This window comes from Bradyrhizobium sp. 195 (assembly GCF_023101665.1).
Lineage (GTDB): Bacteria > Pseudomonadota > Alphaproteobacteria > Rhizobiales > Xanthobacteraceae > Bradyrhizobium.
Map to the genome: position 1 here is coordinate 57,672 of NZ_CP082162.1, position 57,370 is coordinate 115,041.

Genomic DNA, 57,370 nt, shown 5'->3' on the forward strand with positions numbered 1-57,370 from the left:
CTCGACCGTTTCAAGGAGGTCAACGACCTTTACGGCCATCTGGTCGGCGATGCACTGCTGCGCGAGGTGGCGCGGCGTCTGCAAGCCGTTGCCGATGGTGCCTTTCTAGCACGCGTTGGCGGAGACGAATTCATCGTGATCTCTATCGGAGACGCACGGGGGACGGCTGTCGGTCAACTGGCTCAGCAATTCAGGACCGCGCTCAGCGGCGACATTGAGATCGCCGGACGGCAGGTGCGCATTGGACTGAGCATCGGGATCGCTTCCTTTCCGATTGATGGGACCGACCCGACGACCCTTCTCGCCAACGCGGATGTGGCACTCTACCGCGCTAAGGCTGAAGGGCGCGATACGATCCGATTCTTTGAGGCCGACATGGCTGCGCAATTGCGCGATCGGCGCGAACTGCAGCACGATCTACAATCTGCTATCGCGAACGACGAACTGCGACTCGATTTTCAGCCGCTGGCAAGCATCCGTGGCGAGATCGTGGGTTTCGAGGCGCTGGTCCGGTGGCACCATCCGAGCCGCGGCGTGGTCGCACCCGGTGTTTTCATCCCACTCACGGAAGAGAACGGGCTGATCGTCACGATGGGCGAATGGATTCTGCGTGCTGCGTGCCGCGAAGCTGCCTCCTGGCCGAACCAGTTGCGAATTTCCGTCAATCTGTCGCCGGTGCAGTTTCGGAACGATGGCATCGTGCGGCTCGTTCACGAGACTCTGATCGACACTGGATTGGACGCTGGTCGGCTTGAGCTCGAGATCACGGAAGGCGTTCTCATCGACGACTTTTCCCGTGCAGTGTCGATCCTGCGGCGCCTCAAATCGCTCGGTGTGCACATCGCGCTCGACGATTTTGGCACGGGCTACTCGTCGATGTCCTATCTGCAGGCGTTTCCGTTCGACATGATCAAGATCGACCGCAGCTTCATATCGAACCTCGAACGCAGCGCACAATCGAAGGCCCTGTTGCGTGGCGTCATCGGACTAGCGCGCGGGCTTGAGCTTCCGGTGACCGCTGAGGGCGTCGAGACGCGAGCCCAGCTCGATGTTCTCACCCGTGCTGGCTGCGATCTCGTGCAGGGCTTCCTAATCGGAAGGCCTGCGGCAATTGAGGGCTATGCGGAAGTCGTGGGTCGGCCAGCTAGTCTGGATCAGCAGGGCATTCGGGCGGGCCAGGCCTCGGCGGCACGGGGCAAGAGATGAATATTGTGCAGGTGAACCGAAAATCCCAACCGGGGATGGAATGATGGACTTAAAATTGATCTTGACGGCAACCGCCCTGTGCATCGCAGGCCATTCGGGGATCGCTGAGGAACTGACCGGCACACTGGAGAAAATCAGGAGCTCCGGAACGATCACGATTGGGCATCGAGAATCGTCAATTCCTTTTTCGTACTATGACAAAGACGAGAAGGTCGTGGGCTTTGCGATGGACCTTTGCTACGTCGTTGCCGAAGCTGTGAAGGCTAGGCTTGGCCTGGCAAAGCTGGAGGTCAAGCTGGTGCCGATCACGCCGTCGCTTCGCATTCCCTCCATATTGTCCGAGAAGATCGATCTCGCATGCGAAACAATGACTAACAACCTCGAGCGGCAAAAGGTCGTGGCTTTCTCGACTACATATTTCGTCGCCTCTAATCGGTTCGTCTCCAAGGCAGCCGCAAATCTGCGGACGCTGGATGACCTCAAGGGCAGAACGGTGGTGTCGACCATAGCATCAACCAATCTCAAACAGATCAGCGAGCTCAATGTGCAGCGCCATCTTGGCCTCACCATTATCGCGGCCAAGGACAATTTCGAGGCCTTCCGCATGCTGGAATCGGATCGCGCGGCCGCAGTCGTCATGGACGATATCCTACTGTACAGCCTCGTGGCCAACTCGGCGGCGCCCGCTAACTACGTGGTCTCGGACGACGCGCTGTCGGTCGAGCCGTACGGCATCCTGCTGCGGCGCGACGATCCCGCCTTCAAGCGGGTAGCTGACGATGCGCTTGCGACAATCTTTCGCAACGGTGAAATCAGCAAGATCTACGCCAAATGGTTTCTCAACCCTATTCCTCCGAACGGCATCAGCCTCAATGTGCCTTTGAGCGCAGCGCTGAAGCGCGTCATCGACAATCCGACAGACAGCGGCGATCCAGAGGCGTATGCGATGCGCTAGCGGATGCGTTTTTATACAACGCAATCCGACGAACTGCTGCCCGGTCACCGGCCGGGCGAACTTGACGATCATCGCGTTGGATCGCAGCGCTCCGGGCCATCATGAACGCTTGGCGAGCTAGTTATATTCATCATTTGTCTTCTGAGGCAAATTCTCGGCTCAGATTTCCGCTTTCGATTTTCGATCGACTTGAGCTTCAGGGGGCAGGCTTTTCGGCAGAACTCCAAGAAGCGAACCTGGCGCCGGATGTTCGAGCAAGGCTGGTCCAATCACGGGGCCGGCTTCGTGCTCCTCGACGGTGCGGCAGTCGTCGGCTTCATGGGCACCATCGTCGCCCGTCGGCAAATGCATCAGCAACGTTTCGTCGTGAGCCGTTCACCCGAAGGCGTGGCCACTAACTAACTCTGCCGGGCCTAGGCGCTGATCAACTGCGCCTTCGGTCGGCTGTTGGAGTTGCGCAAGCCGCTTTTCGAGCTCTGCCTTTTTAGCGACTATCCTTGAGGAGAGGATCTCATCGACGTCTGTGTGGAGGGCCCACAATTCATCGATGGACATGCTCGTGAGTTGCTCTTTATCCATAATCGCACCCGAACCAGCGCCCCGTTGGTCCGTTGACGCGAGGTCGGGAGGCCGCCGGTGTGAACGGCATGCCCCAAACGAATATAGCATCCAGCGTCCGCTTTGATTCATTCGACCTTGAGCCGAACAGACTGGTCATAGCTGTGGTCGAGCGGCCCTGAACATGCAGCCTAAGTGTCTTTGGCAGCTGTGCTTGGTAAAACTTGTTCCGGCAGCCAAGTCCCTGGTGTCTTACAAGCGCTTCTCTTGATGCGGTTGCCGGTCCTGGACCATTGCCGCTCAAAAGCAACGTTGGAAGTACATGCCTGGCCTCACCGTAAGCTGATCAGACAGGGCGCCAATCCCGGACACCAAGTCCTCAATGCAACGTGAAGGGTGAGTGCGCATCAGCGCCTCGGATGAAAGGATTATTTGGCTTAGCCGCATCTACGTCGGGCACTGAAAGCCCCACTGCGGGATAAACCGATGGCCGAAATTGGCTGCCTAGGCCGCTCCTCGCCGCGGGAACTCATACCACTCTCTTTGGCACTCTGCCGCCGTGGAGAGCTGTCCGCCGGCCTGCGACCGCATCCCCTTCACTCTAGCATCACTATTGAATTGTTCTACAATTGAGAGTTGAATGTCGGCATTTGAAGAATGGGGGCTGATTTTGCTTCAGCTGGAGGCACATCTTGAACTGTCCGATGTGCTTCGTTTGATCGAAGAAAAGCTGGGAGCAGGTGTCTGGCGCTGTGATGCAGCCGGCCAGATGCAATGGTCGCGTGGCTTTTTTTGGCTGCTCGGATTGGATCAGCATGCGGTGTCGCCTTCATACGCGGAAATCCAACAAAGAATTCATCCGGACGATCGCGGTCCGAATCGCGGTCCCAGCGAGTTGATGACAGATCGGACGTTGCTCGACGGCGAGTTTCGTATTGTTCGGCCCACTGGCGCCTTGCGCTGGATTCACTCCCACACAGAGGTGCTGCTAGATAGAGCAGGTGAGCCGGAATGTATCTTGGGGATTGCTCTCGACATTACCGCGCAACGTCGGTTGCTCCAGACGCTACGAAGTGACGCCGAGCGTTACAGCGCTTTGACCCAAGTGGTAGGCGGCCAGCTGTGGATCGGTAGTTCCGATGGTCGGATCACAGCACTGCCGAATGGCGAGAAGACACCGGAGGCAAATCAGTTCTTTGGCAAAGGCTGGGTCGATCTTCTTCACGAAGACGAGCGTGAGGCGGCCGTGAGAAACTGGACGGCCTCGGTCGAGACGGGACGGCAGTACAGTGTCGAACATCGGCTGCGACAGCCCGACAATACATATCGGTGGTACCGTTGTACGGCAGTGCCTGTCACCAATGCGGATGGCAGCATCCAGGAATGGATGGGTCTCTCCATTGACGTGCATCAGGAAAAGCTCTCCGTCCAACGCGCGGCGACATCGCAGCTTACGGGCGCGCAACTGCGCGCAGCCCGCGGCATCTTAAATTGGTCTGTGAAGCAATTGGCCGCGCGAACAGGGATTTCGTCGGCCGTCATCCGTCGGCTTGAGGAATATGATGATGCTCCCCCAATACCGGACGAGACTATGGATATCCTTCGCCGGGTCTTTTGGGATGCGGGAATCGAGTTCTTGTTTCCGTCTGTGGGTAAGCCTGCAGTTCGGCCGCGACAATGATCGAGACAGGTTGTCGCAGCCTTGCTCTTCTCACTCGCCATGAATGGCTTGGAAGGACTGTCTTAGCACTCAGTTTTGGGGTTCCGCGCGCATTCCGCGGCCCAGCGAGCTAAAAATTTGCGAAGAGCGCGACCCAAGTTTCGTGACAAGGCGCTGAAACGGCAATTTTTGCTCGCATGAGGAAAATTAGAATCAAATTCTTCTTTAACCAACTAGCAGGCAATTGTCTTCACCATCGTCTACACGCTGAGGTAGGGGGGGAAGCGTTAGTTGCAGTTTCAATTGAGTGAATCCTAGGATCTTTTTGGCGTCTCCCCCGAAAAGCCGTCGTCGGTTGCGGCGACTAAGTGCGTCACATTCAAATCCATTCTTGTCGATCGTTTTTTAAGGGTCCGATGACCCGCGGAGTATTGCCATGCCTTTCAAAGTCAAACTTCGGATTCGTGGCCGGCTGATTTCGGGATTTTTTGCCGTGTGCGCGCTTATCGCGCTTTCTGTCGGGTACACAGTGTTTGCGGTCGGCGGGATTTCCACGACCGTGGATCGCATGGTGAACCTGCGCACCCCCGTCGCAATCGCGAGCACGGAGCTGGTCGGCAATCTCTATTCCACACTGGCGACACTGCGTGGCTATCTCCTGACCGGAAATCCGCAAGGCAAGCTCGATCGGGCCGCGATGTGGAAGGAAATGGATGCCACAATTGCTGCCTTCGATGAGAAGGCGGTACGTTTTACCAACCCGGAGAACAGCCGAAAATGGGCCGAGGCCAAGGCGCTGCTCGCTGAATTCCGAGCTGCGCAAGACAAAGCCGAAGCCATCGCGTTCACTTCCGAGGCATATCCGGCGACCAAGCTATTGGTGACCGAAGTCGGTCCGCGCGCCGAAACAATCTTTTCCGAGATCACCAGAATCATCAACGAGGAGGAAGGTCTGGAGGCGACGGCGGAGCGAAAGCGACTGCTGAAAGCCATGGCAGACACGCGCGGCAATTTTGCCGCAGCCACTGCTCAACTTCGCATGTACCTCCTGTCGGGCGAAAAGAAGGACAAGGAAATATTCTTCAAGCCGTGGGAACTCTTTGAAAAAGGCTATACTGCGGTGAGTGCGAAGAAGGACCTACTCACGCCATCGCAGCTGCTCTCTTTCGAGAAGATCACGAAGGCGCGTGGCGAATTTGTCCCCCTTTACGAGAAGATGTTCGCGCTCCGGGAGTCCGCAGACTGGAATGCAGCCGTGCATATTCTCGTAACGGAAGCGGCGCCGCGCGCGATGAAAATTCTCGATCTGCTTGACGGGCCGAAAGGAGCCGATGGCACCCGCTTTGGAGGAATCAAGACGAATCAGAAGAGAATGCTTGCCGAAGAAAGCCATCAGGTGCAGACCAGTATATCCTTCCTGAAGCAGGTCCTGTGGGGCTTGCTCGCGGCAGGACTTGGCCTCGGCACCGCGATTGCGTTGCTGACCGCTCGGACGATCGCGCGCCCGATCCAGGGGATGACCGCCGCCATGGGCAGCCTCGCGGGAGGCGATACGTCCACGGCGGTCCCCGGCATGGGCCGCGCCGACGAGGTCGGCGAGATGGCGGAAGCGGTTCAGGTCTTCAAGGACAATATGATTGAAACGGACCGGCTGCGCGCCGAACAAGCGCAATCGGAGGCTCGTGCCGCTGCCCAACGCAAGGCCGACATGCACCAACTCGCCGGCCGGTTCGAGGATGCCGTCGGAGAGGTCATCGAGACGCTATCGTCGTCTTCGACCGAGCTTGAGGCAGCGGCCAAGACCCTGAGCAGGACGGCCGAGAGCACTCAGGAGCGCTCCAGCATGGTAGTTGCGGCTTCTGAGGAAGCCTCTACCAACGTCCAATCGGTTGCTTCCGCCACCGAAGAGATGAGTTCATCAGTCACCGAAATCAGCCGCCAGGTGCAGGACGCAGCTAGGATTGCCGGGGCGGCAGTGGATCAGGCGCAAAAAACTAACGATCGCGTCAACAAGCTGTCGCAGGCGGCAACTCGTATCGGCGACGTGGTCGAACTGATCAATACGATCGCCGGACAGACCAACCTTTTGGCCCTGAACGCAACGATCGAAGCGGCCCGGGCCGGCGAGGCCGGACGCGGCTTCGCTGTCGTTGCTTCCGAAGTCAAGGCGCTCGCGGAACAGACCGCGAAGGCGACTGGAGAGATCAGTCATCAGATCACCGATATACAGGCGGCCACCCAGGATTCCGTCGTCGCGATCAAGGAAATCAGCGGCACGATCGGTCGGATCTCGGAAATCTCTTCGGCCATTGCCGCCGCGGTAGAAGAACAGGGAATGGCTACGCAGGAAATAGCGCGCAACGTCCAGCAGGCCTCGCAAGGTACTCACGAGGTCGCCTCCAATATCACGGAGGTGCAGCAGGGAGCCACCGAAACCGGTTCAGCCTCAAGTCAGGTGCTGGCCTCAGCGCAAATGCTCTCGAACGACAGCGCGCGGCTAAAGTCAGAGGTCGAAAAGTTCCTGGCCACTGTACGTGCAGCTTGAGGTCCGCATGACAAGTACCTCAACATCAGCGGGTCACGCTGGAGTGGTCGCAGCGACAATCTGTGATGGAGCGTCCGAGCCGGCGGCTGCCAACATCATCCCGCTGCCATTTAGTCCAGAGCGATACCTGATCGTCCAGATCAGAACGGACTGCGAGTTGCTGCGACGGAATGTCAAGGTCGTTATCGAATGCCTTAGAGCTCTCACTGGTCTGCTTGAAGATGTGGATGGCGGATCGATACGTGAGGAATTTCAACATCGGCTGTCGCGGCTGAACGAGCTGCTCGTGCTTCGGCTTGATCAGCTATCCGCCGCGGATCGCTTGCTGCAGGAGGTGCTGCCGTATGCCTGACGCGGGATGGATTGTACTGCAGCGCGTTCGTCCTTCAACACCTCGATGTAGGCGATAACATCGTGCCCCGTCGCGCGGAGCGCCGCAAGGGAGACCGCTCGGCGCCGCATACAGGAATAGTTGCGATGCGAGCGAGATTACCTGATGCCAGTAGGCCCCCGGTCAGATGTGCCCTTTTCCACCCATCGCATCCTCGATCATGGATGCCAGCGCACCTTTATCGCTCCGGTTGGGTGCTAGACACTGTCGTACCAATGGCGCGCTCTACCTCTCTAGCCAACACGCCCAGATGATCGGCAAGCCTCGCGAACAACTCTCGTTTTCGCAGGTCGGTGGCTAGATCGCTGATCGATTTGCAATCGGCGGCATCGTTGCGGAGCTTCTCCAACTGCTCGTGCATGTCTCTCATCAGATTGCCTCCGGCAGCATCCTCTGTTCATTCAGTTGAATTGTACGCATCCGGTGAAGGCCCCTAGCTAGGCCGCTTTCTGGGGGAAGGCTGATCGCGCTTAGGCAGCGTGAGCTATGCTTTGAGGCTGCCAATTCCAAGGCAGCAGTTCGTCAATGCGCTTGGCAGGATGATCCGGCAGGCGCGCCAGCACGTCGGCGAGCCAAGCCTGTGGATCGATGTCATTGAGCTTGGCGGTGGCGATGAGGCTGTAGATGGCAGCCGCACGCCGGCCGCGCTCGTCGGACCCGGCGAAGGTCCAATTTTTTCGCCCCACGGCGACCGCCCGTAGCTCACGCTCGGCAGCATTGTTCGACATGCAAAGCCGTCCGTCATGAAGGAAGCGGCTAAATGCATCCCAGCGGCTGAGGCAATAATTGATCGCTTTGGTCGTGTCGTTGTTCCTGGAGAGCTTGGCGCGCTGCTCGCGTAACCACGCCTCCAGCTCGGCGATCAGGGAGCGGCTACGCTCCTGGCGCACACGCAAACGCTCCTGCGCAGTAAGACCGTTGATCTCGCGCTCGATGGCGAACAGGACATCGATGCGCTTGACTGCCTCGGTCGCGATCGGCGCCTTGCTGAGCCGCGCGAGATCAAAGAACTTGCGCCTGCCGTGCGCCCAGCACGCAGCCTCGATAATGGGGCCGCCCTTACGATTGGCCTCGTAGAGCCTGCCAAAGCCGGCGTAGGCGTCGGCCTGCATCAGTCCGGCATAGCCCGCCAGATGCTGCTCCGGATGCGCGCCGCCACGGTCGGGCGAGTAGAAGAACGCGGCCGCCGGCGGATCTGGGCCAGCAAACGGACGGTCGTCGCGGACGTAGGTCCAGAGCCGGCCGGTCCGGGTCTTGCCCTTGGCCAGGACTGGCACCGTGGTGTCATCGGCGTGGATGGGCTGCGAAGACGTGGTTCCGGATCACATCGACCAAAGGCATCAGGGTTGCCGCGGAGGCACCTACCCAGTCCGCGAGCGTCGATACGTCGAGATTAATGCCTTCACGCTGGTAGACGTCGCTCTGACGATGAAGCGGCAGGTGCAGGCCGTACTTGGCGAACAGGACATGGGCCAGCAGCTTGGGCCCTGCACGCCCGCGCGCAATCGAATGCGAGGGAGCCGGCGGCTGAGTGATCGCTTCGCAGGCCCGGCAGACGAGCTTCTCGCGCACGTGCTGGATCACCTTCCATTGGCGCGGAACGAGCTCCAGCGTCTCGGTCACGTCCTCGCCAATCTTGCGCAATCGGCTGTCGCCGCAGCATGGGCAGATGGCAGGCACCGGATAAACAATACGCTCCCGCGGCAAATGCTCCGGCAGCGGCCGGCGGGCTGGCTTGCGACGCTCGAACGATGGCACCGCAATCTTCTCGGCTGCCATCTGCGCTGCGGTCTCAGCTTGCGCCGCGTTCTCCTCCAGGTCAGCCAGCTGCAGCTCGAGCTGGTCCAGCAATGCGCCGCGCTCGGAGGACTGTCCGAACTGCTCGTGCCGCAGCTTCTTGATCGTGAGCTTGAGCTTCTCGATCAGCAAGCTCCCCGCCTGGGCCTCGGCTTCCGCGGCCAACCGGGCCGCTCGCTCGGCGCGCAGCATCGCCTGCAGCGTGGTCACATCGTCGGGAATAGAATCATCCGTGCCCATCGCCGACCAGAGAATCACAAGACGCGGTCTCTGTCCGAACCGCCGATCCCGCTACCGATTCAAATCCCAGCGATCAGCCGGCCGCCTGCGGTCGCCAGGTGTGTTGCGGCATCCGCCAGTCGATGCCCTCAAGCAGGTAGCCAAGCTGGGCTGGTGTGATCGTCACTACGCCATCAGCCGACGACGGCCACAGGAAGTGGCCCCGCTCCAGCCGCTTGGCGTAGAGCGACATGCCGAGCCCATCGTGCCACAGGATCTTGATCAGCTTGCCGCTTTTGCCACGGAACACATAGAGGTCGCCACCGTGCGGGTCTCGCTTGAAGGCTTCCTGCACCAGCAAGCCCAGCGAGTTCATGCCGCGACGCATATCGGTGTGGCCGGTCGCAATCCACACCCGCACGCCCGACGCAATGGGGATCACCGTAGGCGCCCATCTGCCAGCGCCGCCACGGCGGCCTTCAGCGTCGCCGCGTCGACCGGACCCGTGATCCGCATCCGAGCTCCGGTCGCAAACTCGATCTCGATCGCTCCGCCGCTGCTGGCCGGCGCGACTGGACAAGGCGTCGGCCCTGACTCCGCGACCACCATCGCCGGTACGAAGCCAGGTTGATCGGCGGCGTCCTTCGGCTCCGGCCGAACGAGCGTCGCCATCGCAACAGTAATGAGCGCGAAACGCCATACCGCCGCGCCGTTGCCGCGACTTGGCGCGGCGCCTGTAAGCTCTCCAGGACGATCTTGAGCTTCTCGTCCTCGGACCAGCGCCGTCGCCGGCCCGTGTCCACCACCTCAAGCCGTTCGACTTGGGCACTGCGCCTATCACTGTCCATAAGGACAGTTCTCAACAACACGCCTCATTCGGCAAGGCGGCCTTCACCGGACGGATACGTTGAATTGATGGAGGTATACTTGAGCTCCCGCCGATCCATTTCCGAACGGAGCAACTCAGCATAGTTACGAAGATTGTCACCAACAACGCGGGAGCGGCCGCCATTCGCGCGATCAGCCAACACTTGCCGCCGCACACTTTCCCAGAGAGACAATAAGGTCTGATCTTTCGAGCTTGAAAAGTTCATCCGCAGGCCCTCAGTATTTGGCCGCTCGGATCGTACCGCGTACCTCGTGAGCCGGATTGTTCGGTTGCCGACATAGCCGTGGTGAGGCTAAACGCTCGTTGCACATTGGCCACACCGTCTGCAGGTTGCAGGTCAAACGGGAGATGACGCGGAAGATGACAATGATTCCGTTTTGGCGCGGAAACGGAATACGGACGGTAAAATTCACGCTGCTTCTGCCACTATACAGGGTACTGAAAGGAGAGCATCATGCGCCAATAAGCTGCGGCTTACAGCTTCGTCCTGCGTCGCTCTGGACTTTCCAAAACAATCTCGATTCCGGTCTGGATGCCGCCCGCTCGATCGAGCACAAGGAGATGCTCGTCAAGGGTAGCTATGATCCGTTGTGTCTGGACGTTGCTCGCGTTCGCAGCAGCCGATACTAATCCTTGGAGATCCTTTCGCGTTCTACCTCGCCCATCACGTCCAAAGGCAATGTGCAGGGAAAGTTTCTCAGGAGCGGATGTAACCGAGGTCGAAAAATCTGTTTGCCACTCAGGTCCAGCACTTCCAGCACCGAGACCGAATCTTGCTCGCGTTACAGGAGTGGGCTGCCTAGTTTGGCGACCTCTCTCATTCATTTAATGTGCGCATCTGGCCCGTTTGCGAAGTAGCGACCTGCATCGGGGATGTCTGCTCAGTGAGGTAGGGGGACTCCTTTGCTCACGTTGAGTTGTTCTTCGCGTTCTGACCCGCACGAGCACGGGTAGAGTACGAGCAAATCTCGCCCAGCTATAATTTCGCCGGCGAACGCTTTGCGAGCTTCATCCACCAAAACCTGGTCGGGCACAGCACTCCGGCAAGCCAAGATTGGCCGGTTCTCGGTTGTGTGCATCCGCTTAGTCCTTAGGTGAAAAGCCGGAGGCCTTGACGATCGGCCTAGGCTGAAGGCCGGCCGAACTGCCTTGCGGGTACTGCCAATCAAACCACGGGCTGCGGGTCAGGGTGCAGACCCCGAACAACCGGAGGTTCGGCGAACCGGTCCGGGGCTCAATTCGACATCGACGCGGCGGGAGCATCGGAAGCCATGCGGGTCTGCCGCCTGTACGCCGAAAGGGAGGAGATCACGTCCCAGCTGTCTTGGGCCGCGCTGGTCGCCATCTGCGCCTCTACGGTGTCGGCCAAAGCGCGCCAAAACCTAGACCATCGTATCGTGGCGGCAAAACGCGTGGCTCTGCGGCAGATCAAGGAAGCGGAACGGTCGCTAAGTGCTCAGGCTGGCTCCGGCATCGGGCAGGACTCCTGGCGCCGCAGAGTGAAGCAAACTCACTCCCTTGAAACGATTGGCTGGACAGGCCGCCCAACTTCGCGCTGGCAAGCGCGAGCACCTACTGCGGAAGGCTTGGGTCGCATCGAAGCGAGTGGCTGCCTTCCCTCCGGCCTGCAACCACTGAATTAGGCGGCGGATTCACAGGGCGGTTCCAGCGTCGACGAAGTGCGTAGAGGAACCCACGGAACCACTCGCCGCGCAGGACGTTAGGGAGGGTTCGGGCCACGGGGGGCTTTGCCCAATGTCCCTTTTTGAACAGGCTGGCTGGTACTGGGCCGTCCTCCTCTCCCACCGAGAGCACCTTTATGTCGAATGTCGAAGACTTTCCGCTCGCTGCTCGTCGCCCGACGGAGTTCGAAGCGTTGGTCGCGGCTGGACACGCCGCCCTCGATGCCATTCCTGGGGCGGTGTACCTCTGTGACGCCGAAGGATGGCTCGTTGCTTACAACAGCGAGGCCGTGGAATTGTGGGGACGAATACCAGACGCTTCCACGAAAGAGCGCTTCTGTGGTTCGCATCAGCTGTATCTGCTGGATGGAACGCCGCTCGCCCATAGCGACTGCCCGGTGGCCACAGCGGTACTTCTCGGGACGCCTACGCGCAATGCCGAAGTCATCATGGCACGGCCGGATGGGTCCCGCTTTACGGCCTTGGTGAACATCCGTGCGTTGCGCGACTACTCCGGCCGCATTCAAGGCGCTATCAATTGTTTCCAGGACATCACGGGACGCAAGCAGATCGAGGAGGAAGCTCGTCGGACGACACAGGATCTGGAGGACTTCTTCGACAACGGCGCCGTCGGCCTGCATATTGTCAGCAGCGCGGGCATTATCCTCCGCGCCAACAAAGCTGAACTTGATATTCTCGGGTACAGGCCTGAGGAGTACATCGGCCGTCACGTTGCGGAGTTTCATGCCGACGCTCGGGTCATCGGCGATATCATTCAGCGGCTTTCGTGCGGCGAGCCACTCGACCGCTATCCTGCCCGGCTGCGAGCGCGTGATGGCTCCGTGAAGCATGTGCTGATTACGTCCAACAGCCGCTTTGTGAAAGATAAGTTCGTCAATACGCGCTGTTTCACCATCGACGTGACGAAATTGCATGCTGCCGAAGAGGCAAGGAAAGCCAGTGAAGCCCGACTGGCGGCAACCTATGAGGCCGCCAGCGTCGGCCTCTCCGAGGTCGACGAGAGCGGGCGATTCTTGCGGGTGAACGATTCTCTCTGCCGCATCACCGGACGCTCACGCGACGAACTGCTCGGAATGACTTTCTTCGACTACACCGATCCCGACGACCGGACAGAGGATGCCGAGTTGTATGCGCAGCAGGTGCGCGGCGACATCGCGAACTACACCACGCGCAAGCGCGCATTAAGGCCGGACGGGGCCGTACGACATCTCGATATTTTCAGTTCGTCGGTGCGGGATTCGGAAGGTCGCTTCCTTTACGGCGTGCGTGTCGCCCAGGATGTCACCGCCACTAAACAGCTGGAGGATCGCTTGCGCGGAGGGGAGCAGCGCATGCGCGATCTCCTCGAGGCGCTGCCCGCAGCCATCTATACGACCGACGCAGAGGGCCGAATCAATTTCTTCAATCGGGCCGCGATCGAGATGGCCGGGAGAACGCCGCAGCCCGGCGACGAGTGGTGCGTAACCTGGAAACTCTATTGGCCTGATGGCTCACCGCTGCCGCACAACGAATGCCCAATGGCCGTCGCGCTGCGCGAAAACCGACCGGTTCGTGGTGCCGAAGCGGTGGCCGAGCGCCCGGATGGCGGGCGCGTGCCGTTCATTCCCTATCCGACGCCGCTGCGCGACGCGGCCGGAAACCTGGTCGGCGCTATCAACATGCTGGTCGACATCAGCGAGCGCAAGCGGGCTGAGAACGCCCAAAAGGTGCTCATCGACGAGCTAAACCATCGGGTGAAAAACACCTTGGCCACGGTGCAGTCCCTCGCGAGCCAGACTGCTCGTCATGCCGCAGACCTTGACGAGTTTCTGCCGACGTTTACGGGACGACTCCTTGCGCTCGCCCGTGCGCATGACCTGCTCACCAAGCGAAACTGGCAGGATGCTCCGTTCGAAAAGCTGGTGCACGACATCGTCGCCGCTGTTTCGGGCGGAGGGATGGTGACAGCGGGGCCACACGTCGATCTGGACGCGCGCACGGCGCTAAGCATCACCATGGTCCTCAATGAGCTTCTGACCAATGCCGCGAAATATGGCGCACTCTCAGTGCCAGAGGGATCGGTGTCGCTCACCTGGCGGTTCGGCGCCGGTGAGCGGCCGCAAAGCGTGCTGGAATGCGAATGGCGCGAACGTGGGGGACCACCGGTCACGCCGCCCAAGCGGCGCGGATTCGGCACCCGATTGATGGAGCGTTGCGTAGAGCATGATCTTGCCGGGGAGTTCGATCTGGTGTTCGAGCCGGAGGGGACCCGCTGCCGCATGGTGTTTCCCATCAAGGTTCCGGCGTCCAATGGCTGAGGTGTCTGGCGCCAGGGTTCTCCTCGTCGAGGATGAAGGGCTGGTCGCCCTCATGCTCGAAGACATGCTCGAAGAATTGGGATTGAAGGTGGTGGCCTCGGCTGCCCAAGTGAAAAAAGCCTGCGAGCTCGCGACCACGGAATCGTTCGATTTGGCGCTGCTTGATGTGAACCTTGCGGGCGACTTTGTTTTTCCGGTGGCTCGGATCTTACGCGACCGGAGGATTCCCTTCCTCTTCAGCACGGGCTATGGCGGACCTCCGCTTGAGGAGGAGTTCAGAAATGCGCCCACGATTGCGAAGCCGTTCTCCGTAGATCAATTGAGCGAGAAATTGCGGACGCTTTTTCCCAGTCTCTAGTCATGGGCATTCACCCCACTGGCGCTGCCACTGCTGGGCGCAGCATGATAGGCTAGTCGCGTGCGACCGGCGGAAGGATGCTCTAGCCGACAAGGCTCGCTTTCTCTGGAGGACTCGGAGGCGGCAGGCCATATTCCCTGGCCCGCTTGGCGGCAAGCTTTCGGTATGAGGCCGCCTGCTCGAGCAACTGGGATTTGAGGCCGAGTCGGATTCACTGGCCGCAAGCTTTTCGAGCTGGATCGCACGCTAATACTTGCGTGCATAGCCAAAATGAGCGCAGCTCCGGCCATCCCGTCTTCATTCCCTGTTGGTGAACCTTTCGGAGAGTCCTTTGTCGTGGCTTCCCGAGGACTCGTTCAAGTTATCGGTCAGACGGGAGGGTCTCCAGGTCCTAAGGGGTCGCATAAATGGGGAGGAGGATCACCAGGAGGGCCAGCGACAAGATGAAAGTCAGAAACACCGCCAATGCGACTGGATGTGCGATGCGCGGCTTCGCCGGTTTCGACATTGAAAACGATCTCTATGTGCAATGATCCGGTGTTATTTGGTGGTTCGATAGCTGGGTGTGGTTCAAAGTGTCGCTTGCCTATAGCGCGGCATGCACCAGCCGCACCCGGCCGCCAGACGGGTCCGAAAAGCGCGACGCCGATGGGGACGGCACGGTTGGAAGCTCCACTCGGCAACCCCATCTGCTGTCCGTTCTGCCGCAACTCGGCTGGACGTTACAAATAACGCAAAGGTCCACCAAGGAACCGATTTTTTAAGAGGGCAAGCCGGGCGATTTTTTGCCTTTCGGCTTCTGGCGCAGAAAGTTCACCGAAATCTCCTCGCCATTGACTCGGTCGAGCTGACATCGGCGATAAGCAAGACCGGTCGAGGAAAGCAGCAAAAAAAACTCTGCGAGTGCCAGCCCCTCGATCGAAGCCTCAACTTGAAGTGTTGCGCTTGCTTCTGACACATCCTTGATGATGCATGAGCGGCGCCAAGTGCCGTCAATGGCCATCATGTGCGCAGGGAGGGGGTGCTCGAAGGTAACACGTTGTCCGCCTTGGTCCGGTTCTTTTGCCATTGTCGGCGCCCCGAAGTGTTTTGTCGTTGCTAACGCAAAATCGACTAAGAGGTCGTAACCGGCTTCGGGAAAAAATGGCAAGAGGACGCCCGCCTGAGCGGAACACGGTAGGTCTTGGCTGAATCTATCCCGGGAACAAGTTGCAATTTCATGCGTTGAGGGACGTCGTTGGGGGAACCATCGTGCCAACCGCTGAGTACTATTTGAAGCAAGCTGAAATTGCGTCCCGGATGGCGTTGGCAGACCCGACCCAGAAAAATCGAAGGCCATGCATATCCTCGCCTTGGAGTATTACGACAAGGCCTACCTTGCGCAGGTCGGAGAAGCGTCCCCACCGCAGCCAACCTTCCCGCCCAATATCATCCAGAGGCAGTGAGACCGCCATAGTTGACGGGTTTCGGATGTTACCTCTTGGCCATTTGGCGAAGTGGCAGCATCACTCCACGAGGTCCGCTTATTGAGACATGGCGGACAAGATTTGCTAAGGCTGAGTTCTTCGCATTTTGACCCACACCGACCTCCAGCGCATTGAGCTGCCTCTGAGGGAGTGAACGAAGCTCGACGCCGGAACTATTGAGTTCGTTGCTATGTTTCTCCGGGCGCGGAGCACCAGCTCACATCCATTGCCCGCGAACTGGTGCCTTTCTCTATCGCAATTGGAGAGAACCTCGCGTATCAGCAACGATGGATCGGGGTCCGAACCCCTGAGCGAGCGGCTTGCCTCGTCGCGGTGTGCGCCGAGTATGGCATCGCACCGCACCTGGCGGCGGCTGGGAGCATCTTGCGGGGGTGGGCGATCGCGGCACGCGGGCAGGCGGTGGAAGGGATCGCGGAGATTCGCGGCGGTCTCGCGGCCGTCGAGCCGACGGGCGTGCGCATCCGTCGGCCCTATTATCTCGCGTCGCTGGCCGAAGCATCGGCGTGGGCCGGAGAAATCGAGCAAGGATTAACCGCGCTGGTCGAGGCTGCGCGCGTTGTCGAGGAAACCGGCGAGCGGCGATGGGAGGCGGAAATCTGCCGGTTAACTGGGGAGCTGACGCTTGCCAGGCGGAGCGGCGACGGGACCGAAGCAGAAGGGTGGTTTCAGCGTGCGCTAGACGTGGCGGGTTGCCAGAGCGCCAAATGCCTGGAGCTGCGCGCTGCCACCAGCTTGGCCCGGATCTGGCGCGACCGTGGCAAGCGCAGAGAATCCCGCGATCTCCTCGCGCCTATCTACGGCTGGTTCACCGAGGGCTTCGACACGTTGGATTTGAAGCAGGCCAAGTCCTTACTCGACGAGCTGGCGCAATGAAGGTGCTTGTGGTCGCGGCGGGCCACGTGGAAGGTCAGGTTATGGCCCATCAGCGAAGTCGTGGCGCACCTTATTGAGGTCCGCTCAGTGAGGCATGGCGGACTAGATTTGCTCAGGTTGAGTTCTTCGCATTTTGACCCGAAGCCGTCATTCCCGCGCGACCTTGGATTCACCTATCTTACCCCACATCCGAACCGGCTTCTCCTGCATGCCAACCCTTCTCTGTAGCCTGATAACGCTCTTCGTGTTTCACCAGCCAGCCGCCTTCAACCATCTTCTCTGCCAAAGCCTTCGAGCATGCCGGCTGGTTGCTGCCGGGGTAATACAGACCGTCTCTGCGCTCGACTATAAAGCCGTAGACGCGCACCAGGCGAAGCGCTTTCTGCATGCCGGGAATGAGAACTACGGTCGTGCTCGTCATTGCTTTCCAAGCAACGCCGCCACCGAACGTTCCCGAAGCCACTCGGCAAAACTTGCGCCAAATTTGTCGATTCCTAGCAGCTCGGAACGAGCGTGAGCCACTGCGGGTCGTGGGAGTGGAAAAGCTAAGGAGCGTCGATCACCCAGAGAGCGCGGAGGCCCGCGGCGGCCTCGGCGAGAACCGACCCATCCCCTAACGCGGGGACGGCCCATCGTCCGACGCCGGGTGGATGTCGCGAAGCTGGAGGTTGGAGTGATCCAGGTATCGCGCCACAGACCGAAATCTTAATCCTCTAAGCTGGAGAGTCGTTCTTTGCCAGATAGCTCCCCATGACGTGGATGCCGTCAACAGAGGCGGCTTACGGTTTGGAACATAAGCAAGTCGTGCGCAAAATGCGCTATGGCAAATGCGTCGGAAATCCACCTGGTTCGGGTCATGACCGATAATCGCGAGCATAAGCTCTGGGCGGTGGCGGCTCCTCGCGACCAAGCTCGATAGCGAATTGAGCGATCAGGAGGCAGAGGCCCTGAACCTCCGGCCGGGTGACGTTCGCGAGATCACGTCGCGAGTGAATTGGACCGCTCTCTATTTTTCCTTTTCCGCCAGCGAAACCCTGGATCCACCACTCGCGCGGTTGGAGGCGACGACGGCCCTTTGCCGGAACGGCGGATGCGGCTGCGGCGCCGCCAATTCCTGGCAATAAGTCCGATCGATATTGAACTGCATGAGCCCATAACAATCGCACGCGACCCTCTCCAGCCGTGCCCGATCGATTTCGATAAACCCGCGCCGGTCGGACGGGACGGCGCCGACCTCGCGTAGCTTGCTCATCGTCAGAGTCACTGTCGTCCGCCGCACCCCAACCAACTGCGCAAGCGCCTCATGCGTCACCGGAAGTAGGTCATTGGGTACGCGGTCGTGAAGCTGCAGGAGCCACCGCGCCAAGCGGCCGTCAACCCGGTGCAGCGCGTTGCAAGCGGCTACGTGCTGGAGCTGCAATAACACCGCGCGGGCGTGGATCTGCACGACGTTCCTGATGGCTGCGCTTTGCGCATAGGCCGCTCTAAATTTGGCGGCGGAAATCAGCGACGCTGTGCCCGCTATGCGAGCAATCGCGGTCACGGAGGAAAGCGAGGGGCCCAGCACGGAGAACGAGGCCAAGGCGCCCTCCCGTCCCATCAAGGTGGTTGCGACCGATTGCCCGTCCGGCATATCGAGCATGAAGGCGATCGCGCCGCTATGGGGAAAATAAACGGGATCGAGCTCATCGCCCGACCGGACAAGGACGGCGTCGGGTTCGAACGAGACCTTCTTGAAGTAGGGGGTGAGCAAGCCGAGATCCGCAGGCGGCAACGCCGCCAATAGCCGATTCCCGAGGCCAGCGCGGTGGGCGGTCACGATGCCTTCTCTGAACGAGCACTCAACGAACGAAGGTATCCGCTCATTTCACCCACGATGGTCATCCGAAATACGAATTGCCGAACGAAAGTATCAAAACAGAGCGATCAATCGAGATCAAGCTCGGATACTTGCGGGGAGCTCTTGCATACATCATACTATTCACGATGTGCCACTCAGCGCGGTCCGCGCGAAGTGAACGCGCAGCGAGAGTTGCGGCAGCGCGGGGGTCTGCTTTTGGGCCCAGCTCGGACTTCAAGCGATCTCGCTTTTCTGCCGCTGTTGAATGTTGAGCGGAGTCAGGCACGAGCGAGCGTGGGACCCGTCCTAATTGGAAAGCATGGAAGCAATCGACGAGGCCGAGAACTTCACTCCGCGCTCATTGGTAAAGCCCAACTCAGCGAGCTCGTGCGCGACGTCGCGTAAAGAGCGCTGGTGCCCCTTTGGTGATCGCCGGCGCAGACGCTTCGCTGTGGCCACCAGCTCCGGATTGAGCTCTGCCCAGCGTTTGCGACCCCCGGCTTTTCCAACGGCCTCACGCTTGCGCTGACGCGCCGCTCGTAGCTTCGCTACAGTAGTTGCCTTCTCGAATTGGGCGATGGCACCAAGGACCTGGCGGACCAAGACCGCGGTCGGGGTGTCCTCGACAAAAAAGTCAGGCGAGCTGGTCGGGATGAGCGTCACACCGAGATTGCGCAGGTGATCGTGGCCGGCGAGCTGAACTGCAAGGTCACGTGCGAAGCGATCGGGACTTTCGACGAGGATTGTTCTGACGCCGTTACCTGCGATCCGGTTTAGCATCGCCGCAAAGCCAGGCCGCTCGGCGATCGGATTTGCACCACTCATTGCAGCGTCGTAGAACTCGCCGACCAGCTCATAACCGTTCGCCCTCGCAAAGCTCTCGATCGCGGTGCGCTGTCGCCGGTCACTGTCCTTGTCGGTCCCGACGTTGGCGGCCGATGAGGTTCGGAGATAGGCAACAGCTTCAACCGATTTTACGTGACGCGCCATCGTCTTACCCCCATCCGTGTACAGATTTCTTGAGAAATTCCTGCGCCTCCCCGATGGCTCCGGCCGCAAGCGTTGGTGTTCAAGGTGGGGGTGAGGGGACTCCGTAGCGACGTCGGCGGAACGGGGCTCCTCCAAACCGCAGGAGCTACCCCACTGAATTTCTCGGCTCATCGAAGAGCAGCCTTAGCTGCTACGGTGACAAGCTACAGATGGTAGGTATTGCGGTCGAAGGCGCGGTATAGGACGCATCAGCTAAACGATATCCAAAGGGTCGTGCGAGCCGGTCGGCAAGCGATCGCTCCATCGCGGGCTGGAACGCAGCGGGTTCACTCTGGACAGACAGATCGTAATGCCAATGCCTCGCGCATTTGTCTGTTTGGCCATATGCCTCACGTCGCTGCTGGATATCGGCGCGCCAAAGCATGCCCCGATCTTCTCCCTCACGTCCTCAATCGGTGCCTCGCTGAACTTGGTGTGTTGGATGAAGGGGATGCCACGGGATCAGGCGAGCCGGGATCACCATTGCGAGAAGTCGATCTTGGCTAGTGCTTCACCGGGGTTGCGATCGTTGCCGCCGTTCCCGCGGTCGCCGCACGGCTTGGGGCGGCAATTGTCCTTCTTTGGCGGGTCGTCGTCCCGGGACGGCTGGCAACCGTCGTTCTTGGCGCTCTTGAAGTCGCCATCGTGCTTGGACTGGTCGCGCTTGCCATCATTCGAGTCGTTGTCCTTTCCGGCACGATCCGAGTAATCGCTCGTGCGGCCGTGATTCGAGCGGTCAGCTTGGTCGTCCACGGCCGATGCGGCATCGCCCGATCTTGTACCCTCTACGGCAAGCCCGGCGGAGCCAGCATCGCCAGCAGGTGCCGGGGCTGCGCTGCGGCTTGGAATTCCGACCTGCGACGGCCCGCTCGCAGAGGCAAGATGAACGATCATATCTGCTCCCTGAGTAATTTCGGGTCGGTGCGCTACGCTCACGCGCGTCATGTTTAGTTGCCGGAGATTCGCATTGATTTCTTTCTCCTTCTCGGTGTCGAGATGTGCCGTGCCCTCGTCCAGAAACAGGATCTTTGGTCGGCGATAGAGCGCGCGGGCAAGCAGTACTCGCTGTTTCTGCCCGCTGGATAACGAGCTTCCCATGTCGCCGATGAGGCTGTTGTAGCTCATTGGCATTGCCATGATGTCGTCGTGGATGCCGGCAATCCGCGCGCAATCGATCATCCCTTGCAGATCGAATGTTGTATCAAAAAAGCAGATATTGTCGGCAATCGACCCCGACAGCAATTGATCCTCCTGCATCACCGCGCCAATTTGCTCGCGATAAGCGCGCGGCCCGATCTGGCCCAACGGAAGGCCGTCGATTAGAACCTCTCCGCTCGTTGGCTCGAGCAGCCCAAGCATAATCTTGACAAGAGTTGACTTGCCGCAGCCCGATGGTCCCATGATCGTCACGAATTGTCCGGGAGCAACGCACAGATTGACGTTGTTAAGTGTCAGAGACTCTCCTTCTGCATACCGGAAGCAGACGTTGCGCAGCTCGATCTCGCCACGAATCGGTCGGAGATACGACAGGTCTCCGTCGTGCCCCCGCTCGAGCGGGGTGAGCGCAATGTCGGCGAGACGCTCCAGGTGCAGCCCGAGAATGCGGACGTCCACCAGCTTCTCGATCAGCAGCGCTGTCCGCTCAGCGAACTGCAGCTTGTAGCTGACAAACGCGAATATCATGCCAACCGAGATGAGGTTGTCTAGTGCGAGACGAGCGGCGAGGTAGATCGTGATTACATTCTCCAAGCCAAATATCGTGTCGTTCATCGCTTTGAAGCTGATCCTAGCCCGGCCTAGTCGCACGTTGGCGTTAATATACGCAGCATAGCGATTCAGCCACTGGCCCTCCCGTTCGTTCTCTCGGTTGAGCAACTTTAGGCTTTGCACCGCTCGCACGGTTTCGATGAAGGTAGAGTTCTCGTCTGCCTTGCTGTGAATGGCCACTTCGCTCCGTTGTCGGAACATCCCGAAGAGAGCGAGCCGCAGGGCGGCATACAACGCGAACGCCAGCAGGACGACAAGTCCGAGCTGGATACTGTAGGTGAACATCAACACCAGCATCAACACCGACATGAGACCGTCGATCAACCCCGTGATCAATCCCTCCGCGAGCACGTTGCGGATGGGCTCGATCGAATTGAAGCGCGACAGGATGTCGCCGATGTGCCGCTTTTCGAAGAATGAGAGTGGCAAGCGCACCAAATGATGAAACAGCCGCGCGCCGATTTGAAAGCTCAACGTGTTTTGCAGAACGAGAATAATGAAGGAGCGGGTTGCGGTCGAGGCGATCCGTATCAGGAGGAGGAGCGCGAATCCTAGCCCGAGTACGACCAGGAGGTCGACATCTCCCCTGGCGATGACCTCGTCAACCGTGAGCTGCATATAGAAAGGGGCGGCGAGGAGAAGAATTTCGATGACCACTGACAGAACTAGTATTTGGGCCAGAGCATAATTGCTTCCGTTCATTCCGCTCCAGAAAACCGAGAACGGCAGTCGCATTCTCTCATCTGTGCGGCAGAACGTTTCAGTAGGCGAGAGTTCGAGCGCGACCCCGGTAAGGTGCCTAGATGCTTCAGTGACAGGAAACCATTTCTCGCCCGCTGCCGGATCGTGCACCACGATCCCTTTCCTCCTGTACGCTTTCAGTACAACGAAATGAGCCATGTCCCAGTGCAGAATAGCCGGGACACGCAATTGGCAGAGATGGCCGATCTCGATTCGCAGCGGGCGACATGACAGCCCCAGGTGAGCTGCTATCTGCATGAGGTCCCGAAGAGTGACGCCCTTTAGGGACACTGGATGCCGCCGCCGCAGGCTGTTCAAGTCAGTTCGATGACCATGATAAGACGCCACCATGGCGAGGCATGCGAGCCCGCATTCCGTCGCCTCCGTCTGCCGGATGACCGGGAGGGATCTGCGTCCGCTGAAATTCAATAGTCCCTGCATGCGCTACATCCTTGCGCTCAACACCGGATCAAGCAGCCATTTCATCAAGGAACGCTGCTCAAGGATTACGTCAGCCCTCAGCATCATGTCCGGTTGAAGCGGCATCCTCCGGCCATAGGCGTCGATGTCGGACCGCTCGAGAGCCGCAGTCACACGGTAAGCCGGTTCCTTGAGGGTGATGGGCCCGGTCGTTTCGTTGCCGGTCAGAATCGTTTGAGAGACGTTTGTCACGCTGCCGCGGTAGGTGCCGAACTTCTGATAAGGAAATGCATCATAAAGTATCCTAACCTGCTGGCCGGGGCGCACAAACCCAGACGCGCGCGTCGGAAAGAACAGCTCCGCCTGCAAGTGCGCATCAAGGGGAATGATTTCGAGCTGCATATGCCTTGGATCAGCGATCTGGCCAATAGTCGCCTGCAGCGTGGACACACGCCCACTCGTTGGCGCCCTAATAACGTAAGCCTGCCGCCCGTTCACCTCGGCCACGCGCTGTTCGATCGAGGAGAGTTCGTTACGCAGTCCTCGGATCCTCTCTGCGGCGACGGTTGGGAGTTGCTCGAGTGTATGCCGAGCGTCTGTCAATTGGGTGCGTCGCGCGGTAATCTGCTGATCGAGCGACACCACGCTCTGCTTCTGCTCAAGTGCAGCCTGCTCGCGGCGCTTCAGCTCAATCGGTGGCAATGTACCGCTCGCGGTTAGCTTGGCGCCGGTTGCTACGAAACTCTCCGAAAGCTTCAATCGCTCGTTTTGGATGTTTCGCTGGTCCTCGATTTGAGCAATCTCTCCTTCTATCCCTCTGATCGTGGAAGCGAGGCGATCCTGTTCCGAGGCGGTTCGGCGATCTTCCGCGGCGATCTGGCGCTCGACCACATTTCGTTGCTGCGTCAGCACTGCAAGTACGGTGGCATTGACGTCATCGCCATTGGCGGTGATTTGGGACGTGACTACGGTCAGGAGCGGGTCACCTTCCGCAACCTCTTGCCCCTCCTTCACTTGTATCGCTTTGATGAAGCCCTGTTGTGGTACGAAAATCTTAGCCGTGCCGGAGGTCGGCGTCAGATACCCGAAGACGGTCTCCTTGCGGGCGTATTGCGCGATAGAGAGAAAGCACAAAATGAGTACAATGAGCGCTGCAAGGCTCCAGCTAAGGAGAGTGCTCGACAGCGGCTGCAGCAATACGACCTCACCCCAGCTGTGGCGCTGATGCAGAAAGTCGACAGCTTCCTTGCGAAATAGAGCTGGCCGAGTATCCATGGGCGCACCTTGATGTGCTCTTATTCAGTAGCGTAGCGGGGAGCATCTTTCCGCCACAGCGAGGCTGCGGATGGATACCGGAGAACCGCTTCCCCCATGGAGAAGCGGTTCGCCGACGCATCTTGTCTCTACCCAACAAAGATTTGGGACTGCTTGGAGAACAAGCCAACCTGAACCTGATTTCCGCTGAGAACATTGATGTCGCCAGTTCGGATCAGTGATCCGCCATCATGGCAGCCACAGCCGCTGGTGCCGGCGGCCACGAGGTCGAGCTCCTCATCGGACAGCTCGATAGGGTGAGCAAGATTGGTCATCTCTAGCATGTTGGTCTCCTTTCGATGTAAGTGGCGGAACATTGAGTAACTGTCGCCACGTCATCACTAGGTGGCTAGATCTCAATCTGGATGCACGGTCACGCAGAAATTTTGTGAGTGGCACGTTTGACGCTTGTTGCATCGTGATGTTTGTAACGTCGTATGCAAGGCGCGCCCTAAAGTGGGAATCAGTGGCGGCTTCGTCACAGTGAACGGACGTTCTGATCTGCTGAATGTTCTGCGCGGCTGCGATGCGACATCGCGGCTTCCGAAGGAAAGCGCGTGGTACTCCAGGGACGCAAGAAGCGCCTTAGCTTGTCGCGATGGCTGACCTCATCACGATAGCTGCGCAACTCGCAGCGCCCGTTGGGCATGACAAGGCTCAGAGCCGTCGCAGCTGATTGCGGGCAGGTTGGATAGAGGCGGGAATGTGGGGGATTGAGACGTATTTTCTTGAAGGTACTTCGAATGACGCTCGATGGCGTTGCACGGTAGTAGGGTCCGATGCGTGCTCTGAAGTTTTAAACGGGACTTAGGGACCATGTTGACGCCTCCCATTTTCGAAGTGGGCTCGAGGAGTTATGTAGGGCTCACCTCGCAAGCAAGCACGACCCGTTATGGTCCCGCCTGCACCCTGGCGATCGCGTCGCCGGTTTGGCGGTCGGGAAAAAAAGTTCGAAAACTTCGGGAACGAAGTCGATGCTGCTGACTTGAGTTCGCCGACAGTCGATTTCGTATTTTTTTAAAAGTAGATCATTTAAATGAGTTTTAATGCAGGGCATTAAATGCAGCAGCCTTGGCCCTGCGGGTGAAAGCAGTCAGGTTTTCTGCCATTTGCGGGTGACTTCCACCATGCCCCATCAATGCATCGCTTTAACGAAGGCGAAGCCCCGCTCCGGCGCAGCGCGGCATGACAGTTATTTCAGTCGCGAGACGGCTCTTAATTATGAAACAGCTCTGCTTGAGTGCGCTTCCGGATCGCAGTCGGCCGTTGGCAAGATCTACGCACGGGAGAGAGAGCAGTTGCGCGCGATGGCACACCGTATCGTGCACGACAGATCGCGCTCCGAGGACGTCATCCACGATGCATTCGCGCAGATTCTCCGATATGCGAAGAACTTCGATCCTGCACGTGGATCCGCCCGAGGCTGGATCTACGCGATCGTCCGCAACACGGCGCTCAAGATGCGGCAGAACGCCCGGCGCGAACTCGCTCTCGATGACGATGCATTGAATGCCATCTGCGCTCGAGAACAGACCGTTCCGAACCCTTCGTCGTGTATCCCAGACAGCATGACGCTGCGAACCATGCTCGATCAACTCGAGCCACAGCGCCGCGCGAGCCTGCTTCTAGCGATCGTCGATGGGCGCACGCACGAGGAGATTTCCGAATACCTCCGGGTTCCTGTGGGAACCGTCAAGGCGTGGATCCGGAGAGAGCTCGTGGCCATGCGCCGGCAGCTTGAGTAAGGCGTGAACTTATTTTTTCGCCGCTGCATCCATAGGCGTGCTTCGGCGACAGTAGGGGTGACGGCGTGGTGATCCGGGCAGGGCACGCGCACGGGCGCACGTGCCCGTTACCATCGCTGAAGCGAGGAGCGAAGCCATGTCTATCCTGAGCAGTGTTACGGGCATTCTCGGGTTCATAAAGCTTGCGGGAACCGGCGTCCCACCCGAGGAATGCACGTCAACCAAGCCCGACGACTGTGGCGACGGCAAGCAGTCAAAGTGGAATGACGATCACAGCGATAACGACGAGTATTCGAACGGCGGCGGCAAGGACAATTATTCCAACCTTAGCGGCAAGGGCAACTACCCAGAGGACGACGCCTGGAAGGATGCCAACGACGGCGAATACCAGCCCAAGGACCACTGCGACCTCGAGCCGGCTGACGATGGCAGCAGGGGCTACACCGATCGTAGTCCGGGTGATGCGCTGGCCAAGTTCGACTTCTCCCAAGGTGAGTTCGCGGGCGATTTCAGCTCGCACGGTGCCGATCATTCGGGTGACATACACGGCGCGCTCGCTTCGATGTCTTGCGACGATGCGCTAGAATACGCCATCGGTTTGATGGGTCCAACGGATCACTTCGACGTAGGGCATTTCGACACGGCGACCGATACGTCGCACGACACGGGCGCCTGACGTGCCGAAGAGACCCGCTTGGCGGTGAATGCTTCCGGGCGAGAGCGGTTTCTGAGCCTGAAAGGCGGCGGTCATGCACCAGGTAGAAAAGCGTGAACTGTTCGAACAAGAGCGGAAGATTTTCGAAGCTGGAGTGCAGCGTGCTGATAAGCGATCCGGCTCCTTCAGTTTCTTGACCTGGTCGTTCTTCATTGCCCCGCTGATTGCCTGCGAAGAGTTTCTTGCCGCCCCGTTCAGATCCGCGCTGGCCGAGCAAGAAGACGCGACAGCGGCTCAGGCAAGTGCGAGGCCGCAACGGACGAACGACGAGCTGCCTGCGAGCGATCCCGCGAAGCCGGGCGCGGAGGATGAGAGGCCCAAAGCGCCGGCCGCTTCGTCGGAGACGCATGTGACTCAGCTCGATCGCGCCGGTCTCCTGGCGGAGCCGCATGAACACACGCCCAGACCGGGCACCGCTCGTGGCGAAGCAGTCGCCGCGAACGATGGGGGTGAGGGCGTAGGTGGCGAAGATGCAGATTCTTGCAAGCACCATGCTCACACCTCGGCCGACGTCAGTAGCGTCACTTGCATCAACTCGCCGTCAGCAGATTCCGACCTCGGAAGTACTGAATTGTCTGGTGGGGCAACGCTCGAATCCATTGGCTCTAATGTGCTTTACGGCTCGTTTAGTCCGTCGGTGGTCAGCTCCTTTCCTCTGCTTGGAGATCTAAGCAATGACGTGGTGGTAGGGATTGCGCCGGTCGAGGCGGCGGTGCCGCCGGCACTGGCGTCGGCGACCGACAGCGTCAGCGCGCTGCCCAACGATGTGGTTGATGCGATCGCGCCGGTCGAGGCGGCGGTGGCACTGGCGACGGCGACCGACACCGTGAGCGCGCTCCCCAACGACGTGGTTGGGACGATCGCACCGGCGGTACCGCCGGCGCTCGCCGCGGCGACCGACACCGTGAGCACGCTATCCAACGACGTGGTTGGCGCAATCGCGCCGGTCGAGGCGGCGATACCGCCGGCACTGGCGGCAGCGAGCGACAACGTCGGCGCGCTGCCTAACGACATAGTTGGAACGATTGCGCCCGCCGAGACGGCGGTGCCGCCGACTCTGGCGAGGGCGACCGACAGCGTCAGCAGGCTATCCAACGACGTGGTTGGCGCAATTGCGCCGGTCGAGGTGGCGGCGCCGCCGGCACTGGTGACGGCAACCGACAGCGTCAGCAGGCTATCCAACGACGTGGTTGGCGCAATTGCGCCGGTCGAGGTGGCGGCGCCGCCGGCACTGGCGACGGCAACCGACAGCGTCAGCACGCTCCCCAACGACATGGTTGGCGCGATTGAGACGGTCGAGGCGGCGGTAGCGCCGGCACTCGCCACAGCGACCGACACCGTGAGCACGTTATCCAACGACATGATTGGCGCAATTGCGCCGATCGAGGCGGCGGTAGCGCCGGCACTCGCCACGGTGACCGATACCGTGAGCACGTTATCCAACGACATGATTGGCGCAATTGCGCCGATCGAGGCGGCGGCGCAGCCGACACTGGCGACGGCAACCGACAGCGTCAGCACGCTACCCAACGACATGGTTGGCGCGATTGCGCCGGTCGAGGCTACGGTGCCGCCGGCGCTTGCGACGGCGACCCAGACCATCAGCGCGTTGCCCAACGACGTGGTTGGCGCGATCGCGGCGGTCGAGGCGATGGTGCCGCCGGTGCTCGCGATGGCGACCGACAGCGTCAGCACGCTATCCAACGACGTGGTTGACGCAATTGCGCCGGTCGAGGCGGCGCAGCCGACACTCACGACCTTGGCCGACACCGCCGGCACGCTGCCCGACGACGTGGTCGGCGCGATTGCGTCGGTCGAGTCGGCGGCGCAGCCGACGCTATCCACTCTTGCCCACACTGCGAGCACGCTGCCCGATGACGTGGTTGGAACAATTGCGCCGGTCGAGGCTACGCTGCCGCCCGCGCTTGCGACGGCGACCGACACCGTGAGCACGGTGAGCAACGAGGTGGTTGGCCAGACGACGGGTCCAGACACTCAGTCGACCGCGTTGTCGCAAACGGTTGCATCGGACAGCACGGGAACTGATACCCTTGATAGTTCAGCATCACCCCTTGAGATCGCGGAGGCGGAACTGATCACCGGTAACGGTGCCCCTGGTTATGTATCACAGCCCACCGATGTGGCTGGCAATGCACTTGCGAGTGGCGCGCCGGTCCTTGACACGAGCGCACCTGTGCTAACCACAACAGTTGCCGCTCTGACCAATCCGGCCGGCGAGGTGTCGCATCCCGTCGACTCGGACAGCGTGGCTGGCGATGCTTTGGCGAGTGCGGCGCCCGCTGCTAACACCAGCGAACCTGCGCTCGCCACAACGGCTGCCGCTCTGGCAGATGCGCCGAGCGACCTGTCGCAACTTGCCGACACGGGTAGTGTGGCTGCCGATGCTCTGGCGAGTACGGTCCCGGTCCCTGACACGAGCGAGCCGGTGCTCGCCACAACGGCTGCCGCTCTGACCAATCCGAGCAGCGACGTGTCGCATCCGGCCGACACTGAGACCGTGGCTGGCGATGGTCTTGCGGGTGCCGCGCCGGTCCTAGACACGAGCGAGCCCGCGCTCACCACAACGGCTGCGACCGATGCGACCAGCGACGCGTCGCAATCGGCCGACACGGGCGGCGTGGCTGGCGATGCCTTGGCGAGTGCGGCACCGGTCGCGGACGTCAGCGAGCCGGTGCTCACCACAACCGCTGCCGCCCTGACCGATGCGCCGAGCGACGTGTCGCAACCGGCGGACACGGGCAGCGTGGCTGGCGATGCTTTGGCGAGTGCGGCACCGGTCGCGGACATCAGCGAGCCGGTGCTCACCACAGCTACGGCTCTGACCGATGCGCCGAGCGACGCGTCGCAACCGGCCGACACGGGCAGCGTGGCTGGCGATGCCTTGGCGAGTGCGGCACCGGTCGCGGACATCAGCGAGCCGGTGCTCACCACAGCTACGGCTCTGACCGATGCGCCGAGCGACGCGTCGCAACCGGCCGACACGGGCAGCGTGGCTGGCGATGCCTTGGCGAGTGCGGCCCCGGTCACGGACACGAGCGAGCCGGTGCTCACCACAACAGCTGCGGCTCCGACCGATGCGCCGAGCGACGCGTCGCAACCGGCCGACACGGGCAGCGTGGCTGGCGATGCCTTGGCGAGTGCGGCGCCGGTCGCGGACATCAGCGAGCCGGCGCTCACCACAGCTGCGGCTCCGACCGATGCGTCGAGCGACGTGTCGCAACCGGCGGACACGGGCAGCGTGGCGGGCGATGCTTTGGCGAGTGCGGCACCCGTCGCTGACACGACCGAGCCGGTGCTCACCAGCGCCGGAGACTCGCTCAGCACCCCCGCGACCGAACCGGTAGAGCCGGCCGTGCCGGACACCAGCAGCGCTCAAACTCCTGGATCGGCCGACACGCTTCTTGCGCTCGCCACCACCGCTGACGCACCGATCGAGAGTTCGGCATCCGCCACCACTGCCCCGCAGAACGTCGTGACGGACACCTCAAATGCCGCGGCGACGACCGCCGTCGCGGGCGATGTGATCGCGTTGAACGATGCGCCACCGCCGCCGGCAGATTCGCTGTTCAACGGAACCCAGTATACAGACTACGGCGTCACGCTCAGCAGCGAGATCGCACCCTCCCAGACTGCCGTGTCGCAGGCGGACGCCGTATCGGCTCAAGACGTTTCCGCGCCGGTGGCTGCCGATGTCCAAAAACCCGCGCCGCCGCCTCCCGACCTCGTGGATAATACTCCGATCGATCACGTTGGAACTCATGATGCCATCCTCTAGTGGGAGGAAAACATGGCAGCTGTCGAGACACTGGACGATCCGCTGCGCAACCACTCCGGAGCTCAACTTCGCGTCGCACCCGGCGGCGAGGCGCGCGACTATGTCGGACCTGTCAACGCGCTGGCCGCCTGGCGTTCGGTCGCGCGCACCAACCTGATAGCGGTCGCAGCATTTTCGGTCGTTGTGAATCTGCTGATGCTCACGTTGCCGATCTACCTCTTTCAAATCTCCGATCGCGTGCTGACGAGCCGGAGTCTCGAGACACTGCTGATGCTCTCGGCTCTCGCGCTGACATTCATCGGTATTCTCTCGATCGTCGACATTCTGCGTCGGCAGGTGCTGGGGCGTCTTGCGACCAAGATGGAGGCGGTGCTCGGCGGCGCCGTGCTGGCGAGCAGCATCAACAACGCCAGGGCCGGCGAGGGCGGAACCATCCAAGCGATCCGCAGCCTTCACCAGGTGCGGGGCTTCATCTCGAGCCCTGTCATGCTTTTACTGATGGACGCGCCCCTCTCGCCCCTCTACTTCGCAGTCATATTCCTCGTTCACCGAGATCTGGGTTTGATCGCAGTCGTATCGGGTTTGGTCCTGGCACTGATTGCGCTGATCAACCAGAAAGCGACCTCGGAGCGTCTGAGCGAGGCTGGCCTGCATGCCGCCGAGGCCGATGCGGCGGCGGAGTCGCTGGCGCGAAATTCGCAGGTGATCAATGCGATGGGAATGCTCAGCGAAAGCATTCTCCACTGGGGGCGCCGGCAGGCGCCGGCGCTGACGGTGCAGAGCCAGGCCCTTGACCGGAATTTCTGGATCAGCGGTGCGTCGAAATTCGTCCGCCTCGTGGCCCAGATCACGATCCTCGGCACCGGGGCCTATCTGGCCCTGCACGCCGAGATCACCGGGGGCATGATGATCGCGGCTTCGATCATTGCCGGTCGCGCCCTGCAGCCGCTCGAGGGTTTGATCGAGGGATGGCGCAGCTGCGTGCAGGCGCGATCGGCCTATGCCCGCGTAAAGCAGGCGGTCGAGTCATTCCAGCGCGAGGCGCCCAAGCTGCGCTTGCCGAGACCACAAGGGCGCCTGAGCGTTGATCGGGTCTTGTATCTGCCGCCCGGCTCCAAGGAGCCGGTGCTCAATGGTGTGTCGCTCGAGCTCGCGCCCGGAGAGGCTTTGGCCATTGTCGGACCGTCGGGATCGGGCAAGTCGACGCTCGCGCGCATTCTGGTGGGTTGTCTGGTGCCGACCGCCGGCAAGGTCAGGCTGGACGGAACGGAGCTGCGCAACTGGGATCGCCGCCAGTTCGGGGAATATAGCGGTTACCTGCCCCAGGAGGTAGAGCTATTTCCCGGCACCATCAAGCAGAACATCTGTCGCATGCGCGACGACTTGCCGGACGAGAGCATCTATGAGGCGGCGATGTTGTCGGGCATTCACGACATGGTCTGCCAGTTGAAGCAAGGATACGAGACCGTGCTCGACCGCAGTGGCGGGCCGCTCTCGGGAGGACAGAAGCAGCGCATTGCACTCGCCCGGGCTTTCTTCGGCAATCCGTCCCTCGTCGTGCTCGACGAGCCCAACTCGAATCTCGACGCGGCGGGCGAGCAGGCTCTGACCGAGACCCTGCAGCGCGCCAAGAGGCGGGGGGTCACGGCGGTGGTCGTAACCCTGCGCCCGGCGCTACTGAACAGTGTGGACAAAGTGCTGATACTGCGGGCCGGACGCGCGGAAGCATTCGGCTCTCCGAGCGAGGTGTTGCATCGCCTGGTTCGGTCGCCCGCCAGGGCCGGCGGTGATGAGCCGGAGCAGCCGCAACGCATCGAATCCGCGGGCGGGTGACCAGCGCGGGAGGACAGCATGAGAGCGGTAAAGGACGACATCGAGTGGTACCGCGGTGTTCCGCTGAGCGCCAAATGGCCCATCTTCACCGGCCTCGCCATCCTGGTTGTTTGGCTCGGGTGTTTCGGCGTTTGGGCCGCAGTCGCTCCCCTCAACAGTGCGGTCGTCGCCTCGGGCACGTTCGTGGCTACCGGGCAGAACAAGCTTGTCCAGCACTTCGAGGGCGGCATCATCCGCGAGATTGCGGTCAAGGACGGGGATGCCGTCGAGGCCAACCAGGTCCTGGTTCGCATGGACGATACCGCTGCCAACGCCAAGCTGAAACGGCTGGTTTTGAAGAAGTATCGACTGCTCGCCATGAAGGCGCGTCTGGAAGCTGAAATGAGCTCTTCTGACGCAATCGAAACCCCGGCCGCATTCAGTGAGAACGCACGTGATCCAGAAATCAAAGCAATTCTTGAGCGGCAACGTGCCGAGCTTCAGGCCCGCCGGGCAAGTCTGGTGACCGACGAAAGCGTACTCCTAAAGCAAATCGCTGGGCTGGAGGAAAGCATCCGCGGATATCAGGCGCAAGTTCAGTCCACCAAAGAGCGAATTTTCTTGTTCGCCGAAGAGCTGAAGGACAAGAATTCCCTTCTTGGCCAGCAGTTGGTCCGCAAGTCGGATGTGCTTGCGTTGCGACGCTCAGAGGCGGGTCTCGGGGGTGAGCTAGGCGAATATCTCGGCCGCATCGCCGATTCGAGGGAGCGGATCGCCCAGGCGAACGAACGAATAGCGCAGCTCCACACGACGGCGCTTCGGGAGGCGATCAAGGAGTTGCGCGAGACCGAGGCCGAGCTGGACGACGGAGAGGAGCAGATTCGCGCCGCTCAGGATGTGGTCCATCGGGTCGATGTCCGGTCGCCGGTTCGAGGTATTGTGGTGAAGAACAACTTCCATACACCGGGCGGCGTGGTCTCTCCTGGTGCCGTGATCCTTGAGCTTCTGCCGATTGGCGACGAGCGCATCATCGAGGCACATGTGAACCCCAAGGACATTTCGCATGTGAGCGTAGGCCAGGAGGCGCTGGTGCGGCTGTCGGCGCTCAACCAGCGCATCACGCCCATGGTCGGGGCGAGCGTCATCTACGTGTCAGCGGACGCCTTGGCGGAGCAAGTGCAGGGGAAGGCCGAAACCCGTCGCGACGGCGACACGCGTCGGGAATTCTATGTTGTTCGGGTGCGCCTGGACCAGGACGATATTCTCAGGCAAATGCCTGAATTCATCCCGACGCCCGGGATGCCCGCGGACATTTACATCAAGACCGGAGAACGTACGTTTTTCGAGTACATCATGAAGCCTGTCCTCGACAGCTTCTCCCGCGCGTTCCGCGAAACTTGAGTGGAGCGGAATGGGCGCCGTTTGAGCAACCCTTAGACCGAAGGGCGTGAGGTCATCCACTCGCGAGTGCTCATTGAGGTCCAGAATGCGCGCCCTTCCCACGTTCGCTTTTCGCATCTTTGCCGTCTCGGCTATATCAGTCCGCTTACATTTCGAGAATCAACACACCCGGCAGGCGGTCAATTCAGTAGCCTAAACCTGTCCGCCCCAAGGGGCCATTCCAAAAGGGGTCAACTTTGCAAGCCGATTGACACGCATTCACCGGAAGTGATTTCTGGCGCGCGTGGGCGTGTGGCTTTTGGGGCGAGGCATCCCGCTATCAAAGCGGCGCGAGCCAGAGTCAAATTATCAATCCTTTTGGGCCAGGGAAGGCGCCCTACAGGGCGTCGCCGATGGAAACTCTGTTCCGTAATGCTCGGCTGAATCGTTTCGATATGCCCAAATTTTCAAAAGCCAGAGGATCACCCCTCCTCCAAACCGCGAAAGCTAAGCCACTGAAATGTCGACAATCTATCCGGTGCTACACTGCTTTCTGCTGAGTAGCTACGGCGATAAGCTACGACTCTACCCACGACATCGTCGCGCAGAGCATGAACGAATACGTTCGTCGCAAAGGCCATAAGATCATTTCGGCCGACATGGTCCAAGGCTACTATTCGATCTTCGAGCGCCGCATGAAGGGCTAGTCAGCGCCGTCGGAGAAGCACCTTCACCGCTCCCTGGCGGATTCGACTTCGTTCGCGCAAAGTCGATCCCGTGCTGCGGATTTGGGGGGCGCAGCAGACCGGTGGTTTAGATTGAAATCGCGAGGACGACGGGCGAGGTGTCGGAACTGGCGCACCTGGTTCATCTTGAATCCCAGCTACCTATGTCTGTGGAGTTCTGCGTATCATGGCCCCGCGCGCCAACTCGAAAGGCTTTTGAGGCTATCCCTGGTGACCTGCCCGGTGGCGCTCTATCTAGCCACGATCGCGTTCAACCAGCCCAAACGGTCGAGCGGCCATCGCATCAAGTACCTCAAGGTCGACGCCGACACCGGCGATGAGGCGCCCAGCGAGGACGTCGTCAAGGGCTATGAGTTCGAGAAGGGTCAGTACATTGAGGTGACGAAGGAGGAGCTGGACGAGATCGCGCTCGACTCCACGCGCACCATCGAGATCGACGAGTTCGTCGACAAGGCCGAGACGACTGCTACGTGGTCCGCCGGAGCTACGGCTATTATGGTGGGCCGGCTACTATGATCGCGACTATGGCTACTACGGCGGTGGCCTAAGCATTGGCTTCAGCTTTGGCCTCGAAGCTGGTGAACTAGGACAAGGGCCGTATCGAAGGGGCCCTTTCGACCTTCGTTTATACGGGGATGAGATGTCTGCTGTTGCGAGGCTCCTGGTTCAGAAGGAGCAGTTGCTGGCGCGGCTCGAAGCCGATCCCGGCTCGCACTAAAGCGCAGAGATTCAGGCGCTCCTCGCCAAGCTCGAGACTGCGCTGAAGCTGCTTGGCACCGACGATTCCGCCGCAGCGGGCGAAGATCGCTAGCCTATGGAAGCGAAGGACTGCTAAGGGCCGTCTTCACCAGAGCCCTCGGCTCACCGCGCTTCCCGGGTTTGGCGGAGGAAGGCCCCAGCTCGGGGCCAGGGGCTATGAGCTGGGGCCAGTTCGGGGTTCGCCCCTTGGGGCACGGGCGTCCGGAAACCCGGTACTCGCGTTATCGTTCCTTTGAGCGCGGGGAAGTTTTATTGGATCCAGGCGCTCCGAAAGGGGAGATCGCGTCCCGCCTGCGGCGCTCTCTGCTCCCCGTGCACGTTCTTAGGACGCAAGCAAAGTGGGCAGGTCTCGGAAGCTAAAATTAGCTGCAAGGGTGCAATTCTCCGGCAGCAGATCGGTCCTACGCTGGCCGCAACGGGGGATAACAATTGGCCATCTACCGGATACTTCAAAACTCGCCGCTTGGGCCTGAAGAGATCGCGCGGCTTTCGAGGGCCTACGAACAGGCCCTCCGCACGATTGGCGTAGAGGATCGCAACGACCCTCTCACCGAACTGATCGCCAAGAAGATCATCGAGATCGGCCAGACCGGCCTCAAGGACCCCGCCGAGATCTGTGGTCGGGCCGTCGAGGAGTTGGCCCTACCGAAAGGATGATTGGGCCAAGGCGTGCTGCGGCGAAGCGGCCGAATGCGAATTCGGCCAACCGGCGATAGCGAGGAAAATTCGCCGCGAGTGGAGCAGCTACCCCCCGGTGCCCCTTTCCCTCGCCGAGCTCCCGGATCATCCGAATGATCTCCTCCGGATGGAAGGGTTTCTTCACGATGCGGCTGGCGGGGACAGGGCGTGGCGTACTCGGCGAGAAGCCGGTGGCGTAGATGACCGGCAATTCCGGACTCTGCTCTCTGTAGCGTTCCGCGATCTGCCACCCGTTGAGGTGTCCGGGCAACCTGACGTCCGTGACTAGCACGTCCGCAACGTGGCGTTCGCACCAGGCCAAAGCCTCCTCGTCGGTGCTGGCGTGGATCACGTGGTAGCCTGCCTCGCGCAGCGCTTCGACCACGAATTCGAGGATGAGTGGGTCGTCCTCGACGAGAAGAACGCTCACTGGCGGCTCACAACAGCTAACATTTGTTGTGCACGTCGAACGGCTCGCACGCAGCGTCGTTCCTGATCGAGGTCGTACCCAGGACGGCCATCCGAGCGGTGCCCAAGGAACATTGGAGCGCAGGAAGCATTGATCCGGAAACCATTCCGGGGGCGACGCTTCGGAGCCGAGAATGCACGGTGTCGCCGAAATCCTCGAACGCAAGCGGAAGCTGCTCGATCGACGTCAGGAAGCTGGACCGGCCCGGTTTGCCGCGGTCGAGCGCGAACTGCAGGAGATCGATGCGGTCCTAACCCGGCTGGAGTCGACGGCGGCAGAAGCCGACCGCGCAGTAGTTTCCCCATGGCCCGAATCGAAGACTACGCACTGATCGGAGACTGCGAGACCGCAGCACTGGTGGGGCTCGATGGCTCCATTGACTGGCTTTGCTTGCCTCGGTTCGACTCCGACAGTTGCTTCGCAAGGCTCCTCGGATCCAAAAACAATGGCTATTGGCGCGTCGCGCCCCTTGCGTTGCGCTCGGTCGAGCGCCGGTACCGGCCGGGCACGTTGATCCTGGAGACGACCTTCAGAACCGACGATGGCAGCGTCCGTGTCACGGACTTCATGCCACCCAAATCCGACCAATCGCGCCTCGTCCGGATCGTCGAAGGAGTCGAGGGCCGGGTCGAGATGCGGAGCGAATTGGCGGCACGCTTCGACTACGGCATTTCCGTGCCATGGGTCAGCCGGCTCGATGATGGCGCACGATCCCTGGTGGCGGGTGCCTCCATGCTGGTGCTGCGGACTGACGTGCCGCTGCAAGGCGAGAAGATGATGACCGTCGGCTCGGTCGTAGTCTCGGCGGGCGAACGCAGAGCCTTCGTGCTCAGTCACCAGATTTCCTATCAGCATGAAGCGTCGGCTGCGGATCCCTCCGAACTCCTGGAGAACACTGAGCAGTTCTGGCAGGACTGGGCGGGTCGATGCAATGCCGCCGGTCCGTATTCGGACGTGGTTCTCCGTTCTCTCATCACGCTGAAGGCGCTGACGTTTCAGCCGAGCGGCGGCATCGTTGCCGCCGCGACGACGTCTCTGCCCGAGCAGCTCGGCGGCCCCCGCAACTGGGACTACCGCTTCTGCTGGGTTCGGGACGCCACGCTCACGCTGCTCGCGCTGATGGACGGCGGATACTACGACGAGGCGCGCGCCTGGCGCGATTGGCTCATTCGCGCGGTCGCCGGCAGCCCCTACCAACTGCAGATCATGTACTCGGTCACTGGCGAACGCCGGTTGACCGAGTGGGAAGTGCCATGGCTGTCCGGCTACGAAAATTCGAAACCGGTCCGGATCGGCAACGCCGCCCACCAGCAGCTCCAACTCGACGTCTACGGCGAACTGATGGATGCGCTTTACCAGGCGCGGCGCGGCGGGCTCGCCGAGAACAAGCGGGCATGGGCTGTCCAATGCGCGCTGCTCGATCATCTGAAGGCCATCTGGACCGAGCCGGACGAAGGCATCTGGGAGGTCCGCGGCGGCCGCAAGCAGTTCACATACTCGAAGATCATGGCATGGGTGGCGTTCGATCGGGCGATCAAGTCGGCCAGGGAGTTCGGCATAGAAGGTCCGGTCGACGATTGGACTGCGGTCCGGGATGCGATCCATGCGGACGTCTGCCGGCGCGGATACGACGAGGATCGCAAGTCCTTTGTCCAGGTCTATGGCGAGCCTCAGCTCGACGCCAGCCTGTTGCTGATTCCAGCGGTGGGCTTTCTCCCGCCGGAGGACCCACGTGTAATCTCCACCGTGCAAGCCGTCGAACGCGAGCTGGTCGCGGATGGCTTCGTGCGCCGCTACGACACGGGCGCAACCAAGGACGGGCTGCCGCCGGGCGAGGGCATGTTCCTGGCCTGTAGCTTCTGGCTCGCCGATGCCTATCAGCTCATTGGCCGCGCGGCCGATGCCAAAGCGCTGTTCGAGCGGCTTCTCTCCTTGCGCAACGACGTCGGATTGCTCTCCGAGGAGTACGACGTCTCGAAACGCAGACTGGTCGGCAACTTCCCGCAGGCGTTCTCCCACATCGCGCTGGTGAACACGGCGCACAACCTCACTCACCGCGACAAGCCCTCCGAAACACGCGGCGGAAAGAAGTCGCTGCTAAGCGAAGGAGCGCAGAGCACAACGTAGAGGAGCCAACCATGCCTGAAGTGATGACCGACCCCGCTGGATCCGCCCCCCCAGGCGCGAGGCGCCGTCCAGCCATCGGCTTTCCCGTCGTTTTGGAGGGGCAACCGGCGTTGGTCACCGGCGCAAATTCCGGAATCGGCAAAGCTGTCGCGCTTGGCCTGGCTGCTTCGGGCGCGGACGTCGTCGTGAACTACGTGGCCGACCCGGCCGCGGCGGAGGAGGTGGCGCACCAAATCGAAGCCGGCGGGCGCCGGGCCATCGCCATCAAGGCGGATGTCAGCAACGAGGACGAAGTCGATGCGATGTTCGCCCAAGCGGTCCGACATTTCGGGACCCTCCACATTGCCGTGAACAACGCCGGCCTGCAGCGTGATGCCTCCTTCGAGGAGATGACGCTCGAGCAGTGGAAGAAGGTGATCGACGTCAATCTCACGGGCCAATTCCTGTGCGCGCGAGAGGCCGTTCGTGAGTTCAGGAAACGCGGCGTAGTCAGCCAAGTCTCCGCGTCGGCAGGCAAGCTCGTCTTCATGAGCTCCGTTCATCAGGAGATACCTTGGGCCGGTCACGTCAACTACGCCGCGTCGAAGGGCGGCGTCATGCAATTGATGCGCAGCATTGCCCAGGAAGTGGCCCCGTTTGCCATTCGCGCAAACGGGGTCGCTCCCGGCGCGATTCGCACGCCCATCAATCGACCCGCATGGGAGACGCCGGATGCCTACGAACGGCTCATGACGCTGGTGCCGTACAAGCGCATCGGAGAGCCGGATGACATCGCGCAGGCGGTGGCCTGGCTGGTTTCGGACATGGCCGACTATGTCACCGGCGCCACCTTGTTCGTCGACGGAGGGATGAGCCTCTATCCAGGGTTCGCCACCGGTGGCTGATCGGAATTTGATTCGGAATGGAGGAATGTCATGCCGCAAAGCCACGAGGAAAGCGAGCACCGCCACCGGCGACTGTTTGCATCCATTGCCAACAAGGCCTCACAGGCGGCCGGGCGTGCATCGACCTTTATTCTGGCCTGCGCAGTAATCATCATCTGGGCGGTCACAGGGCCGCTATTCCGGTTTTCCGACACTTGGCAGCTCGTCATCAACACCGGGACGACCATCGTGACCTTCCTGATGGTCTTCCTGATCCAGAACTCGCAGAACCGCGACAGTGCCGCGATCCAGGTGAAACTGGATGAACTGATCCGGACGGGCATCGTGCAGAACAGCTTCGTAGGAATCGAGCATCTGAGCGCGGACGAGCTTGAGGATCTGCGCGCGCGTTGCGAAGAACGCGCGAAAGCTGTCGCCGAAGACGCGGTCGAGCGCAAGACAGCGAAGGCCGGCAGGGCCGGAGAGGCGTAACGGACTGATCTGCATCCCCCCATCCGCTGTTCCGGAACCCGCGATGCTGCGAAAACGGTGAACAGCAGGGTGGCGACAGCGAAGAAGACGGCACGCGGACGCAATCAGGACCGGGCACGTCTCGGCGGCGGGCGGGACTACGAAGTGCGGTACGAATCGAAAAAAGACTGGGCGGTCCGCCTCGGGCGTGAAGAAGGCAATCAAGAAGGTCGGCGCTTATTTACACTCAAGCTCGACATCGCATCGTCGGGAAGCACGAGAAGGGCGGCGAAGGTGTTGGTCTGAACCAAGGTTTACGTGCTGACAACAGAGCCCGCCAGGGTTCATGCTGCCAGCCGATACTCACGAGGATATCCACTCCTCCAAACGGGAACGACGAAGGCATTGGTTAGTCTGCAATTTTCGGCAGGCAGCCGAAGATTCGCGCGAGTAGCCACGGTGCGAAGCTACAGATTTCACGCCGCCGCGACCACCGCGCCCAAAAGAGCAGGGCAGTTCGCAATGCGTCAAATGCCAATGGAACGCCTCCGTAATCGTGAGCTTTTCGGCTCTCGGCGTGGAGCGAACATGATGGTAGGTGTCTCGGACGGGCCCAGATGGAGCCGTAACCGCATCTCAGAGACCCTACGAATGGCCGGCGGGGTCCGGCGGCTCTGCTATCTGCGGCTTCGGTGCATTAAGTCTCATCGTCAAGCCGAGAGTTCCGCTCTTCTGGCGCTGACAGCCAATTCGATTCCTTGTCGGGACCGGGCCGGGGGTTTCGTACTAAACGTAAGGATTAAGCGAACCATCCGCATTGTACTTTAAGGCATCGCGATCGCCGATGGCGAAACCATTGAGTGGATTGGCGTCCTGAAAGCCCCATCATAGATCGTCAGCGATCAGAAAGCATTTGCCGGCGGCAGCTCATCCTTGGCCAAGTGCAAAACGCATTTATGGTCCAGCTATGACCGGTTTGCGATGCGCACCGGCGCCGTTGAACGGATAGATCGCGTCGGCAGTCTGATTAGAAGGCCGACGAGAGCTACAATGGCGCGCTTCAGATCGAAGTTTTCATATCTTTCATGGCGCTCCTCTGGAACACCATATCGTCCGGTTTAGGACATTCGCAAAATCAACGCTCGCCTTCCAGAACCACGTTCATAAGGAGGTTCGACGGCGTGTTCGCCGGCTTCGCTCGTTCTGAAGCAAAAGTCGCGGAGCGTTGCCCATTTGCAACCCGCACAGCCGTTCGGAGTTGTAAGCTGATCGATCAGAACGACCGAAACATATTTCGTATTTACTTTGACAATCTTAGCGGGGGCAAAAAGTGTTTGATGTCAATCGCAATGGGAAGCGTGATTTTCTCGTTCTTAGCACAGGGTCCGCGATACCCGTGGCTTACTCTGCAAATAAGTGGCGCAAGAGCAGAAAAAGAATTCTAAAAGTAAGTGACGAGATTAGATCAACCGTTCAGCGCCAAGGGTATTACGTTCGTCGCTTGCAGGTCACGAAGATTTAGTTCGAACTCATCGGGCCGAATCTGCTGACTGGTGGAGCTGTACTGGGTCCGCTACGGAACGCCAAATCGGCCAGCGCTGAGGCCGCTTTGGGTTGATTGCGTCATCCCGCGGCTTTGACTTCCGGTCGGCCGCGCCGAGCGGACATTTTCAGCGTCCAGTGGAGGGTCTCAAATGGGTCACCAGGTGCTCTTGGCAGGCTGCTTCACCTTGGTCGGCTCATCTCCGGAAAGCAGATCATTGCGGCTCGGCGGGCGAAGGTCAGCAACGGGCCACTTCCGGACTCATGCAGCGCAGCATCATTCGATGACCTCGTCGGCGCGGACGAGCATCGAAGGCGGTACGGTGAGGCCAAGTGCCTTGGCAATCTTTACGTTGATCACCAACTCGAATTTTGTCGGCTGCTCCACCGGCAGATCGGATGGTTTGGTGCCTTTGAGAATCTTATCGATATAGCTGCCTGCACGGCGCCATATAGCGGGTAATTCGGGTCCGTAGACGACCAGTCCGTCCTTGGCGAATTGGCGGAAGAGATAAATCGCGGGCAAATTATGCTTGGCCGCGAGCGCGACAACTCGGGGGCCCTCGAAAACAGTAAGATAGTCGCCCAAAACTATTATTGCATCGGCGTGCTGGGCGACGGCGGAGGCAAAGGCTACATCCAGTTCCTCGGCCTTGCTCGCCTCAACTGTCGGCAGGGCCACGCCTATGTTTCCGGCCGTGCGCGGTATTTCTTCCGCTAACAGTAGCCGGTGAATCGCATTTTCTGGATTGACCAACAGCGCAATTTTCGTAGCGCCAGGCACCAGTTCCCTGAGGATCTCGACATTTTTTCCTGTCATGCCTCCGGGCACGGAGGTCGCGAGACCAGTGATGTTGCCACCCGGATGTGACAGGCTCTGCACGAGGCCGATAGCTATCGGATCGTACACCGCCACGAACACAATCGGAATTGTGGTAGTGGCCGCTTTCAGCGCTATGGCTGGGTTCGGTCCCGAAGCAATTATCAACTCGGGAGTTAAGGCCACCAAGTCGGCGGCTAAAGCTGGTAGGCCGCCGGCCGGATCACGATAATCGACAAGCAGGTTCTTGCCCTCGATCCAGCCCTTCTCGCGCAAGCCGCTAAGCCATGCAGCGTGACTTGGGTCGCGGGTCGGATCATCTGCCCAACGACCAAGGAAGCCAATTCGGCGAGGTTTTGCTTGCGCGAGCGAACGCCGAGGTGAAACGAGCACCGCCGCAGTAGCTCCTATGAACTCCCGCCGCTTCATTCGTTCCTCATCGTAGCTTGAGGACGATGGGGTGCAGAGTATCACTCCTTGACGTTCGTCGCATGGTGAAGTGCAGTTCTCCGTCGCAAAGCGGCGCCATGTCGCATGCCCGCAATGGGTCAAACTGCGACTTCAACCCTGTTTCACGGAAGGTCCGGTCTACGGGATATCGGACTCTGCGGTGGTTCGGGCGAAGGTCAGCAGCGGGCCAGAAGCGGAAGTCGGTACGCGGCGGACTTTTGTCATAGCGAGGGATTCTGATGCAGATAGGTCGGATCGAACTGACCCAACTCCTCCAGCCTGGTCTTTTCAAGCAGGTGGTAGTTTTTCCGCTCGGTCGCGACGAAACCTTCGTGCCTAAGCTGCTGCAGGGTTCGGTTGGCGTGGACGATCGATAGCCCAAGGCAATCCGCCAGTTCGACCTGCGTGATCGGTAGCTCGAATGAGCCGTTTGCCGTCCGCCCGATCATTTCAAGCCGTGCGTGGATCTCTGAAAGCAGGTGCGCCATACGAGGAAGCGCGGGCCTGCACCCAACGTTGGCTATCCATTCGCGGAAAATTGCCCCATCGATCAAGGTCTCACGCCAGAGCGCTGCTGATACATTTGCGCGCTGTCGGATCAACTCGCGAAGTGCATCGTGCTGGATGAAGCCGAGGGTGCAATCCGAGAGAGTAGTTAGATCATGATCCATGACGTGCAGGTGCAGGCTCTGAAGGTCAGGAATGTCCCCCGGGATTTGAATCGAGAGAATCTGCCGTACTCCGTCAGGCGTGAGCTTGGACCGGAACGCGAATCCTTCAATAATCAGGCAGGATTCGGAAGGTCGTTCACCCTCGCGCACGAAATAATGATGAGCTGCAATGCGTTTGATTTTGATAGGCAATCGCTCGATTGCAAGAACATCGTCTTGATCGAGCCGACTGTTCTTCTTGAGTTTTAGGACGAGCGCATCCGTTGACGCACCTGGCATCGCACACCTCTAATTACTTTTGTCCGAGGAAGTTTGAGCCGGAATGGAATTGCCGCTCTAGCCGCGAAAGCGAGTAGCAGCCAGCAGCGCCCAAGGGACACAGCCGCTGATCGGGACAATCGTAAGTTAGGGCACAAGTTCCTACCATTTTAATTAACTGCCGGAACCACCTGTTCGATCTCAAAAATCAGCACGACCCGCAGTACTGGGCCGAAATCATCTCGAACCTCGATGGCGAGCGTGCGCAGGACCGAACCCGGCAGCACGTCTTTGGCGAAGTCTGCCATTGCTCTTGAAGCTTCGTGCTTTACTTCGTCGATGGTCGCAAACTGTGCCCCGATGTCGTCGGGTACAAAAATGTTATTGTCGCGGGTATCGAAGAAGTAATGAGGCATGGATGGAAACCTGTTGCAACGGCTGGCGTTCCTAGCATTCTTTAGATGCTCAAGGTGGGTGAGGTATTCGTCTCGCCCGGTTCCTTCTGGGACAACTGTCCCTCATAAGCCACTAAGCTGCGCTCGCTTACGGGCTTTGCGGCCTCAGATTCGGCGCCCAAGGAAAAGCACCGCGAGAAGCGTTGGCAAAAAGCAACGCTAGCCAAGATCAGCAAAACAACAATAGAGGCGAAGTGCCAATCTATGTCGCCGCGTCCGGCCCGCATTGTGCTCTCCCGCGCCAATCGCGCGCCTCAAAGACTAGAGCGGTCCGCCTTCTTATCTCGTCCTCGATTTCTTCAAGCAAGTTGAGGAGCTTGGGACCGTCCATTTCCTCACGCGCGGCCCGCTTGTAGCGCTCCACGATCTTCAGCTCGGTCGCCGAAATAAGTCCGGCCCCGTTTTCCATCGCCGTCTCCATCCATAGGGTTGGGGGCCACAATCGTTGACCGAGAGCCGAGATGCTCCAGCCTTCAAGGCTCGGGTGCTGGCGCGTTGAGTTCGAGCCGTTCCGCTCTGGCCCGGTACTCCTCCGCTAGCTCGTGTAGGGCAGATTTTGTCTGAGGTTCGGTTGTTTGCGCGCGATTCTCTGTCATGACCGCCCAATTAACCAGTCACGCCAGAGCAGCGCACTAACCTAGGCTAAAGGCCGTCAATTTCCTTTAAGAAACGGCTTCTGCTTCTCCCGATCGGTGTTGCCGCAGCCACTTCAACAGTAGCCGACACGGTCATGATCGGGACCTCTTCCGTTCGTACGAGCACGGACAGCTTCTCGGTTAAGCTTGAAGGACTGTGGTCTCGTATCCCCTCGGCCAAGTATCTCATCGCAGCGTCCCGCGCGGCCGCAAAATTCGGAAGCTCTTCGCCCTGATCGTCAAGGATGGCGCCGGCCGAGTCCTGATAGTCGAAGTAAAAACGCATGTGGCCGACACGGTCTTGGTTGGGGCGTTCCTATCCGAGCGAGCCGGCGCCGAGCGTTTAGCTTTACTTACTCAAAATGAGCAGTCGCCTAATCCGCGTCCGTCCCACGCCCTTGCGTGCGTTTCTCGGGCAGTTTGCGTTCAACGCCGTCCGCGCCGACACGCTTCCACTGCGACATGTGTCGCAGTGGCTTCGACATTCTTACGGGCGCGGTTTACGGTGCGGTCGGCGACGCTGAGTTCTTTGGCGATGACGCGATCTGACTTTTCCGGGCGGGGCTGCATCTCTTCCATCGTCCAATGGAGGCGCTGGAGCCACCATTGGCTCTCTACGATACATGAGCGGTTCTGCCGACCAAGCCTGCGGCTCTCGGCAATGGCGTCATCGGATCGTTTCAGAAGGTCGCTTTCGGTCTCGCTCACGCGGCGAAGCTAACCGCTGGTAGCCTGGCCGTCACGTTACAAGTCGCTCCGCTCTCAGCGCTTAGTCCACTCCCTTCGAGGAAGTGCAACGTGGGAGCCTCAAAGTCAGCTAACGGTCAAAATGCGAAGAACTCGACGTGAGCAAATCTGGTCCGCCTCCGGGCCACATCCGGACTCGCAGCGCAGCATGATTCGGCGCCGGTTGTTCCAGTGCCGTATGGTTCAGGTATCTCGCGCCCTCATTCCGTAAAGGCGGTGCTCCGACGGGGCGAAGGCCAACTGAGGCGGCCTCGCCCTTTTAAGGCGACTTGAGGCCGTTCATCACCGCCATTCGGCCGATCATTTCGGTGGATGCGAGTTGCCGTGTGGTTGATTGGGCGTACTCTCCATCGTCACCATTACCTCGAACCGGGAAAACATGGCCACCCGTTGAGGATCGGCCTTGCTCTCCGCCGCCGCGAGATCGCGCTCCAATGAAATCGCTTCCTGCTGCGGAACTCCGGCTTGCCTCAGCGCTTCACGCGATCTGATGCCGTCACCGGCGCACAGCACGATCACCCAGGACGCTTGTTTGCGGCGAAGGAGAGCCCGGCCGCCCATTTCGCCCTGCGTCCAGTCGGCAATGGCAAAACCATCGCCGACCACGATTGGAGATACCGTGAGGACAGCGTCTGGCTTGTCGAACATGCCATGCAGCAGTCCTTCGATTTCGGCCTCTGCTCCCGCTTCCGCCGCCAGCACTGCAGCGCTGGCCAGCAGAACGAACGCAAGCGAAAAGGCACGAAGGCTCGCCGTGATCAATCCTCTGCTGGAAAAGAACACCGAAATGCCGCGCGGATCTCTCGTGCTCACCATCGATACCTCACGCCGGCGTAGACTGCCCTCCCGTTGCCAGGCTCGAACAGAGGTGAGGTCGGTGTTGCCCGGTCAATGATGCTCGCGCTCGCGATATAGGCCTTGTTCGCGATGTTGCGCGCCTCGATGTAGCCCGTGACCGGACCGCCATTGTCGAAGCCGGCCTTGAGGCCCCAAATCGCATAGGCCGAGCTGATCAGCGTGTTGGCGCTGTCGACGAAGTAAGCCTGCGGCACCCATTCCAGATTGGGTCCGAAATAGAGACCGCTCGGGTGCTTGTACAGCAGTTCGGCGCGCACGAAGTGGCGCGGCGCGCCTGGTAGCTGATTATTGCCGAACACCGGATCGTTGTCGAAGCGGAAGTCGTTAAGTGTGTAGGCGACATTGAGCCAGATCTTGTCGGGCGCCGGTCCGCTCACGAAGACGTCGCGAAAGATTGCGGCGCCTGCGCCGGCCTCTACGCCCTGATGGATGGTCTTGTTGGCGTTGGTGACATTGCAGTTGCCGAATGCGCTGTAGAGGCACAGCAGCTCATCGTCGATGTTCGAGCGATAAAAGGCAATCTCCCACGCGTAATCGGGCCGCTTCATACGGGTTCCGATTTCGTAAGTCGTGGCGGTTTGCGGCTTGATTGAGAAGAACGGAATGGTGGGCAAGGTCGGATTCAGGAAGTTCGGGCTCACGCTCTCGCCAAAGCTAGGCACTTCAGCGCTCCGCGAGATGTTGCCAAACACCTGCCAGGTTGGATCGACCTGCCACAACAGGCCAACCTTGGGGCTCCACAGGCTAAAGGTGCTCCGACCGTTGACGTCGCCATTGGTCGAAAAGTTCACTTGCTGATCGCGCACCGCGAACAGATATTGCGTGCCCGCCACGAATGCGACGTTTGGTACGAAGTAGAACGAGTTCTCCGCATAGGCGGAGTAATTTTGCGGCTTCTGCAACAATGATGAGGTCGGCGTCCCCTTGAAGCCGCCCACATTGACGAATTGCTGCGCATCAATGGTGCCGTTCAGGATGTTGAAACCGGCCACGAATCTATTGCGGAATCCACCGATGAAGCGATCGTCTGTGACCTTTGCGAAGCCGCCGTAGTCTTTGTACCGGTAGTCGAGCCATTGAAAGATCGGATGCATCAAGTGCCGATCGACCCCGAACGCCCCGAGCTCAACCTGGGTATCTTCGAAGCGAATGGTCGTCTTGTTTGCTATCCGCACGGTGTCGATATTGCGCTGCCAGTCATTAGCGACGTTGATCGGAGCCGCCGAGGTCGGCGAGGTCAGCGCTGTGGTTCTGTCCACGCTGCCCGGAATGCGCTGGCGTACCTCGTTGGCGTTGAAATAGAACCGCGTTTCGACGTCCGGCGATATCTGATAACCGATATTGCCGTTGATGCGGTTGCTCGATCCGAAGCTATGATCCCGAAAGCCGTCGGATGCCTGGGTCGAGGCAGTGACAAAGCCATCCCATGGGCCGTTCGCACCGCCGGCATTGGCTTGCAGTCGCTTGAAGCCGAAGGCACCAAGATCGAAGGACACTCCGTTTGGACGCGGATCGCGACCAGTCGGGATGACGAAATTGATGGCACCACCCAGGGAATTAGCCCCGTATTGCAGCGCGTTGCCGCCCTTTTGGACAGCTACATATTTGTAGGCCGTCGGATCGATCTCCTGAAAATCACCGTAGCCATCTGCCGTGTTGATGGGAATGCCGTCCATGTAGAGCTGGACGCCACGCAGATGAAAATTGCGCGACAGTCCGGAGCCGCGGATCGACAGGCGGGTGTCGTCACCCCATTTCGGCTGGGCGAATACGCCCGGGACGTAGTCCAAAATGTCCTTGATCGTGTTCGAGACCGTCGAGTTTCTGTAGGCCTCGGCGGGCACGATCGCCACGCCGCCTGGTGTGTTGTTGATCTCTTTAAGGGCCTGCTGTGCTGAGAGGACGCCGAGCGCTACGCGCGATGCGCCAATCTGGTCGCCCGCCGATTGGACTGGTGCCTCTGGCGTTCGTCTGGCACGCGCAATGCGCGGTGAACGGACCGCGACCCGGGATGGACGGCTAGTCGCATCCCGCTTTTGCTGAGGTGCTTCCACGGTCACGGGCGGCAACTGCTTCTGCCCGTTTGATTGCGCGTTTACAGGTGAAGAAAGGATGGCGCTGGCGAGCGCACAGGCTCGTAGCCACCCGAGAGCGGATGACATGGTATCAAAACTCCCAATTGAACTGACGACTATTGGCGCTGTGGCGCTGCTGTCACGTCAAGAAAGGAGGTCCGCGGGATTGGTGATCGTGCGAGCGAAATGGCGCAACAAACCGTGCTTCGAAAGCAAAGGCGATGACCACCTCAACATATTGACGATCGAGGAGGTCAGCTTGTGGCGGCGGAACCGAGGTCGGAGTGTGATGTCCGACGCATAACGGACAGTGTATCGCGCGCTTCTTGTCGCTTTTGTCTGCGTCAGTCCGGACGGTACCCGAATTGCCAATGCCGCTACACAATTCGTGAGCCGCCGCGGCAGCAGCCGGTGAAACGCCTGCAACCAGGATACTGGAGAGGATGAGATTGAAAACGAGTGCGTAGGCCGCAATGAATGCGGCCCCGCAGCCGATCCGCCGCTTGAAAACGAACCTCGTCATTCGCCTGATCCCGTAGCAGGGCTACCACAGCGCAGGGGCGAGTCAAATGCGCGAGGAGTCGCATTCGGCTGATCGTTTGCCTGGTGTTGCCGCGCTACCACTAACCCAGGGCTTCGCGTTGCACACGCCACGCTGCCGCGGGGCCGGAACGAGCCGCGATTGAGCCCCAAGCGGTTCGCGTGACATTTGCTGGCACTAGCTTACCTCAGTGTAGCCGTCCGGCACTTCCGCCTTGGGTCAACATGCGAAGAACTCACGGTGAGCAAATCTAGTCCGCTTCGCCCCAACCAGCGGACGGAAACGAGCCGCACCGTTACTTCGCAAATGGGCCATGTGTGGACGGCTCCGGGTTGGCAAGAAGAATCTTCACGCTGCAGGGATTGGTCGGAGCAGCCATGTGTTCGGCCTTTTCGCGCGGTATACGTGACCGCTGGCCATAATGCCCTCCGCGGATCAGGTCCCGGTCAAAAGCACGCATTCGAGATGCCATGGCCCATGTGGGTTGTCCTGATCGCCGGATCGACCGGCACTGCATTACGTGCTGTTCGTCCTCCCAACCGTTACGTCACGTCGGATATGCCCGACGCGATCTCGTTTAGGCCGCCAGCGCGGCCGGTTCCTGATAGCGTTCGTTCCTGGCCATCATCGCCCAAGCAATCCGGGCGAGTTTGTTGGCTAACGCGATCGCCGCGACCTTGGCGGGCCGCCGGGCCAACAATCGTGTGAGCCAGGGTCGATGATCGGGGCCGTGAATCTTGGCGTAGCGGATCACCGCGAGTGCGCCAGCCGTGAACAGGCTACGCAAATAGCGATCGCCTTGCTTGGTAATGCTGCCAAGCCTGTCTTTGCCCCCGCTCGAGCTCTGCTTTGGCACGAGACCGACCCAAGCCGAGAAGTCTCGCCCGGATCGGAAGGCTTTAGGATCGGCAATGCTGGCGACCAGCGCTGTTGCCAGCGCCGGACCGACGCCGGGAATAACATCAAGCCGCTGGCTCGTCGCGTTTGATCGATGCCAGGCTATGATGCGTCGGTCGAACTCAAGGATGCGAGCCTTTAGAGCGCACAGTTGTTCGCCGAGAGCGGCTAGGCACATCCGGGCGACCTCCGGGATCCGGTCTTCGGCTTTATCGGCGACGACTTCCAGTAGTTGCTCGACACCTCTGCGTCCGACGGGAGCGACGATACCGAACTCGGCAAGATAGGCGCGGATTGAATTGATGACCGAAGTCTGCTGCCGGATAAAAAGATGGCGCGCTCGATGAAGCATTAGGCAACTCTGTTGCTCGATTGTCTTGGTCGGCACAAACCGCATATTGGGTCTCGTGACCGCCTCGCAAATCGCCTCTGCATCGGCCGTATCGTTCTTCTGCCGCTTGACGTAGGGCTTCACGTAACCCGGAGGCATCAACCGCACTGTATGCCCCAACGCCTGCAGTTCGCGGGACCAATAATGGGATGACGCGCAAGCTTCGATTCCCACCAAGCACGGCGGCAGCTTCTCAAAGAAGGAATGCACAAAACGGCGTTTTAACTGCCGGCGCATCACCACCTGACCGGCTCCATCGACGCCGTGCACCTGGAAGACCGACTTTGCGATATCCAGACCAATCGTCGAAATTGACTGCATAGGCTGCTCCTCCGAATCGTGGGAGCTTTAAACGGCGCCCACTCCTTGGCACTCTCGTGCCCGTGGAGGAGCCGTCCACAGCATCAAAAGCCGAAGATCGGCGGGATGCACCAAAAAGGTCGGCCATTGGCCAGATGGCCTTCTGTTATTTTTTCTTTGACGGCCCGAAATCCGGCTGCCAAGCGGACGCCTTGCGGCTCGGCGCCGCAGCGATCACCTTCGCGTTCTCCTTTTTCCGTTTCTCGGCCTCGCGATTGCCGCGTTGCTGTCCCTTGGCCATGTTGGTCTCTTTTTGAGGTTTGTCTTGAGTTTGAGTTCATCCAGTTCGTCCGATTGCAGCACGCGCCCGCGCGGCGTGCAGACGCGCACGTCCATGTAGCCGTCGCCCAGCAGCTTTCGCGCCAGCCGCAGCGCGAGGGTTGCGCTGCCGCGGCCGTGATTGGCGCAGCCGTATTCGTTCGCTCCGGTGACGAGGTAGGGCACGCGGATCGGCCTAGCCATGGAAGAGCGCCGCCGCGGCGACAAGCAGCAGAAGGAACAGGGGAACGATGACGGGCGGAACGATCCATTCCGAGGCACGAAAACGCGGCATCGCATGCTCCTGCACGAGCACGACGAAGTCGTGCTTCAGTGACTGGTTTCTCGGCGGGAGCGCACGTGACCCTCAGTCACCGGTCGATGCCGTAGCGGAACATGCGGTGATGGGAATGACCCTACGCCTGCATCACGCCGATAGCGAGGACTAAAACGCCGCGCGCCCGGTGGCCTCGAGAGTGCTGGCTATTGGCCCGTTCAGAGCGCATGGTCGTGATCGCCGGTGTCGGTTGGGGCGGCTATCGCAGGAAGGCAGGCGCGCATGACCACCCGTTCGCGGCGGGAAACCGTCACATTCAAGAATCCGTTCCACATCCGCGGCGTCGCGCGGGAATTGCCGGCGGGCCCCTATGAGGTCGTCACCGACGAAGAGATGATCGATGGGTTGTCGTTTGCGGTTTGGCGCCGTGTCGCCACCATGATTACGGTGCCGTCCGAAGCGGTGCAGGGCGCGACAGAGGTGCGCTCGATTGGTTCGGTCGACCTCGCGGACGCTCAACGCGCCGATGTGAAGCGCCGATGACCGACATCCCAGTCGAGCTCGACAAGCACCGCGGCATGGCCGCGCAGAAGGCCACCGACCTGCGCCGCGCGCTGGCCGAGGTCGAGAACAATGTCAGGGAGCTGCGCGAACGCGAGTCCGATCTCGAAAACCGCCTGATGACGGTGCCCGCCACCTCATGGCCTGAGGCGGCGGTGAAGGCGCGCTATCTGCTCAACCTTTATCTGGCGACCCTCCCCGCCGAGGACACGCGCCACCGCGCCCTAGTATCTGCGCTGTTTGATGATTTCCTCCGGCTCGGCGGAGAGGGTTGTGGCGACTAATGCGTATTGGAGCAGGCTATGACATTGACCAGCGGCCGCTTTATCGGTCACGAGTATGACCGGATGATCGTACGGTTCTCGATGCACGACGGTGCCAAGGAGATTCCTTGCGCGATAACCACCTCTGCGATGGACTATCTTGAGCGCGGCCCGCAAGTCCGGCCCGAGCAGCGGGAAGCCCAGTTCATCCGCCTGCGGGACCGCATTGAAGCAAGCACGGCAATTAAATATCGCGCGACGGAGTTCGAAGGCACCCCGCCCGGCATCGTGCTGCGAGGCATCGATTTTAGGACTTAGGGGGCAACAGGGCGCACTTAGGTATGCGGGCTGCCTTGCCGCCTAGGGATCGCCTTGTCTCCAGCAATTCGATGGCGCATCGGATCATCGCCAAGCTAAGGCCGTCCATCCCAGGTGATATCAACACGCGAAGATTTTCAATCTCGTTGTCTATCTGAGCGCACTTATTGCACATGTGCATCCCGCCGCTTCGAGCGGGAGCAACAAGCTCTCGGTCACCGATAGTGCCCAGGGATTCGGAAAGGTGATTAAGCTCAAAGCCGATCTTCGAGCGGCGTTCCTGGAAATATGTAAAAACTACCATCGGCTGCTGGATGACCCATCCAATGGCTTACTAGCTCAAAGCAAAAACGCCGCCCGCTTAAATCATGCGCAGGCGGCGGCTTACCAGCCCCGGGAGGGTGAGAGTAAAATCCGGATAAAGGTTTGTCTCCACTTGGCATGCTGAAGTTCAACACGTCGGACAAGAACAAGACCAAAAATCAAGATGGCGGTTGTAGGCCCGGCGGGGACAGCCAATTGTTAATCTCCCCGGCGACATCGATCTGCCGGGCCTTTCGCAGAAGTTCCGAACGACGGATGCCTGCGGGCATTCCCTTCGCCTGTAAGCGGAGATTGATCGCGTCTTGCGCCAGGCGGTATTCGAAGGTCAGGGATTGTACTGGAGAACGTCTAGCTTGCATGAGTAAGGCTCCGCTGCGGGGTTGAGCGGGAGCGCAACTTGCGTTCACACCACCGATAGATGCTAAGGGCCGCTCGGTGGTAGTAAGACAGTGCGCCTCTATGTGCCGAATGGCGAGCGCTTTGTTCGGATCCTGGACGGGAACTTTTGCGGTTGCTGGGGCTATCGATGAACTGTAGCGATACAGGCCTAAAGCGACTCTCTTGCAATTCTCCGCCGCCGGCACTCGAGCATTTGCGGCTCGCACTTGCATCTTGCGACGCGGGCGTCGAGAGGCAACATGCCGATAAACGTGACTATATATTGATGCAGGAGCTGCAAAAGAGCGCCTTTATTGGCGTTGCTGATCTCTGATCGCCTGGCTGATTGCTCGTTCGGCTGCGCTGACAGCCTCTGCTCGATTGAATGCAATTCCTGTTCGGGGTGAGCGACCTTCTCGCTCAAACGACCACTTCCAACCGGGCGGATTTATCGTCTGGACCACAGTGTATTTGATGCTCTGATGGTCCATGCGCCATCATGACTTTTCGTGCTGAGCAAGCGTCCGCGGCGACAAACCTCGGTCATTCAGCATTGTCTGGAGTCTTCTTCGAACGATCTACTCGGACCTCTTGAATTCCGCCGGCCCGTCAAGCAGGCGCTGCTTTCTGGCCGATTGGTCCTTTGAACTCACGGAACGGTCTGCCTTGCCATCCAAAGCCGTGCCAGCCACGTGAAGGGCTCGCTTCCGTTGGCGGACCACTCGGCGACCTTGAGCATCGTCGTTCGTCATCTTACAGGCTCTCTCAATGGGCGCGCATGTGCCGAAGCGAACCTCAGCAACCGCGGCAGATGTTCTTCAGTTTCGCGGCGGTTCGGGCTTCTTCCGCAAGAAATGGGTCCTTGTCGCCTGACGACGAGCCAATGCCGGCGTCGGTGGTCTTCCTGGTTTTTGGAGGAAATGCCGCATCGTAGCAGGAGAGGCGCGCGCTGGTGCTTTCGATCGCACGGCAGTTCGGCTCCGCGGCAAAAGCTGCTGGCGTGTACATGCCCAGTACCGATGCCAGCAAAAGCGCCGCGGTCCATGTGCCTGTTCGAACCATCCTCATGCTAGACACTCCATCGCTATTTGGTTTTACTCGCCCACGTCGGAGTCTCGCCGGTCCAGGCCGGAAGAGCATCGCATTCGGACCAGCGCGTCCGGCGCTCCTCACCTCCGACCCTCACGAACACAAAGGGCGCATCGTCCCGGCCGGTCTTCGAACCAACGAAGATTGCCGGAACTCCGTAGGCATCCCTGATGATTGCCGTGTTTGCCATTTTGGCTCCCGTTTGGCTTGAATCGGCTCAAGGCTCCCGTTTGCAGCTTTGACGTTAGGGTGATTGAACGCATACCGCTATTAAATGGCCGTCACCGTAATCAGCAGTACGAGGAAGGTCGGTACCAACAAAGGTGATACGAGCCACTCTCGAATGTCGAATTTGTCGGGATTTGACATCTGACCGCCTTCTCTTAGGTTGAGGCGGGAGCGCAACGCTCTCAGTCACCGATAACAGCCACGTAGCGTGCGGTGATACGAACCGTGTAGCAGCCTTCTAACAAATTAGCGAGCTCAATCTCGGCCGCCTCATTCCTAATCGTCCGGTCCGATCGCTGTTTAGGAGCGCGACGTAAGGTCCTACTTCAGACTAGCGGCTTCCTTGATGATGACCGAGATTGAACTGCCCGACTTGCGAACGACGCTTTTAACCTGTCATCCGACAGCTTGAAGCGCCTGCGCGGGATCTTGACCTGCACTCGATCTCGGCGCGGCTTGCGGGTACGGTAGTCAACTCTTTGTCGCTGCTCTTGCGAGTTCAGTTTCAATCCCGGTGGCACAAGCCTTGGCGAACGAATAGTCCATGCTCGTGGATGCCACATTCTTCACGAATTCGCTGACGACGTTCTCTCTGGAGTATGCGCTTGCCGCCCTGAATTTGGTGAGAGCGCCGTCTGCCGCTGTGAATTGAGCGACGCAAAGCGGTACCAGAACGGACATCCGGCCGCTTGTCTCCGCCGTGATGCGCGTGATTCTTGCGCTTTCCCCAGTGACCCAACCGCCCCACATGAATCCAATTCCCACGGTCGCAACCGCGCCGAACGCGATTCCTTGGAGGAAGCGCGTCCGTGCCTCGCCTTGCAAAACTGCAGGAAGTTTCATGAAGGTCGCCTTTCTTGGACGCGCACAGAGATACATCTGCGACACTGACGCGCTGAGATAAACAGAACGTTATGATTGCGCCTTCCGATGGCACGTGAGCTGCTGCTACGACGATTGGCGGCGACTTCGGAAGTCGCTACTTCATGGGCAGCTTCGAGGTGAGCGTTTTGCTGACCTGTGCACGGACGCTATATGGGTAGCTCGATGGTGTAAAAAGCGCTCTGTTCTGCGCCATCCCTACGAACCCTTCTCCGCAGCGTGCAATTCGCGAAGAATAGTCGTGGCCCGCTTGTCGCTCATTCGCGGAATAACATTACGATATTGGCACCTGACATCTCGAGCACTGAAAGCTGCTGGTCTCCGGATCGATGCAGGCAAAGCCGAACGGCACATGATCGGCGCGTGTAGCGGTGTTTCCCCTCACATAGGCGTAGCCATCCGCCTGTGAGAGTCGCGCCACGTCCAGTCTCCCACAACGTGGACACTCAAGATCTACAGTCCATTTGTCGCGCAGGGTCTCGTGCGTGGTCATTCGCGGCTTTTTGGCACGGAACCACGCCACCCCAGCTCATCGGCCTGGCCAGAATCAATGAACTCCTGTGCCTGCGCCTTGGTGGCGAAGCTGATAATTCCATTGCCGACTACACCACCATCGAGGAGTTCGGCCACTGCGTATTCACCTCCAATGGAGGGGCAAGTCGTCCAGCCGATGCGGTTTTTCATTCGCGGAGTATGTGCCGTGGCCGATCAACATACCAGCCCGAACCTCACCACAATCCAAACTGACTCATCGTCGAAGGTTGAGGAATGCTCGGAAGTCGGGTAGCTTGGCATCATCACCGATCCGCTCTGGGCATTCGCGGTGACAGAGAGACGCTACAGCGCTCCCGCCTTATCCGGGAGCAATTGCATGCGTAGGTACTTTTTTGATCAACGCGAAGGTGACGAGATGATCCCCGACGAACAGGGGATAGATCTCGTCTCGATTGAGGCTATGCAGCACGAAGCAACTTTGGCGCTTGCACACTTGGCCAAAGATGAAGTTCGCCTCTGTACAATCGATGCTCCTGCACGCCATCTTGCAATCAACGTGCGTGACGGAGATGGACCGGTCCTACGGGCGACCTTCACCTTCGAGATCAGACGTTTTCAATGAGGCCATATTCGCCGCGCTCGGGCGGGACGTCGGCGACCACCAGGCAGATGAGCGATTGGCGTAAGAATCCAAGCGTCCCGTCAATCTGGTGCTGTCGCATCATCGAGAAGCGAGGCAGGCGATCATTAGCCACGCGAACGAATTAAAGACACATGGCGAGTTCCGCTTCGGGTCAATCGCGTCGGCTGCACCTGAGTTCGGGACTTCCGGTCCACCTCCGGCTCCGGACATGTCGCAGCACTGCGCCAACTGAGCGATGGGGCACCCGCGGGCTAATGCATCGCAGCAAACGCTACCCTATTCGATTACTTCGTCGGCGCGGGCCAGCAGCGTAGCGGAAATGTCGATATCAAGTGCCTTCGCAGTTTTGAGGTTGAGAACGAGTTCATATTTGGTCGGCTGCTCGACTGGGAGATCGGCGGGTTTAGCGCCTTTAAGGATTTTGTCCACATAACTTGCGCTGCGCCGGACGAAGTCAGTGATGTCAGCTCCGTAGGACATAAGCCCACCGACTTCCACAAACTCCTTGCTCATGGAAATCACCGGCAGTTGGAGGTTTGCGGCGAGATCGATGATGCGTCTTCGTTCCGCGAAAAGCATCGTGCTCGGAAGTACGAACAGGGCATCGGTTCGGTTCTTCGCAATCGTCGAAAATGCCTGCTCCAGATCGTCGGGACCCGGAACGGCAACAGGTTGAAGATGCAATCCCAGGGTCTGTGCGGCCGCTTCAGCCTCCTTCATCATTTTGGTCATGGTGTGCTCACTAAATGCGGCTGGCTGCCAGAGCGCCACCACCTCGGAAGCCTTGGGAAGCGCCTCTTTGAGTAAGGCGAGACGCTTAGGGACCAGTTGCGGACCAATGAAGGTCAAGCCCGTGATATTCCCGCCCGGTTTAGCTAGACTCGCGACGAGCCCATCTCCGACTGCGTCGCCCATGATAGGGACAACAATTGGAATTGTAGAGGTTGCGCGCTGGGTAGCCCGACCGGCGACCGAATTCGAAGCCACGATGACGTCAACGTTTAGACCGACAAGTTCGCTTGCTAAAGCCGGAAAGCGCTCGATTTTCGAATCCGCCGCTCGAACCTCAACGAGGACGTTCTGACCATCTATGTAGCCGTGCTCCCGCAATCCCTGCCGAAAGGCACCGAGGGTTGCGCGCGCTTCGAGAGAGTCAATTGACCTCGTCACTATGAAACCGATCCGCGCGACCTGCTTGGGCTGTTGTGCTATCGCCGCAATCGGGCATACCGCAGCGCCCGCAAGCGCCATGATCAAATCACGTCGGCGCATTGTCCTCGACCTACCCAACGCCCAGACCATCCTGGGCGGCCCAGCCTATCACATTGAAGCAGACCACTATGA

Annotated in this window: 50 protein-coding genes and 3 pseudogenes (1 of these 53 running past the window's edge); 25 read left to right on the plus strand and 28 right to left on the minus strand. The window is 60.0% G+C overall.

Annotated features, from left to right (window positions below; genetic code table 11):
* Both IVB26_RS38980 and IVB26_RS38985 read left to right on the plus strand, forming a co-directional pair.
* A protein-coding gene (locus IVB26_RS38980; protein ID WP_247973710.1) for a bifunctional diguanylate cyclase/phosphodiesterase crosses the window boundary here: on the plus strand, window positions 1-1,206 show its final stretch. The gene continues 1,551 nt to the left of window position 1, outside the view; 1,206 of the gene's 2,757 nt are visible here — the last part of the coding sequence; the start codon falls outside the window, past its left edge; its stop codon occupies window positions 1,204-1,206.
* 40 nt (window positions 1,207-1,246) lie between these two features.
* Window positions 1,247-2,161, plus strand: a complete 915-nt coding sequence (locus IVB26_RS38985; protein WP_247973711.1) for an amino acid ABC transporter substrate-binding protein — start codon at window positions 1,247-1,249, stop codon at window positions 2,159-2,161.
* A 159-nt stretch (window positions 2,162-2,320) separates the two neighbouring features.
* Here IVB26_RS38985 and IVB26_RS38990 read toward each other — a convergent pair whose 3' ends face one another.
* Window positions 2,321-2,518, minus strand: coding sequence for a hypothetical protein (locus IVB26_RS38990; RefSeq protein WP_247973712.1), 198 nt, complete (start codon window positions 2,516-2,518; stop codon window positions 2,321-2,323).
* A gap of 841 nt (window positions 2,519-3,359) precedes the next feature.
* On the opposite strand from IVB26_RS38990, the gene IVB26_RS38995 reads away from it, so the two are divergent.
* The 3 genes from IVB26_RS38995 to IVB26_RS39005 all read left to right on the plus strand — a co-directional run bounded on the left by IVB26_RS38995 (window position 3,360) and on the right by IVB26_RS39005 (window position 7,276).
* Complete coding sequence (locus tag IVB26_RS38995) at window positions 3,360-4,400, plus strand: PAS domain-containing protein (RefSeq protein ID WP_247973713.1); 1,041 nt, start codon at window positions 3,360-3,362, stop codon at window positions 4,398-4,400.
* 415 nt (window positions 4,401-4,815) lie between these two features.
* On the plus strand, window positions 4,816-6,924 hold the full coding sequence (locus tag IVB26_RS39000; RefSeq protein ID WP_247973714.1) for a HAMP domain-containing methyl-accepting chemotaxis protein: 2,109 nt from the start codon (window positions 4,816-4,818) through the stop codon (window positions 6,922-6,924).
* 7 nt (window positions 6,925-6,931) lie between these two features.
* Complete coding sequence (locus IVB26_RS39005) at window positions 6,932-7,276, plus strand: hypothetical protein (RefSeq protein WP_247973715.1); 345 nt, start codon at window positions 6,932-6,934, stop codon at window positions 7,274-7,276.
* A 217-nt stretch (window positions 7,277-7,493) separates the two neighbouring features.
* On the opposite strand, the gene IVB26_RS39010 is transcribed toward IVB26_RS39005, so the two are convergent.
* From IVB26_RS39010 to IVB26_RS39030, 5 genes and pseudogenes are all read right to left on the minus strand, one after another.
* Window positions 7,494-7,676, minus strand: a complete 183-nt coding sequence (locus IVB26_RS39010) for a hypothetical protein (RefSeq protein WP_404979109.1) — start codon at window positions 7,674-7,676, stop codon at window positions 7,494-7,496.
* A 109-nt stretch (window positions 7,677-7,785) separates the two neighbouring features.
* Window positions 7,786-9,352 (minus strand): annotated as a pseudogene (gene tnpC / locus IVB26_RS39015) (IS66 family transposase).
* Window positions 9,353-9,425: 73 nt separating this feature from the next.
* Window positions 9,426-9,773: an IS66 family insertion sequence element accessory protein TnpB gene (tnpB, locus tag IVB26_RS39020; protein WP_247973716.1), complete on the minus strand. Its 348-nt coding sequence runs from the start codon at window positions 9,771-9,773 to the stop codon at window positions 9,426-9,428.
* 37 nt (window positions 9,774-9,810) lie between these two features.
* Entirely contained in the window at window positions 9,811-10,179 is a 369-nt protein-coding gene (locus tag IVB26_RS39025) for a transposase (RefSeq protein WP_247973717.1), read from the minus strand.
* Window positions 10,180-10,203: 24 nt separating this feature from the next.
* The gene (locus IVB26_RS39030; protein ID WP_247973718.1) at window positions 10,204-10,425 is read right to left on the minus strand and encodes a hypothetical protein; all 222 of its coding nucleotides are present in this window, start codon (window positions 10,423-10,425) and stop codon (window positions 10,204-10,206) included.
* A 1,614-nt stretch (window positions 10,426-12,039) separates the two neighbouring features.
* Here IVB26_RS39030 and IVB26_RS39035 point away from each other — a divergent pair.
* Together IVB26_RS39035 and IVB26_RS39040 are read left to right on the plus strand one after the other, a co-directional pair.
* Complete coding sequence (locus IVB26_RS39035) at window positions 12,040-14,220, plus strand: PAS domain-containing sensor histidine kinase (RefSeq protein WP_247973719.1); 2,181 nt, start codon at window positions 12,040-12,042, stop codon at window positions 14,218-14,220.
* On the plus strand, window positions 14,213-14,578 hold the full coding sequence (locus IVB26_RS39040; RefSeq protein WP_247973720.1) for a response regulator: 366 nt from the start codon (window positions 14,213-14,215) through the stop codon (window positions 14,576-14,578). Before IVB26_RS39035 ends, IVB26_RS39040 begins: the two co-directional genes overlap by 8 nt.
* A 760-nt stretch (window positions 14,579-15,338) precedes the next feature.
* Here IVB26_RS39040 and IVB26_RS39045 read toward each other — a convergent pair.
* Window positions 15,339-15,647 carry a hypothetical protein gene (locus IVB26_RS39045; protein ID WP_247973902.1) on the minus strand — a complete coding sequence of 103 codons (309 nt, stop codon included), beginning with the start codon at window positions 15,645-15,647 and terminating at the stop codon, window positions 15,339-15,341.
* Window positions 15,648-16,464: 817 nt separating this feature from the next.
* On the opposite strand from IVB26_RS39045, the gene IVB26_RS39050 reads away from it, so the two are divergent.
* Complete coding sequence (locus IVB26_RS39050) at window positions 16,465-16,938, plus strand: hypothetical protein (protein ID WP_247973721.1); 474 nt, start codon at window positions 16,465-16,467, stop codon at window positions 16,936-16,938.
* A 178-nt stretch (window positions 16,939-17,116) separates the two neighbouring features.
* Here the strand turns inward: IVB26_RS39050 and IVB26_RS39055 are convergent, their stop codons facing one another.
* From IVB26_RS39055 to IVB26_RS39080, 6 genes are all read right to left on the minus strand, one after another.
* On the minus strand, window positions 17,117-17,359 hold the full coding sequence (locus IVB26_RS39055) for a hypothetical protein (RefSeq protein WP_247973722.1): 243 nt from the start codon (window positions 17,357-17,359) through the stop codon (window positions 17,117-17,119).
* A 585-nt stretch (window positions 17,360-17,944) separates the two neighbouring features.
* A complete protein-coding gene (locus tag IVB26_RS39060) occupies window positions 17,945-18,757 on the minus strand; it encodes a Crp/Fnr family transcriptional regulator (RefSeq protein WP_247973723.1) in 813 nt (270 codons plus the stop codon).
* A gap of 327 nt (window positions 18,758-19,084) precedes the next feature.
* Window positions 19,085-19,837, minus strand: coding sequence for a recombinase family protein (locus tag IVB26_RS39065; protein ID WP_247973724.1), 753 nt, complete (start codon window positions 19,835-19,837; stop codon window positions 19,085-19,087).
* 447 nt (window positions 19,838-20,284) lie between these two features.
* Window positions 20,285-22,756, minus strand: a complete 2,472-nt coding sequence (locus IVB26_RS39070; RefSeq protein WP_247973725.1) for a peptidase domain-containing ABC transporter — start codon at window positions 22,754-22,756, stop codon at window positions 20,285-20,287.
* Window positions 22,757-22,759: 3 nt separating this feature from the next.
* Window positions 22,760-24,010, minus strand: coding sequence for an HlyD family efflux transporter periplasmic adaptor subunit (locus tag IVB26_RS39075; RefSeq protein WP_247973726.1), 1,251 nt, complete (start codon window positions 24,008-24,010; stop codon window positions 22,760-22,762).
* 128 nt (window positions 24,011-24,138) lie between these two features.
* Complete coding sequence (locus IVB26_RS39080) at window positions 24,139-24,333, minus strand: hypothetical protein (RefSeq protein WP_247973727.1); 195 nt, start codon at window positions 24,331-24,333, stop codon at window positions 24,139-24,141.
* Between the two features lie 762 nt (window positions 24,334-25,095).
* Here IVB26_RS39080 and IVB26_RS39085 point away from each other — a divergent pair.
* The 7 genes and pseudogenes from IVB26_RS39085 to IVB26_RS39115 all read left to right on the plus strand — a co-directional run bounded on the left by IVB26_RS39085 (window position 25,096) and on the right by IVB26_RS39115 (window position 35,659).
* Complete coding sequence (locus IVB26_RS39085; protein ID WP_247973728.1) at window positions 25,096-25,794, plus strand: sigma-70 family RNA polymerase sigma factor; 699 nt, start codon at window positions 25,096-25,098, stop codon at window positions 25,792-25,794.
* 136 nt (window positions 25,795-25,930) lie between these two features.
* On the plus strand, window positions 25,931-26,470 hold the full coding sequence (locus IVB26_RS39090) for a hypothetical protein (RefSeq protein WP_247973729.1): 540 nt from the start codon (window positions 25,931-25,933) through the stop codon (window positions 26,468-26,470).
* Between the two features lie 73 nt (window positions 26,471-26,543).
* Window positions 26,544-30,305: a hypothetical protein gene (locus tag IVB26_RS39095; RefSeq protein WP_247973730.1), complete on the plus strand. Its 3,762-nt coding sequence runs from the start codon at window positions 26,544-26,546 to the stop codon at window positions 30,303-30,305.
* 12 nt (window positions 30,306-30,317) lie between these two features.
* Entirely contained in the window at window positions 30,318-32,138 is a 1,821-nt protein-coding gene (locus tag IVB26_RS39100) for a type I secretion system permease/ATPase (protein WP_247973731.1), read from the plus strand.
* An 18-nt stretch (window positions 32,139-32,156) separates the two neighbouring features.
* Entirely contained in the window at window positions 32,157-33,518 is a 1,362-nt protein-coding gene (locus tag IVB26_RS39105; protein WP_247973732.1) for an HlyD family type I secretion periplasmic adaptor subunit, read from the plus strand.
* A gap of 891 nt (window positions 33,519-34,409) precedes the next feature.
* Window positions 34,410-34,702: pseudogene (locus IVB26_RS39110) on the plus strand (Ku protein); the annotation flags it as partial.
* A gap of 729 nt (window positions 34,703-35,431) precedes the next feature.
* Window positions 35,432-35,659, plus strand: a complete 228-nt coding sequence (locus IVB26_RS39115; protein ID WP_247973733.1) for a hypothetical protein — start codon at window positions 35,432-35,434, stop codon at window positions 35,657-35,659.
* Here IVB26_RS39115 and IVB26_RS39120 read toward each other — a convergent pair.
* Window positions 35,598-36,110 carry a response regulator transcription factor gene (locus IVB26_RS39120; RefSeq protein ID WP_346732905.1) on the minus strand — a complete coding sequence of 171 codons (513 nt, stop codon included), beginning with the start codon at window positions 36,108-36,110 and terminating at the stop codon, window positions 35,598-35,600. The genes IVB26_RS39115 and IVB26_RS39120 overlap by 62 nt on opposite strands.
* 172 nt (window positions 36,111-36,282) lie before the next feature.
* Here IVB26_RS39120 and IVB26_RS39125 point away from each other — a divergent pair, with 172 nt between their 5' ends.
* From IVB26_RS39125 to IVB26_RS39150, 6 genes and pseudogenes are all read left to right on the plus strand, one after another.
* Window positions 36,283-36,480 carry a hypothetical protein gene (locus tag IVB26_RS39125; protein ID WP_247973734.1) on the plus strand — a complete coding sequence of 66 codons (198 nt, stop codon included), beginning with the start codon at window positions 36,283-36,285 and terminating at the stop codon, window positions 36,478-36,480.
* A complete protein-coding gene (locus tag IVB26_RS39130; RefSeq protein WP_247973735.1) occupies window positions 36,453-38,276 on the plus strand; it encodes a glycoside hydrolase family 15 protein in 1,824 nt (607 codons plus the stop codon). Before IVB26_RS39125 ends, IVB26_RS39130 begins: the two co-directional genes overlap by 28 nt.
* A gap of 23 nt (window positions 38,277-38,299) precedes the next feature.
* On the plus strand, window positions 38,300-39,160 hold the full coding sequence (locus IVB26_RS39135) for an SDR family oxidoreductase (protein WP_247973904.1): 861 nt from the start codon (window positions 38,300-38,302) through the stop codon (window positions 39,158-39,160).
* Between the two features lie 30 nt (window positions 39,161-39,190).
* Window positions 39,191-39,631, plus strand: coding sequence for a low affinity iron permease family protein (locus IVB26_RS39140; RefSeq protein WP_247973736.1), 441 nt, complete (start codon window positions 39,191-39,193; stop codon window positions 39,629-39,631).
* A 69-nt stretch (window positions 39,632-39,700) separates the two neighbouring features.
* Window positions 39,701-39,935: pseudogene (locus IVB26_RS39145) on the plus strand (DUF3606 domain-containing protein).
* 1,005 nt (window positions 39,936-40,940) lie between these two features.
* Window positions 40,941-41,132, plus strand: coding sequence for a hypothetical protein (locus IVB26_RS39150; RefSeq protein WP_247973737.1), 192 nt, complete (start codon window positions 40,941-40,943; stop codon window positions 41,130-41,132).
* A gap of 297 nt (window positions 41,133-41,429) precedes the next feature.
* Here the strand turns inward: IVB26_RS39150 and IVB26_RS39155 are convergent, their stop codons facing one another.
* The 10 genes from IVB26_RS39155 to IVB26_RS39200 form a co-directional block, all read right to left on the minus strand.
* Window positions 41,430-42,401 (minus strand): ABC transporter substrate-binding protein, encoded by a 972-nt coding sequence (locus tag IVB26_RS39155; protein ID WP_247973738.1) that lies wholly within the window; start codon window positions 42,399-42,401, stop codon window positions 41,430-41,432.
* Between the two features lie 242 nt (window positions 42,402-42,643).
* A complete protein-coding gene (locus tag IVB26_RS39160; protein WP_247973739.1) occupies window positions 42,644-43,372 on the minus strand; it encodes a Crp/Fnr family transcriptional regulator in 729 nt (242 codons plus the stop codon).
* 149 nt (window positions 43,373-43,521) lie between these two features.
* Window positions 43,522-43,767 (minus strand): DUF6894 family protein, encoded by a 246-nt coding sequence (locus IVB26_RS39165; RefSeq protein WP_247973740.1) that lies wholly within the window; start codon window positions 43,765-43,767, stop codon window positions 43,522-43,524.
* A gap of 241 nt (window positions 43,768-44,008) precedes the next feature.
* A complete protein-coding gene (locus IVB26_RS39170) occupies window positions 44,009-44,215 on the minus strand; it encodes a hypothetical protein (protein ID WP_247973741.1) in 207 nt (68 codons plus the stop codon).
* 233 nt (window positions 44,216-44,448) lie between these two features.
* A complete protein-coding gene (locus tag IVB26_RS39175; protein ID WP_247973742.1) occupies window positions 44,449-44,727 on the minus strand; it encodes a DUF6894 family protein in 279 nt (92 codons plus the stop codon).
* 761 nt (window positions 44,728-45,488) lie between these two features.
* Window positions 45,489-46,004 carry a copper uptake system-associated protein gene (locus IVB26_RS39180; protein WP_247973743.1) on the minus strand — a complete coding sequence of 172 codons (516 nt, stop codon included), beginning with the start codon at window positions 46,002-46,004 and terminating at the stop codon, window positions 45,489-45,491.
* The gene (locus tag IVB26_RS39185) at window positions 45,998-48,208 is read right to left on the minus strand and encodes a TonB-dependent receptor family protein (protein WP_247973744.1); all 2,211 of its coding nucleotides are present in this window, start codon (window positions 48,206-48,208) and stop codon (window positions 45,998-46,000) included. Before IVB26_RS39185 ends, IVB26_RS39180 begins: the two co-directional genes overlap by 7 nt.
* Before the next feature lie 52 nt (window positions 48,209-48,260).
* Window positions 48,261-48,644 carry a DUF2946 family protein gene (locus IVB26_RS39190; protein ID WP_247973745.1) on the minus strand — a complete coding sequence of 128 codons (384 nt, stop codon included), beginning with the start codon at window positions 48,642-48,644 and terminating at the stop codon, window positions 48,261-48,263.
* A gap of 595 nt (window positions 48,645-49,239) precedes the next feature.
* Window positions 49,240-50,271, minus strand: coding sequence for an IS110 family RNA-guided transposase (locus IVB26_RS39195; RefSeq protein WP_247967704.1), 1,032 nt, complete (start codon window positions 50,269-50,271; stop codon window positions 49,240-49,242).
* A 213-nt stretch (window positions 50,272-50,484) separates the two neighbouring features.
* Window positions 50,485-50,772 (minus strand): hypothetical protein, encoded by a 288-nt coding sequence (locus IVB26_RS39200; protein WP_247973746.1) that lies wholly within the window; start codon window positions 50,770-50,772, stop codon window positions 50,485-50,487.
* A gap of 355 nt (window positions 50,773-51,127) precedes the next feature.
* On the opposite strand from IVB26_RS39200, the gene IVB26_RS39205 reads away from it, so the two are divergent.
* The 3 genes from IVB26_RS39205 to IVB26_RS39215 are packed head-to-tail and all read left to right on the plus strand — an operon-like array spanning window position 51,128 to window position 51,987.
* Window positions 51,128-51,388 carry a hypothetical protein gene (locus tag IVB26_RS39205; protein ID WP_247973747.1) on the plus strand — a complete coding sequence of 87 codons (261 nt, stop codon included), beginning with the start codon at window positions 51,128-51,130 and terminating at the stop codon, window positions 51,386-51,388.
* A complete protein-coding gene (locus tag IVB26_RS39210) occupies window positions 51,385-51,690 on the plus strand; it encodes a hypothetical protein (RefSeq protein ID WP_247973748.1) in 306 nt (101 codons plus the stop codon). Before IVB26_RS39205 ends, IVB26_RS39210 begins: the two co-directional genes overlap by 4 nt.
* Window positions 51,691-51,708: 18 nt before the next feature.
* Window positions 51,709-51,987 carry a DUF1488 family protein gene (locus IVB26_RS39215; RefSeq protein ID WP_247973749.1) on the plus strand — a complete coding sequence of 93 codons (279 nt, stop codon included), beginning with the start codon at window positions 51,709-51,711 and terminating at the stop codon, window positions 51,985-51,987.
* 1,497 nt (window positions 51,988-53,484) lie between these two features.
* Here IVB26_RS39215 and IVB26_RS39220 read toward each other — a convergent pair.
* The 3 genes from IVB26_RS39220 to IVB26_RS39230 all read right to left on the minus strand — a co-directional run bounded on the left by IVB26_RS39220 (window position 53,485) and on the right by IVB26_RS39230 (window position 55,572).
* Complete coding sequence (locus IVB26_RS39220) at window positions 53,485-53,757, minus strand: type VI secretion protein (protein ID WP_247973750.1); 273 nt, start codon at window positions 53,755-53,757, stop codon at window positions 53,485-53,487.
* A 720-nt stretch (window positions 53,758-54,477) separates the two neighbouring features.
* Window positions 54,478-54,849 carry a hypothetical protein gene (locus IVB26_RS39225; RefSeq protein WP_247973751.1) on the minus strand — a complete coding sequence of 124 codons (372 nt, stop codon included), beginning with the start codon at window positions 54,847-54,849 and terminating at the stop codon, window positions 54,478-54,480.
* 528 nt (window positions 54,850-55,377) lie between these two features.
* Window positions 55,378-55,572 (minus strand): hypothetical protein, encoded by a 195-nt coding sequence (locus IVB26_RS39230; protein WP_247973752.1) that lies wholly within the window; start codon window positions 55,570-55,572, stop codon window positions 55,378-55,380.
* A gap of 187 nt (window positions 55,573-55,759) precedes the next feature.
* Here IVB26_RS39230 and IVB26_RS39235 point away from each other — a divergent pair, with 187 nt between their 5' ends.
* Window positions 55,760-56,005: a DUF6894 family protein gene (locus tag IVB26_RS39235; RefSeq protein ID WP_247973753.1), complete on the plus strand. Its 246-nt coding sequence runs from the start codon at window positions 55,760-55,762 to the stop codon at window positions 56,003-56,005.
* A 297-nt stretch (window positions 56,006-56,302) separates the two neighbouring features.
* Here IVB26_RS39235 and IVB26_RS39240 read toward each other — a convergent pair whose 3' ends face one another.
* On the minus strand, window positions 56,303-57,277 hold the full coding sequence (locus IVB26_RS39240) for an ABC transporter substrate-binding protein (protein WP_247973754.1): 975 nt from the start codon (window positions 57,275-57,277) through the stop codon (window positions 56,303-56,305).
* Window positions 57,278-57,370: the final 93 nt, after the last annotated feature.

Coding starts and splice junctions, on each gene's coding strand:
- IVB26_RS39175 (WP_247973742.1), bottom strand. CDS start 44,727: ATGCGTTTTTACTTCGACTATCAGGACTCGGCCGGCGCCATCCTTGAC.
- IVB26_RS39160 (WP_247973739.1), bottom strand. CDS start 43,372: ATGCCAGGTGCGTCAACGGATGCGCTCGTCCTAAAACTCAAGAAGAAC.
- IVB26_RS39180 (WP_247973743.1), bottom strand. CDS start 46,004: ATGGTGAGCACGAGAGATCCGCGCGGCATTTCGGTGTTCTTTTCCAGC.
- IVB26_RS38995 (WP_247973713.1), top strand. CDS start 3,360: ATGTCGGCATTTGAAGAATGGGGGCTGATTTTGCTTCAGCTGGAGGCA.
- IVB26_RS39240 (WP_247973754.1), bottom strand. CDS start 57,277: ATGGCGCTTGCGGGCGCTGCGGTATGCCCGATTGCGGCGATAGCACAA.
- IVB26_RS39005 (WP_247973715.1), top strand. CDS start 6,932: ATGACAAGTACCTCAACATCAGCGGGTCACGCTGGAGTGGTCGCAGCG.
- IVB26_RS39030 (WP_247973718.1), bottom strand. CDS start 10,425: ATGAACTTTTCAAGCTCGAAAGATCAGACCTTATTGTCTCTCTGGGAA.
- IVB26_RS39220 (WP_247973750.1), bottom strand. CDS start 53,757: ATGAGGATGGTTCGAACAGGCACATGGACCGCGGCGCTTTTGCTGGCA.
- IVB26_RS39155 (WP_247973738.1), bottom strand. CDS start 42,401: ATGAAGCGGCGGGAGTTCATAGGAGCTACTGCGGCGGTGCTCGTTTCA.
- IVB26_RS39205 (WP_247973747.1), top strand. CDS start 51,128: ATGACCACCCGTTCGCGGCGGGAAACCGTCACATTCAAGAATCCGTTC.
- IVB26_RS39080 (WP_247973727.1), bottom strand. CDS start 24,333: ATGCTAGAGATGACCAATCTTGCTCACCCTATCGAGCTGTCCGATGAG.
- IVB26_RS39090 (WP_247973729.1), top strand. CDS start 25,931: ATGTCTATCCTGAGCAGTGTTACGGGCATTCTCGGGTTCATAAAGCTT.
- IVB26_RS39075 (WP_247973726.1), bottom strand. CDS start 24,010: ATGGATACTCGGCCAGCTCTATTTCGCAAGGAAGCTGTCGACTTTCTG.
- IVB26_RS39000 (WP_247973714.1), top strand. CDS start 4,816: ATGCCTTTCAAAGTCAAACTTCGGATTCGTGGCCGGCTGATTTCGGGA.
- IVB26_RS39190 (WP_247973745.1), bottom strand. CDS start 48,644: ATGACGAGGTTCGTTTTCAAGCGGCGGATCGGCTGCGGGGCCGCATTC.
- IVB26_RS39085 (WP_247973728.1), top strand. CDS start 25,096: ATGCAGGGCATTAAATGCAGCAGCCTTGGCCCTGCGGGTGAAAGCAGT.
- IVB26_RS39165 (WP_247973740.1), bottom strand. CDS start 43,767: ATGCCTCATTACTTCTTCGATACCCGCGACAATAACATTTTTGTACCC.
- IVB26_RS39170 (WP_247973741.1), bottom strand. CDS start 44,215: ATGGAAAACGGGGCCGGACTTATTTCGGCGACCGAGCTGAAGATCGTG.
- IVB26_RS39025 (WP_247973717.1), bottom strand. CDS start 10,179: ATGGACAGTGATAGGCGCAGTGCCCAAGTCGAACGGCTTGAGGTGGTG.
- IVB26_RS39195 (WP_247967704.1), bottom strand. CDS start 50,271: ATGCAGTCAATTTCGACGATTGGTCTGGATATCGCAAAGTCGGTCTTC.
- IVB26_RS39140 (WP_247973736.1), top strand. CDS start 39,191: ATGCCGCAAAGCCACGAGGAAAGCGAGCACCGCCACCGGCGACTGTTT.
- IVB26_RS39225 (WP_247973751.1), bottom strand. CDS start 54,849: ATGAAACTTCCTGCAGTTTTGCAAGGCGAGGCACGGACGCGCTTCCTC.
- IVB26_RS38985 (WP_247973711.1), top strand. CDS start 1,247: ATGATGGACTTAAAATTGATCTTGACGGCAACCGCCCTGTGCATCGCA.
- IVB26_RS39070 (WP_247973725.1), bottom strand. CDS start 22,756: ATGCAGGGACTATTGAATTTCAGCGGACGCAGATCCCTCCCGGTCATC.
- IVB26_RS39100 (WP_247973731.1), top strand. CDS start 30,318: ATGGCAGCTGTCGAGACACTGGACGATCCGCTGCGCAACCACTCCGGA.
- IVB26_RS39035 (WP_247973719.1), top strand. CDS start 12,040: ATGTCGAATGTCGAAGACTTTCCGCTCGCTGCTCGTCGCCCGACGGAG.
- IVB26_RS39210 (WP_247973748.1), top strand. CDS start 51,385: ATGACCGACATCCCAGTCGAGCTCGACAAGCACCGCGGCATGGCCGCG.
- IVB26_RS39235 (WP_247973753.1), top strand. CDS start 55,760: ATGCGTAGGTACTTTTTTGATCAACGCGAAGGTGACGAGATGATCCCC.
- IVB26_RS39185 (WP_247973744.1), bottom strand. CDS start 48,208: ATGTCATCCGCTCTCGGGTGGCTACGAGCCTGTGCGCTCGCCAGCGCC.
- IVB26_RS39200 (WP_247973746.1), bottom strand. CDS start 50,772: ATGGCTAGGCCGATCCGCGTGCCCTACCTCGTCACCGGAGCGAACGAA.
- IVB26_RS39135 (WP_247973904.1), top strand. CDS start 38,300: ATGACCGACCCCGCTGGATCCGCCCCCCCAGGCGCGAGGCGCCGTCCA.
- IVB26_RS39010 (WP_404979109.1), bottom strand. CDS start 7,676: ATGCACGAGCAGTTGGAGAAGCTCCGCAACGATGCCGCCGATTGCAAA.
- IVB26_RS39045 (WP_247973902.1), bottom strand. CDS start 15,647: ATGGCAAAAGAACCGGACCAAGGCGGACAACGTGTTACCTTCGAGCAC.
- IVB26_RS39125 (WP_247973734.1), top strand. CDS start 36,283: ATGCACGGTGTCGCCGAAATCCTCGAACGCAAGCGGAAGCTGCTCGAT.
- IVB26_RS39230 (WP_247973752.1), bottom strand. CDS start 55,572: ATGAAAAACCGCATCGGCTGGACGACTTGCCCCTCCATTGGAGGTGAA.
- IVB26_RS39055 (WP_247973722.1), bottom strand. CDS start 17,359: ATGACGAGCACGACCGTAGTTCTCATTCCCGGCATGCAGAAAGCGCTT.
- IVB26_RS39215 (WP_247973749.1), top strand. CDS start 51,709: ATGACATTGACCAGCGGCCGCTTTATCGGTCACGAGTATGACCGGATG.
- IVB26_RS39040 (WP_247973720.1), top strand. CDS start 14,213: ATGGCTGAGGTGTCTGGCGCCAGGGTTCTCCTCGTCGAGGATGAAGGG.
- IVB26_RS39105 (WP_247973732.1), top strand. CDS start 32,157: ATGAGAGCGGTAAAGGACGACATCGAGTGGTACCGCGGTGTTCCGCTG.
- IVB26_RS39130 (WP_247973735.1), top strand. CDS start 36,453: ATGGCCCGAATCGAAGACTACGCACTGATCGGAGACTGCGAGACCGCA.
- IVB26_RS39095 (WP_247973730.1), top strand. CDS start 26,544: ATGCACCAGGTAGAAAAGCGTGAACTGTTCGAACAAGAGCGGAAGATT.